We start from the raw sequence: 57,671 nt of genomic DNA, 5'->3' as shown, positions 1-57,671 counted from the left end.
ATAACGGCACAAGCCGCTGTTCCCATGATCCAGGGCAAGTTCATGACATACGAAGCCGAGGTTACACGCGTCTCCACCGGCCTGCCAGGACTGGATGAGGTGATCGATTGTCTGCGCATCGGCGACAACGTGGTATGGCGCGTGGATCATGTGGATGACTATCAACGCTTCATCGATGGCTTCGTGCAAGCCGCCCTGGCTCGTGACCGAAGCATCATCTATCTGCGGTTCGGTCATCACGCCCCGCTGGTCGAAGCCGGTCCCAATGTGCGGGTGGTCCACCTGGATGCCCTGAGTGGCTTCGAGGCCTTTACCGAACATGTATACCGCCTGATCACCGACCATGGGCGCGGGGCCTTCTATGTGTTCGACTGCCTCTCCGACCTGCTGGAGGACTGGGCCACGGATCTGATGGTGGGCAACCTGTTCCGGGTGATTTGCCCCTACCTGTTCGAGTTGGACACGGTCGCCTATTTCGGTCTGCTCAACGACCACCACTCCCACACCACCGTGGCGCGTATCCGCGAGACGACGCAGGTGCTTATCGATGTGCGCCGTACCGCCGGCGAATGCCATGTGCAGCCCGTCAAGGTCTGGCGCCGCCAGTCTCCCACCATGTTTCTGCCCCATCGCCATCACGGACACCGCTTCGAGCCGGTGATCGACAGCAGCGATGCCACCCGCGTGCAAGCAGCCTTGCAACCTGATCATAGCCAGGGTCCGCAGCGCCAACTGGACTACTGGGATGCCCTGTTCCTCGCCGCCGCCCGGCAACTTGAACAACCCGACAACGAGGACGGCCGACTCGCCCAAGTGGAACGCCTGTGCCGGGTGCTCCTGGGACGGGATGAACGCATTCTGGACCTGGCGCGTCGATTCTTCCGCCTGGAGGATCTGATGGCCATCCGTGCCCGGGTGATCGGCAGTGGCTACATTGGCGGCAAGGCGGTGGGCATGCTGCTGGCCCGACGCATCCTGTCGGACAGGGACCCGGCAACCTGGACGGCACACCTGGAGCCCCATGACTCATTCTTTCTGGGCACCGACGTGTACTACTCCTTCCTGGTGCACAACGGCCTGTGGCCGCTGCTCATGCGCCAGCACGAACCCGAGGGCTACTACAGCGAAGGCCGTGAGTTACACACACGCATGCTTGAAGGGGCACTCCCCGAGGAAACCCGCATGGAACTGGCCCGGATGCTGGATCATTTCGGCCAGTACCCGATCCTGGTGCGCTCCAGCAGTCTGCTGGAGGATGGCTTTGGCAACGCCTTCGCGGGCAAGTATGACAGCGTCTTCCTGGTGAATCAGGGCTCCCCCGAGGAGCGCCTGGTCCGCCTGGAGGAGGCCATTCGCCAGGTCTTTGCCAGCACCATGAGCGAAGACGCTCTGGTGTACCGCCAGCAGCGCGGACTGGACGGCATGGAGGAGCCCATGGCCCTGCTGCTGCAACGGGTCAACGGCCGTTATCACGGCCGACACTACCTGCCCGATGCTGCTGGCGTGGGTGTGTCGCGCAACATCTTTACCTGGGATCCCCGAATGGATCCCGCCGCTGGCATGGTACGTCTCGTGGTGGGGCTGGGCACCCGGGCCGTGGACCGGAACGACGACGACCATGCCTGCGTCGTCCCTCTGGATCAGCCTGGGATGCGCCCCTTCCGGGACGAGGAGGATGCCCTGCGCTTCTCCCAACATCAGGCGGATACCCTGGATGTGACCGGCAACACCCTGTCCAGCGTCCCCTTGCGCCAGCTGGCATCACTGGATGCGGATATGGAACGCATCCTGGGCTGGTGTGGAGAGCGGGATCGCGAAGCCCTCCAGCGGGCACGGGAACATGGGCTCACGCCCCCCTGGCGGATCAGTTTCGGCCCGCTCCTTGCCAAGACACCTTTCGTACCGCTGGTGCAGCAACTACTTCAGACCCTGGAGGCCACCTACGACTATCCGGTGGATGTGGAATTCACGGTACACATCGGCCTTGAAGGCCAACCGTCCTTCAATCTGGTGCAATGCCGTCCCCTGCAGACCCTGGGCCAAAACCGGCCTGTGACCGTACCCGAAGGGATTACGGACGATCATCTGCTGCTGGCCACCCGGGGTCACTTCATGGGCGGCAGCATGGATCAGCCCATTCATCGGGTGATCCGTGTGGATGGCGAGCGTTACAGTGCCCTGAACCCACACCAGAAATTCGCCGTGGCTCGCCTGGTGGGCCAAATCAATCGGGCCCTGGATAACCGGGATGACTGCCCTACCCTGCTGATCGGGCCGGGGCGTTGGGGCACCAGCACACCCGAGCTGGGCGTGCCCATCCGCTTCGCCGATATCAGCCGCATGGCAGTCATCATGGAGGTGGCGGAACTGGGCGGCGGCGTGGTGCCGGACCTGTCCTATGGCTCTCACTTCTTCCAGGATCTGGTGGAATCACGCATCGCCTACGTGGCCGTGCGGCCTCACGACCGGCACACCCACTATCATCCCCAGTGGCTGACCGGCACGCCCCGGGAAGTGATCGATGAAGATTCGCTGGATGGTCTGGATGCCGACGTACTGGGCGCCGTGGCGGTGCACAACATGACCGGGGTCGGCCTGAGGCTGGTGGCCGACGTGGTGAGTCAGCGGCTGGTGTGTTACCAGGAAGGCCAATGAGCCCCCCTCATCCCCGGCCCTTCTCCCCGGAGGGGAGAAGGGAGCTTAAGGCTCCACTCTTCGGTCGGTGCTAAGGAATATCAGAGCCCCTCTCCCCCTTTGGGGAGAGGGGTTGGGGTGAGGGGCCGGCGTGCCCCCGAGGCTCAGACCACGCCCATGGCCATCATGGCACGCCCCACCTTCAGGAAGCCGGTGATGTTGGCGCCGGTCACATAGTTACCCGGGGCACCAAACTCCTCGGCGGTCTCGTAGCAGTTGCGGTGGATATCCACCATGATCTCCCGCAGACGATCCTCGGTGTGCTCGAAGGTCCAGGAGTCGCGGCTGGCGTTCTGCTGCATCTCCAGGGCACTGGTGGCCACCCCGCCGGCATTGGCCGCCTTGCCCGGGCCGAAGGCGATGCCGGCGTCGGAGAAGATACGCACCGCTTCGGGGGTGCAGGGCATGTTGGCACCCTCGGCCACGAGGATGCAGCCGTTCTTCACCAGGGCCTTGGCATCGTGACCATTGAGCTCGTTCTGGGTCGCACAGGGCAATGCCACATGGCAGGGCACTTCCCAGATGTTGCCATCTTCCAGATACCTGGCACTCTTCTTCTCCTGGGCATAGACGCTGATCCGGCGACGCTCCACTTCCTTGATCTGCTTGATCAGATCCAGGTCGATGCCTTCCTCGTCCACGATCACGCCGTTGGAGTCGGAGCAGGCCACCACCTTGGCGCCCAGTTCCATGGCCTTCTCCATGGCATAGATAGCCACGTTGCCAGAGCCGGAGACCACGCAGGTCTTGCCGTCCAGGGAATCGGAACGCACCTTGAGCATCTCGTGCGTGAAGAACACGGTGCCAAAGCCGGTGGCTTCCTTGCGGGCGCGGCTGCCGCCCCAATCCAGGCCCTTGCCGGTGAACACGCCCGATTCATAGCGGTTGGTGATGCGCTTGTACTGCCCGAACAGGAAGCCGATCTCCCGCTGACCCACGCCGATGTCGCCAGCGGGCACATCCGTATATTCCCCCAGGTGGCGGTACAACTCCGTCATCAAGCTCTGACAAAAGCGCATGATCTCGCCGTCGGAACGCCCCTTGGGGTCGAAATCGCTGCCGCCTTTGCCGCCGCCGATGGGCATGCCGGTGAGGGCATTCTTGAAGATCTGCTCAAAGCCCAGGAATTTGATGATGCCCAGGTAAACGGAGGGATGAAAGCGCATCCCCCCCTTGTAGGGGCCCAACGCACTGTTGAACTCCACCCTGAAGGCGCGATTGATGTGGGTCTGCCCCTTGTCGTCCTGCCAGGGCACCCGGAAAATGATCTGCCGCTCAGGCTCGCAGACCAACTGGATGATCTTGCGATCGGCCAGTTCAGGGTATTTCACCAGCACTGGACCGAGGGTTTCCAACACTTCCCGCACGGCCTGGTGAAATTCCGTTTCCCCGGGGTTCCTGTGCAGCACTTCCTGATAGATGGGTTCCAGCTTTTCGTCCAGACCTGCGACCATGGGATGGCTTCTCCGCGTCATTCGATGTGTTTAAGCCGGGCATTGTAACCTTTCCTACAATGCCTTGGGCATTCCCGGTCCAACCTGAAAGCCCGCCGCCAACGGGCGCTCACGAATCCGGCGCGGCAAGAAATTCCACGCGGTTGCGACCCGTCGACTTGGCCTGATACAGGGCCGTATCGGCCCGCTGCAAGGCATCATCCGGCGACATGTCCGTGGTGCATAACGGGGTCAGGCCGATGCTCACCGTGATGGGGATACTCTGTGCCCCCACCTTCACCGGCACCTGCTCCACACGTGCGCGCAGACGCTCGGCCAGGTGCAGGGCCGCTTCAGTCTCGGTGTCGGGCAGCAGGACAGAGAACTCTTCACCCCCTACCCGCCCGGGAATATCCGTCTTGCGCAGGCAATCGCGCATCAGGTGGGCAAAATGCCGCAGCACCGCATCTCCGGCGGAGTGTCCATAATTGTCGTTCACGGCCTTGAAGTAATCCAGATCCAGTATCATCACCACGGCCTGATGGCTGCCACGCTCCAGGCGGGCGATCTCCTCGGTGACGCGTGAGAGAAAATGCCGACGATTGGCCAGGCCCGTGAGATAGTCCGTGGTGGCCATCTCCCTGAGTTCCTGCTCCATGCGCTTGCGTTCGCTGATGTCCGTGACAGTGCCCACCATGCGCAAGGGCTTGCCACGCAAGTCCCGGCGCACCACCAGCCCCCGGGACAGGACCCACCGCCATTGCTCCCGCTCACTGCGCACCCGATGCTCGCAGGCAAAGTTGGGCAGACGGCCATCCAGGTGCGACCACAGATGTTCGTTGAGGTGATCCAGGTCATCCGGATGCACCCGGGCCAGCCACTGCTCATAACGGGGCGCGGAATGCTTGTCGTCGATGCCCACGATGTTCATGCAACGATGGGACAGAATCACCTCATTGGACTCCAGATTCCAGTCCCAGACACCATCTCCAGACCCTTCCAGGGCGAAACGCCAGCGCTCGGCACTCTCCTTGAGGGCCGCGGCATCCCGGGTGCGCTCGATGGCAATGGCCGCCAGGTTCGCCTTCTCCTGGATCAAATGGATATCGCGTTCACTGGGGCTGTGGATGTGTTCATGATAGATGGCAAATGTCCCCAGCACCTGGCCGCGGGTTGACAGAATGGGCGCCGACCAACAGGAGGCCAGACCGGCCTCCCGAGCAATGGCCCTGCCTGGCGCCCAACGCGGGTCCGTCTGGATATCATCCGCGATGACCACCTTGCCGGTGGCCGCTGCATGACCGCAACTGCCGACGTTTTCCTGTATCGGCGTCCCATTGACGGCGCGATTGAAAAAGGTCGGCAGACTCGGGGCAGCCCCCACCAGGAGCGTACCGCCGGACTCATCCGCCAGCATGATGCTGCAGCGCATGTCCGGGCACTCCAGTTCCACCTCCTGGGCCAGCACTTCCAGGATGATCTGTAGCTGCGCCCCCTGGGCCAGCAGCGAAAGCACATGACTGCGGGAGGCCTCCCGTTGTTCTTGCTGTTTTCGCGGGGTAATGTCGGTGAGCACTCCCTCGAAAACCAGAGGCTCGCCAGCCTCGCTGTATTCCGCGCGGGTGAACTCCTCGATCCATATGACATCGCCGGTCACCGTGATCACCCGGTACTCCTGACGATATCGCGGACGTCGTTGACGCACATGCTCGACCACCTCGGCCTCCACCCGATCCCGGTCATCGGGGTGCACCAGGTCCAGGAAGGGCAGTTCACCGGAGACCAACTCTGCCGTCGGAAGACCCCACCGAGCCACATTGCTGGACAGATATTCCACCGGCCAACCCGGCTGCGGTGACCAACGACACAGGACCACCGGGCTGGACTCCACCAGCTTGTTGGCCAGTTCCAGGGCCTCCAAAGCGGTCAGCCGATCCAGCGCCACGGAGAGGTCTTCGACCATCTCGGCCAGGAATGACATCACGGACGGACTGAAGAAACCGGGCTCGTCGGAAAACAGATTCACCGTGCCGCTCACGGCGCCCCGGCCTCCAAGAGCGAAGCGAACCAGGGCCCGACGCCCGGCCCGTGCCGCTGATCGGGACCCTGGCAGCCCCTCATCCGGATGGAGTTCATTGAGCACCAGGCGCCCACCATCGTCCGCCTCCAGGCCCTGTTGCCATTCCCTGGAACTGTGCAAGGGATCGATGTCGCCCACGTCCTCGCCCGCACGGGCAAACACCCTCAGATTGCGGGTATCCGAAAGCTCCCATACCCCGATCCAACAGGCACTGAACCTGCCTTCCGTGACGCTGATGCGGCAGACCTCCTGCAACAGGGGCTTGAGGCCTCGCGTACGAACAATGGCCTGGTTGACCCGGCTGATCAGGTTTTGCAGGTGTTGCTGCCGACGGGCTTCCCGCGTCACCTTCTGGACCTCGGTGAGGTCACGCAGGGTCACCAGGCAGCCCTGCAGGACACCGCTGGCATCGCGCACGGCACGCACATGCATGCCCGCGTAGACCACATGTCCATCCTGATGCAGAAAACGCTTCTCCCCCACATAGGCCTCGGCACCGCCCGAGCACAGCTCGTGAAAGGCCTGCTGATCAAAATCGGGATCGGAGGGATCGGAGACAGCCTCCCACGGCTGGTCAAGCAAGGCCTCACGCTCATAACCCAGGATTTCACACAATCGGTCATTGACCGCCCGCCAGCGATAAGCCACCGGATCCAGGATGGCCATGCCCATCACGTGCAGGTCGTAGAAATGCCGCAGCAGACCGTTGGCCTGGGAATTCGGTGGGGGGGTACGCAGACGCTCTGCCAGGAAAAAAACGAACGTTTCCGGTTCAGCATCGCACGCGGGTTCACGCGCCACCAGCAGATCCACCCGGAAACCACGACCCGCGGTGTCCACGCAGGCCACATCCTGGGCAAGAGAGGCCCCCTTGTCCGCAGCCTCCAGGAGGAGATCTTCAAACAAATCGGGCTGGCCCGGAGCCACCCACTCCCCCAGATGCAGCTTCCCCCCGAACGGCTGACCGGTGCGCCCGCTGAGCTGCAGCAGACTGCCGGCCATCTCATTCACGCTGAGGATGATGCCCTTGCGATCCGACTTGACCATTGCAAGAGGCATCCCCGGGATGGAAGAGGCCACTTCTCCACCCGGAACATCCATCAACCATGGTGCTGTCCTATCCTGTGACATCACGACCTGCCCGGTGTCGGAAAGGAGACCGCCTCCCCTCCCATGATTGGACAATAGCATCCCCGCGGCGCCCCAGGGTAGCGATTGACCTCCTCTCCGGATAACCGGAATAATTGTCTGGCATCAATGGTTTGGATGCCGAGACAAACGCGTTACTCGTCGCCCCTCACCGCCCGCAGGCTGAGACCCTCTTCGGTTTCCAGTACCAGAGCACCATCCTCATCAAAACGGTGCTGGCTCACCGACTCCAGGTGCCGCAGGAAGAAGCGCTCCTGCTCCATCACCGGCTCGGGGCAGGCCATCCGGGTACTGGCCAGGGGGCCCACCTCCATGGCCTCCCCGGTCAGGCGATAGGGCCCCGTATAACGATTGCAGAAGGCGACTCCTGCCACCCGCTCCCCGGCCAGAAAATCAACCGTCGCGCGGGAATCGTCCAGCAAGGGCTCATCGTCCATGCTCACCACGCGCCATTCCTCCCCCACGAGCAGATCATGGGGATCGCCTCCACACCCTTTCACCCGGGCTTCCCCCCAGGTCAGGCTCACCTGGTCCGGATAGCTCATGCCAGTCATGGTGTCACGGCACAGTCCTGGCTCAATACGAATGTCAAGCGGCCCTTCGTCGGTGGATGCCGCATAAAGGGCGCTTGGGCCCTCCATGGTGACGTCTGGCGTGGGTAGAGTCAGTGTCCGTTGGCCATAGTCCATGGACAACTCCAGCCTCTCCGGCCCGATATCCACCCGCCAGCCAGGTTCATTGCCCTGGGCGCGATAGGTGGGTGGCCGGGTCACATGGCAGTCCAGCCGCGTCTCATCATCCAGTGTGAGCACAGCCTCATCTCCCCGGTTCCAGAAGGACACGGGACTGCCATTCACACTGCCCGCATACCGGGCACCAGAGGCGGCGCGCTCGGCCTGGAGTTGATGGATATGGTTATCCATGACCAGTTCGAGGGTTTCCCCCCGAAAGCGGGTGATCACGGGAATGCCCCCACAATCCCAGAGCGCGTCACCCAGTCGCGCCGGATCAAGGCCATCTTGCTCCAGCTGGACGTGATCTTCCTCGCCACAGCCCACCAGCGCCCACACCGAGGCAGCGGCAACACCAACCAGACACCACTTGTTCATGACATGCTCCATCCAGGGAAAGTACCGCTCATCATCATACGCGGCGCACCAATAAAGCCAATGGGAATGCGGTCACGCCATGGAGAATCCACAACGAAAAAGGCCCGGAAAACCATTACTGGTCATCCGGGCCTTGATCTTGAAGATGGCGTCCCCACGGGGATTCGAACCCCGGTCGCCGCCGTGAAAGGGCGGTGTCCTAGGCCTCTAGACGATGGGGACTAGAGAAAGCGGGCATTCTAGCAGAAAAAATTATTTTTGCCAGAACTTTTTAAGTGTTCTTGAAAGGCCAGGACAAGACCTTTCAAAACCACTCTCTCGGATCACATTCAGTCCCTGGGCGCCGTTAAAACAACGGTGACCAGTCCAGTAAAGACCAACAGGAAACTGATCGGAACCAACGAGAGAAAATACTTTGCCAAGTCATCGTAACCGGTGAACATGGCGGTAAAACCGGTGATCAGGCTGATCAAACAGATCAGCGCCCCGACCAGCATCGACATCTTGCCTAATCGATACATGCCGGATCTTCCTGATCACCGGGTAAAGCATTTGGTGGAGCCAGGCGGGATCGAACCGCCGACCTCTTGCATGCCATGCAAGCGCTCTCCCAGCTGAGCTATGGCCCCGAAGGAGGTGCGTATATTACGGGTCGTTTCAGGTGTTGTCAACAGTTTGTGACTCAATCCATTCAACGGCCTGCTTGATACGCCTGAGGGTGCGTTCCCGACCGAGCAGATACAGGGTCTGATCGATGGAGGGAGAAACCGAACCCCCGGTTGCCGCCACCCGAAGGGGCTGTGCAACTTTGCCCAATTTTAACTCCAAACGTTCCGCAACGCCACCCACCGCGAGGTGAATCGACTCGGGTTGCCATTCGGCCAGGGCATCCAGGGCGCCATGCAGGGCCTGGAGCACCGGCGCGGCCTCGGGCTTGAGATTCTTGCGGGCGGCCTTTTCCTCGTAGGCGTCGAAGTCCTGGTAGAAATACAGGCTGGTATCCGCCATCTCCACCAGGGTCTTGGCGCGGTCACGCTGCACATCCACCACTTCACGCAACGGAGGATGGCCCGACGGATCCACGTTGTGCTGACCCATGTGCCAGGACAGCTGGCGAGCCACGTAGTCGTGGTTCAAGGTCTTGATGTAGTGCTGATTGAGCCACAGCAGCTTCTCTGGATTGATGGCGGAGGCCGAGTGATTCACATCATCGATGTCGAAGAGTTCGATGAGTTCATCCAGGGTGAAGATCTCCTGATCACCATGGGACCAGCCCAGACGCACCAGATAGTTGATCAGGGCCTCGGGCAGGAACCCGTCGTCCCGGTACTGCATCACGCTCACCGCCCCATGGCGCTTGGAGAGTTTGGCGCCATCCGGCCCCAGTATCATGGGCAGGTGGGCGTAACGCGGCGGCTCCACGCCCAGGGCCTTGAGGATGTTGATCTGCCGGGGCGTGTTGTTCAGGTGATCATCCCCGCGGATCACGTGGGTGATCTGCATGTCCCAGTCGTCCACCACCACGGTGAGGTTGTAGGTGGGGGTGCCGTCGGAGCGGGCGATGATCAGGTCATCCAGCTCGCTGTTCTGGAAGGTGACCCGGCCACGCACCATGTCGTCCACGGTGGTGATGCCTTCCACCGGATTCTTGAAACGAATCACTGGCTCCACCCCTTCGCGAGGCTCCTTGCGCATCCGGCAGCGACCGTCGTAACGGGGCTTTTGCTTGCGCGCCATCTGTTCCTCGCGCATGGCATCCAGTTCTTCCCGGGTGCAGTAGCAACGATAGGCATGGCCTTCGTCCATCAGCCGTTGCACCACCTCCTTATAGCGATCAAACCGCTCGGTCTGATAGAAGGGGCCTTCGTCGTATTCCAGGCCCAGCCAGTTCATGCCTTCCAGGATGGCGTTCACCGATTCCGCATTGGATCGAGCCAGGTCGGTATCCTCAACACGCAGCACGAATTCTCCGCCGTGCTTGCGTGCATACAGCCAGGAGAACAACGCCGTACGGGCGCCACCGATATGGAGATAACCTGTCGGGCTCGGGGCGAAACGGGTGCGAACTTTCATGGAGTCCCTCGGTTGTGGGGTTGGCTATGAAGCCGCATAGAGTAGCAGAGGGCTCGGGTGGCTTCACCTTGACCACCTGCCCCGGATCAAGTTTCGATCCGGGGCAGGTTCACATCATCAGGACCACGGCCACCAAAACGCCGGCCTCCACCAACTCCGCCAGGGCACCGGCGGTATCCCCTGTGGTGCCGCCGATGCGGTGGCGCATCCAGATGCGGCCGAGGAGGAATACCCCCCCTGCACCGAGCAGGGCCCATAGCCCCACCCAACCCAGGCCAAGCATCAGGGGCATTACGGCAACGGCCACACCCACCCCGAGCGTGACCACCCAGGCGGCGGATCGGGGAAAATGTTCGGCCAGCAGACTGCCCATGCCACCGGGCCGCACATAGTCGGTGGTGAGAAACAGCAGTGGCAGGGCAGCCCGCCCCAGCAGGGGCGCCAGGATCAGGGCCATCCAGCCCCCCTGCCCCAGCAGCGCCAGCAATTCCAGCACAGCGGCAAACTTGACCAGCAACACCAGGATGAGGGCCGTCACACCGGCGGGTCCGCAACGGGGATCCTTCATGATCTCCAGGGTGCGTTCCCGATCCCCCAACCCACCGATCCAGGCATCGGCGGTGTCGGCCAGCCCGTCCATGTGCATCAACCCGGTGAGCACCACCCAGGCAACGATGATCAATGCCGCCGCCAGCACCCCCTCCCCCAGCAGCCAGGCCAGGCCCGCCAGGCACAGCCCCATGAGCAGTCCCACCAGGGGGTAGTGCAACAACGACTGCCCCACCTGCCGGTCGGTGGGATTGTTCCAGGACACAGGGAAACGGGTCAAAAAACGCAGGGCCACCAGGAATGGCTTCATCAAGACAGATCTCCGGCTGTTGCTTCCATCTCCACCGCGCCCAGTGCACTGACGGTACTCACCGTGCCCCCCGCCTGCAGATGAATGCGGAAGACGCAGGCATGGGGCACTTCCAGTTTGAGCAGGTCCGACAGGGGGCGTTGCTGCACATGGAGCAGGATGAGGCGGATCACCCCCCCATGGGTGACCAGCAGTTGCGGACCGGCATCCCTTCGCGTCAGGGCCGCCTCCCAGGCCAGCAATACCCGCTCACGGAAGGCCACCAGGGGCTCGGCCCCCGGCGGGATGTGGTTCAGCGGGTCCTGCCAGAACCGCCCCAGGGCCTCGGGCTCACTCTCCATGAGCTCCGCTGCGGTGCGCCCTTCCCAGGCACCAAAATGCATCTCCCGCAAACGGGGCTCTTCCTGGAGCGGGATCCCCGCTTCCCGGGACCAGTCCTGTGCGGGAGCCAGGCAGCGCCGCAGGGGGGAGCTGATCATCTGTTGCCAGGGGCCGTGACGATCATGGCCGGCCTGCATCCGTGCCCGGCCCAGATCCGTGAGGGCGTCATCCAGGCTGCCGCGAAAGGCGAAACCACCGGTGGTTTCGCCGTGACGCATGAGGTCGATATAAGAGGTGGAAGAGGACACGCTTACTCGGGCTCCGACACCTGGGCCTCATCGAAGGTGGCCATGCGACCATGCAGATCGCAGGCCAGGCGCAGCAGGGGCACCGCGGTAGCCGCGCCGCTGGCCTCGCCCAGGCGCATGCCCAGATCCAGCAGGGGATCGGCGGCCAGGGAGGACAACACGTGACGATGGCCCGGCTCCGCCGAGGCATGCCCGAAGATCATCCAGTGACGGGCACTGGGACAGATGCGCGCCGTGGCCAGGGCGGCGGCGGAACTGATGAAGCCATCCACCATGATAGGCATCCCCATCTGGGCACAGGCCAGGTAGGCACCACTCATGGCCGCCATCTCGAAGCCTCCCAGGCGACGCAGGCATTCCACCGGGTCTTCCAGGTGGTCCTTGTGGAAGGCCAGGGCCCGGCGCAACACCTCGGCCTTGTGGCTCACCCCGGCCACGTCCAGCCCGGTACCGGGGCCCGCCAGTTCGCGCGGGTCCAGCCCCATGAGGGCGCAGGCCAGGCCGGCGGCAGCGGTGGTATTGCCGATGCCCATCTCGCCGGCGATATAGAGTTCGGTACCCGCCAGGCGGGCGCGCTCGGCACTGTGGCGACCCGCGTTCATGGCCAGGGCCAGTTGATGCACATCCATGGCCGGCGCAGAGACAAAATTTGCGGTACCCGGGCCCACGCGCACATCCAGCACCCCCTCCAGGGGGCCGGTGTCCGTGACGGTGCCCAGGTTGATCACCTCAAGCTGGGCATCCAGGGATCGGGCCAGCACGCTGATGGCCGCCCCGCCCCGGGCAAAGTTGCGTACCATCTCCGCCGTGACCGACTGGGGAAACCGGGAGATGCCCTCGGCCGCCACGCCGTGGTCGCCGGCGAAGATGCTGATCTGGACCTTATCCACACGGGGCGTGGCACTGCCCTGCATGCCGGCCAGGCGGCAGGCCAGGGGTTCCAGCAGGCCCAGGGAGCCCAGGGGTTTGGTCAGGCGGGTCTGGCGTTCTTCCGCATCCAGGCGGGCCTGTTCGTCGATATCGGCGGCAGGCACCTGCAGCCAGGGGGTTTCATTATTCAAAGGCTTTCTCCTTTCAATACCAGGGGCAGGCCGGCGATGGTCAGTACCACGCGGTCGCTTCGCGCCGCCACGGCCTGATGAAGCCGGCCGGCTTCGTCACAAAAACGTCGGGTCAACTCTCCCATGGGCACGATGCCCATGCTGGTCTCGTTGCTCACCATGATCAGGTGTCCGGGCAGATCCGGCAGCGCCTCCAGAAAACGGGTCTGTTCCTGGCGGCAGGTGTCCTCATCCTCGTCCCAGAGCAGGTGGGTGAGCCACAAGGTCAGGCAATCCACCAGCAGGCAGTGGCCGGGCCGGGCGTGCGCCTGCAGCACGTCGCCCAGATTGCCCTCCGCCTCCACCAGACCCCAGTCATCGGGTCGGCGGTCCTGATGGTGCTGGATGCGCTGACGCATCTCCTCGTCATCCCGCATTCGGGCCGTGGCCACATAGGTCACCGGCAGCCCGGTCTCCATGGCCCGGCGTTCGGCCAGGGCGCTCTTGCCGGAGCGCACACCGCCCAGGATCAGTTCTTTCATTCCAGCCACTCCAGAATCCGGTCCATGTCCAGATGGGTCTCCACCGTATCGGCCAGTTGCTCGAAACCGGCCTCCCGGTCCTGGGACAGATCCCTGCCGGACACGGCATCCAGCCCCGCCCAGGCCAGCAGGGCACTGAGTGTCTCGCCGCGATCGAACAGCCCATGGACATAGGTGCCCATCACCTGCCCATCGTCCGATAGGGCCCCATCCGGCCCATGGTTCAGTTGTGTTGCCGGCCTTGCCAGCGCCTTGCCGCGACTCACGCCGGCGTGGATCTCGTAGCCTTCCAGGGGCGTGCCATCCTGCAAATGCCCCTGCACCTGGCGTAGCTGTTTGCCCTGGGCCAGCGTGGTCTCCATCTCAAGCAGTCCCAGCCCATGGCTGCTGCCCGGCGCGCCTTCCACCCCTTCCGGGTCATGGATGGCGTGCCCGAGCATCTGCAAGCCGCCGCAGATCCCCAAAAGGCGCCCGCCATAGCGCAGGTGTCTGAAGATCTCCTTCACCCAGCCCTGTTCGTGCAGCCAGGTCAGATCGGCCCGCACCGCCTTGGAGCCGGGCAGGATGACCAGGTCCGCCGGTGGCAGGGTGTCCCCCGGCCCGGCCCAGATGAGATTCACCCGGGGGTGCAGCCTCAAGGGGTCGAAGTCGGTGTGGTTGCTGATGCGGGGCAGCACGGGCACCACCACGTTCAGTACCGGCTCGCCCTGCGGGCCGCCTGTCGCTCTGCCGGTGAGCGCCTCGGACAGTCCATCCTCCGCCTCCAGGTACAGCCCCTTGAGATACGGCAGCACCCCCAGCACCGGCTTGCCGGTCTCCTGCTCCAGCCATTCCAGACCCGACTCCAGCAACCGGATATCGCCGCGAAAGCGATTGATCACAAAGCCGACCACCCGATCACGTTCCGAGGCCGACAACAGGGCCAGGGTACCCACCAGGTGGGCGAACACACCGCCACGGTCGATATCGGCCACCAGGATCACCGGGCAATCCACCGCCTCGGCAAAGCCCATGTTGGCGATATCCCCCTCGCGCAGGTTGATCTCGGCCGGGGAGCCTGCGCCCTCCACCAGCACCACGCCATGCCGGGCCAGCAGACGCCCGTGGGCGGCCACCACCCGGCCAAGCAACTCCGGCTTCATGCGGTGATAGGCGCCTGCGTCCGATAAGGTCAGGGGCTGCCCGTCCAGGATCACCTGCGCCCCCTGATCCGAGCAGGGCTTGAGCAGCACCGGGTTCATGTCGGTATGGGGTGCCACCCGGCAGGCCGCGGCCTGCACCGCCTGGGCGCGGCCGATCTCGCCGCCCTCGGGGGTGACGGCGCTGTTCAGGGCCATGTTCTGGGGCTTGAAGGGGGCCACGGACAAGCCGCGCCGCACCAGGGCACGGCCCAGGGCCGTCACCAGGGTGCTCTTGCCCGCATCGGAGGTGGTGCCCTGGATCATCAGGGTGCCTCGACTCATGCGCCGCTCGCTCCGAGCACTTCCTTCAATGCATCTTCGAGGCGTTGCCACTGCGATTCGTCCGCAGGCAGGCCAAAACGCAGGCTGAGCGGATCCGTGAACAGCCGGGTCAGGATGCCCTGGCGCCGCAAGGCCTGGTGAACCTCCCGGGCCTGGTCGGTGCGGCCCCATTGAAAAAGTGAAGTGCCGCCATCAGGCGGCAGGCCGTGAGTATCCAGGCAATCCCTGAGCCGTGCCCCGGCCTCATAAAGGCTAAAGCGGGTCTGTTCCTGCCAGTCGCGATCCTCCAGGGCCTGGGTGGCCACCCAGCGCGAGGGCCCGGTCACGGTCCATGGCCCCAGGGCGGCAGCCAGGCGCTGACGGATGTCCGCCTCGGCGAAGACAAACCCCACCCGGGCACCGGCCAGGCCGAAAAACTTGCCCAGGGAACGCAGCACGATCAGGCCCGGCTGGGGGCAGATGGGGGCCAGGCTGCGCTCCGGGGTGGCATCCATGAAGGCCTCATCGATGATCAGCCAGCCGCCCTTGTCCGCCAGGCGTTGATGCCAGGACTGTAGCCGAGCGGGGTCGAACAGGGCGCCGGTGGGGTTGTTGGGATACACCAGCAGCAGGGCATCCAGGGCCGGCAGATGTGCCTCGATGGTCTCCGGCGCCAGGGCCCGCACCGTGTGACCGGCCCGCTTCCAGGCATGGGCATGCTCGCCGTAGCTGGGGTGCAGCACCCCCACGCACCGGCCCGGCGGCAGCAAGGTGGGCAGGGCCTGAATGGCTGCCTGGGAGCCGGCCACGGGCAGGAGGGCGTCGCTACCATAATAATGTGTGGCCGCCGCCTCCAGGCCATCGTCCTCTTCCGGAAGACGCATCCACTGGGAAGTGGGCACGGCAGGTACGGGCCAGCCATTGGGGTTGATCCCGGTGGACAGGTCGAGCCAGTCCTCCAGGGGAATACCCTCTTCCCGGGCCGCTGCACGCAGACGCCCCCCATGTGGCAGCAAATGTACCAAGGGTGAGCCTGCCGGGTTGTCTGCGTTGGATTGGGTCAAGCCTTTGGTCCTCAAGATCAGTACAAAACACCCCTGAAGGAGCGGCCCCTGTGTGGGCGCGGCCCCTGTGGAAGCGGCCCTCGGCCGCGAAGAGCCCACCCCCGTGGGAGCGGCCCTCGGCCGCGAATGGCCAAGCCATCGGCCTCGAACCCACACCAGAGACCGGAGTGGACCTCGGGGCGCCCGGATTCCTTACAGCGGGACGCCGTGGATACATCCCTGTAGGCTCTGCAGCCGCGTCCTGCGGCTGAAGCCCGCTTACAGGAACCCGGGCACCCCGAGGTCCGGACGCATCGGAGTTTTTTTCGAACGGCCATTCGCGGCCGAGGGCCGCTCCCACGGGGGATTGGCTGGGCAATCATCTGGCCTCATCACATCATGACGATCAGGGCACCGATTCCCAACACCGCCAGCCAGATCCCCATGGCCCGGCGCATCAGGTCCAGCGCCCGATCGATATCCACGCCCCGGGCATCCGAGCCCTCGCCCAGGTCCGGGCGCGCCTCGCTGCGTCCATGGTAGATGGCCGCCCCACCCAGACGCACGCCCAGGGCCCCGGCACCAGCGGCCATCACCGGGCCGGCGTTGGGGCTCTTCCACACCGTTCCCTGACGGCGCCAACAGCGGAAGGCCCGGCGTGTGCCCTCCAGCCCACCCGCGGCCAGGGCATAGGCCAGGGCCGTCAGGCGCGCGGGAATCCAATTGAGCACGTCATCCAGCCGCGCCGCCGCCCAGCCAAAGTGCCGGTAACGGTCATTCCGATAACCCCACATGGCATCCAGGGTGTTCACCAGCCGATAGGCGACCACGCCGGGCGCTCCCGCCACCACGAACCAGAAGATGGGGGCGAATACGGCATCGTTTCCGTTCTCCAGCACCGACTCCACGGTGGCCTTGCTGATCTCCTGCTCATCAATATCCTGGGTGTCCCGGCTCACCAGAAAGGCCACCCGCTGCCGGGCCTGGGGCAGATCACCCTGCACCAGGGCCGCGCCGATGCCGCGCCCGTGCTCTGCGAGGCTGCGCCAGCCAATGGCCAGGTACAACAGCAGGAGTTCCACTGCCCACCCCCAGGCCGGCGCGGCCAACCAGGCGCTGAACAGTACCAGCGGGATCACCAGCCCCGCCACCAACCAGGCCCCGCGGCGCCGGTCATCGGCATAGCCGCGCCGCTCCGCTGCGTCGATCAGCGCCCCGAAGCCCACCAGGGGATGCCAGCGCCGGGGTTCGCCCAGCAGGCGGTCCAGCAGCAGGGCTGCCAGGATGAGGGTGAATGTCAGCATGCGGGTGTCATCTCAGCACTTCCAACGGCCATCTTGGGCATGGGGCCCTCTGTTCCCCCCTCATCCCCGACCCTTCTCCCCCCAGGGGAGAAGGGAGTTTGAGCCCCTCTCCCGCTGGCGGGAGAGGGGTTGGGGTGAGGGCCGCGGCGAGCACACTGCCCCAAGGCTCCCTCACCCACCAAACAATCTCCCCACTGCCTCAGGATTGGAAGGAAAATAAAGATGCACATACGTCGCCGTCAGCCCCCCCACCCGATACACCGGCTCCGACGTCGCACGCCCATTAGGGCACCTCGACCGCGTCAACGGGGTCAGCGGTGACTCCATGGCCGAGTGATGGAAGGTGTGCCCGCGCAGGACACCCTCGGGCAAGGTCACCTCCTGAGGCCCCAGCGACGCCAGCCTCCCCTGCATCCGCGCCGACCCGGTCAGCAGGCCAGCCATTTCAGCGCCTTGCCCCTCCTTGTCCTCCAGCCGGTCCAGCAAATAGAGCATGCCACCACATTCCGCCAGCAGCGGCCGCCCGGCCTGTACGTGGTCGGCCAGGTCCCGCTTCAATCCCACATTGGCCGCCAGGGCCTGCATGTGCAGCTCCGGATACCCCCCGGGCAGATACACCGCATCCGCCTCGGGCAACCCCTCCCCGGCCACCGGAGAGAAGAACCGCAGATTGGCCCCCATCCGCTCCAACAACTCCAGATTGGCGGGATAGATGAAGGCAAAGGCCTGATCCCGGGCGATGGCAATGCGCCGACCCTCCAGGGATCGCGGCGGCGGCTCGGCATGACCCGGCTCAAAGGCCACCGGCGGCGGCAGCCCCTCCGGCTTCCAAACCAGCTGCGCCGCAGCGGCCTCCAGCCGCGCATCGAGATCCGCGATCTCCTCGGCCTGCACCAGGCCCAGATGCCGACTGGGCAACGCGGCGTCGGCGGACTTGGGCAGATAACCAAAGGCGGTGAGGTGTTCGGGCAGGCATTCCATGAGCATGCCGTAATGTCGCTCTCCACTGACGCGATTGGCCAGCACACCGGCAAAGGGCACGTCGGAGCGAAAGGTGGACAGACCATGGGCCAGGGCACCGAAGGTCTGGGCCATGGCGGCGCCGTTGATGGCCGGCATCACCGGGATGCCGAACCGGGCAGCGATGTCGGCGCTGGAGGGTCGCCCGTCGAACAGACCCATCACGCCTTCCACCAGGATCAGATCCGACTCGCCCGCCGCTTCATACAGGCGTTGCCGGGCGTCTTCCTCACCGGTCATCCACATGTCCAGGGTGTGCACCGGGTGGCCACTGGCCTGCTGGTGGATCATGGGGTCGAGGAAATCCGGCCCCGCCTTGAACACCCGCACCCGCCGGCCCTGGTTGCGATGATAGCGGGCCAGCGCCGCCGTCACGGTGGTCTTGCCCTGGCCGGACGCCGGTGCGGTGATGAGCAGGGCTGGGCAGTGGTGGGTGGTCATGGTCGGCCTCGCAGATTCACATCGTCGCCCTCACCCCAACCCCTCTCCCGCAGGCGGGAGAGGGGCTAAGAACGCGTAGCTTCCCTAGGAGAAGAAAGCCTATCAGCTCCCTTCTCCCCTCGGGGGAGAAGGGCCGGGGATGAGGGGCGGCGGAGGTCACTGTTGCTGGTAGTTTAACGTGACGAAGAAGGCACGGCCGGGTTGATTGTAGTCGACGTAGTAGGAAGAACCTTGAGCGAAGTCATAGACACGACTTCGCGTGGTCACATAATCCTTATCAAGAGCATTGTCCAGCTTCGCACTCAAAGTCCACTCGGTGGAAATCTTATAGGATGCCCGAAGATCAACTAGCGCAAAGCCGCCAAGACGATCCTCGTTAGCCTTATCATTGAACCTGTGACCTTCCGCTGTTATCGTTGCCCCCACAGAAAACCTATTCCAATATCTATCTAAATCCAGACGCCCAGTATTCTCTGGACGACGTTCCAGTTCTTTTCCTGTATCGAGATCTTCATGGTCAAGGTGAGTTAATGTGGCACGGAACGACCAATAATTCACTTCAAGGCCAGCTTCCAGCTCGACACCGCGGATTCTCGCGTTGTCAATATTTTCAACAGGAAACACAGGAATGAGATCTTCAATATTCGTCTGGAAGAGCGCCGCATCCCCATAATAGTTGCCTGACGAATACCGAACACCTGCCTCGAAGGTCTCAGAACGCTCAGGCTTCACGTCCTGATTCCCGTAGCCGGGATAGTAGAGTTCATTAAATGTTGGCGCATTGAAAGCGGTACCAACACTGGCACGTCCACGCCAATCGTCGGCAAGTTGAACTCCCAAAGCCACCTGTCCCGTCGTTTCAGTCCCGAATGCCTCGTTATCGTCATGGCGTAAGCTAAGTGCGATGTCGTACTGCCCAACATCGGTTTGCCACTGACCGAACAACCCCACATTATCGCGACTGGTTCGGGAGAAATCCTCAGAGACTGTGACACGCTCATCGAGGTAATCCGCCCCTAAGGTCAATAGATTGTTCTGGCCAACAAAAAAATCATTCTGTAATGATATAAGATTCCTAGCAGTATTGAACTTCGAGGAGAGGCCACCAAATCGATTTAATTCATCGCGACTATGGGAAAGACTTAAGGAACTAAACCACGCGTCATTCACTTGACCACGAAGTCCTAACTGAGCAGCGCTATGTTCAAACTTGTACCAATCTTTCTCGTTAGCATCAAATTCCGTTTCACCTTCAGAATGGAATATCGTAGCAAACAACTCTGTCACATCAGTTATGTCGTGTGACAAGCGAGCGGTAACGGACGTATTGTCGTAACCATCCCGATCATCGTCGCCTACGCCGTCCTGGACGTTTATTCCATCAGTCGAAGAATGGCTAGCGGAGAAGTTGTACCGGGTACTCTCCTTCGACCCAGACACACCAGCGCCCATTTCCCAAGTATTAAACGACCCTGCTCCGATATGCGCCCGGATTCGCGCTGGCCCATCCCCTTTCTTGGTGAACACCTGGATTACCCCCCCAATGGCGTCCGAGCCATAAAGACTGGTCCTTGGCCCACGTACAATCTCGATGCGCTCGATCTCCGAAGGTGGCAAGAACTGCCAGGATGCACCACCGGTGGTGGCCGACCCCATCCGCACCCCATCAACCAGCAACAAGGTGTGATCCGAGTTGGTCCCCCGCATGAAAAGACTGGTGGCTTTGCCGAAAGGGCCGTTCTGACTCACACCAATACCCGCCCGCCCCCTCAACAAATCCACAAACTCCTTCGGCTGCAGCCGCTCGATCTCCTCGCGGTCGATCACGGTGACGGAGGCCAGGGTCTGGTCGGTGGTCTGGGCTGTGCGGGTGGGGGTGACCAGGATGGGGTCCAGTTGGGCCAACTGTTCCTGGGCGCTGACGAGGGTGGGGATGGCCAGCAGAACGGCTGCCGGCAGGAAGGATCGGGTTTGCATGTAGGTGCTCTCCGGTGCGCCGCCCGCGCACCTGTGGTTGGGCCAGGATGCGGCACGAGGAGAGCAGCGGATCGATCAGGCCCGTGGGTGCGTGGAGCACCGCAAGGCGAGATCCGCCGGAATGAGACCCGAAAAGACGAGCCGCGCAAAGCCCTCCGCAATGCCGCGTGAACGCATCAGGCCGGTCTCCGGGCTTGCGGACGGGTCATGATCTGACCGGGTCAAGGCACCTTCCCACGCTTGCGCGCAGTGGCTTACCGCCTTGCCTGGGCTCCTGCGGTGACGTGCAGAAACCCTCGTCTCGCCTACCGTTGCGGGGGCAGCGCCGGACTGGTCTGCTGAATCTGGCAGACGTACCGGCTTCCCGTTTCACCAGACGGATGTCAATCATCTGGCACCTGAAGCGAGGCGGTATCATACGCAAACGATTGTGGATATTCCAATGTGGGCCGCAGGGGTTACTGGGCATCCATGCTCCTGAGGCGCGCCTATTCGCGGCCGAGGGCCGCTCCCACAAGGCTCCATTCAAGCCTGGGAGCCCCCCCCCCCGAACGCAAGCCCCAACGCGTCCGGTCTGCCTCTGGGGTGGGTTTCTGGAGGCGGGTGTTCGCCGCATGGATGCGGCGGTCAAGCCTACAGGGACGTATTCACGGCGTCCCGCCGCAAGAAATGCACCCCGGAGGCAGACCCTGGGCACGGCGCAAAGCCCAGGCACCCTGGAGGCAGACCCTAGGCATACTGCAAAGCCCAGGCACCCTGGAGGCAGACCCTAGGCATACTGCAAAGCCCAGGCACCCCGGAGGCGGACCCTGGGCATACTGCAAAGCCCTGGCACATGGGAGGAAGGCCCTTGGGCACGGGACAAAGCCCAGGCACACAGGAGGCATCAGGACCATTCGCGGCCGAGGGCCGCTCCTACAAGGCAGCGGACGCTGGCAGGGTTGGATACCGGTGGGTCCGGAGGGTCCTGCAGGTGGCCAGCAACCGCATCGCTGTTATGATGCCTTCCTTTCAAGCGCCCGACCCCAACACCATGAGACGCCCCCACCACACAAGCCATACCCCGCCATTTCCCCGCAAATGGGCACAGATAGCCGCCATTTGCGCCCTTCTTATAAGCGCTCCAGCAACCACAAACGCTGATGCGGGGCCCGTGACGGTCACCGATGACAAAGGCCGGGAGGTGCACCTGGAGGCACCGGCCAGGCGCATCATCAGCCTGGCCCCGCATATCACGGAAAACCTGTTTGCCGTGGGCGCCGGGGATCAGATCGTCGGCACGGTGAACTACAGTGATTACCCACAAGCCGCCGAAGACATCCCCCGGGTGGGGAGCTACAAACAACTGGACCTGGAATCCATCCTGGCCCTGGAACCGGACCTGGTGGTGGCCTGGGAGAGCGGCAATGTGCGGGCGCAACTGGAACGCCTGGAAGCCCTGGGCTACCCCCTCTACTTCAGCAACCCACAAACCTTCGAACAACTCGCCTCGGGCCTGGCACGCCTGGGACGCCTCAGCGGTCACGTGACGGGCGGCGAGGAAGCAGAAACCCAGGTCCGCCACACCCTGGCAGAACTCGAAGACCGCTATGGCCAACAACCGCCCGTCACCGTCTTCTATCAGGTGTGGGATCGCCCGCTGATGACCCTCAATGAGGAACACCTCATCTCACAAGCCATCCACCTCTGCGGCGGCGAGAACATCTTTGGCCATCTGGATACCCTGGTCCCGCGCCTGAATCGCGAGGTCATCCTGGCCGCCGACCCCGAGGCCATCATCGGCGGCGGCATGGGCGAGGACAACCCACAATGGGTGGAAGACTGGCGTCGCTGGTCCGACATGACCGCCGTGCAGCGAGACAACCTCTTCTTCATCCCCCCCTCCCTGATCCAGCGCCCCACGCCGCGCATCCTGGAAGGTACCCGAATGATCTGTGATTTCCTGGAAACCGCCCGTGAACGTCGCCCGGAGGGCGATGAGTGACACGCCTTGCGCTCATCCTGGCCATCCTGCTGGGAGGCTCGCTGGTCGCCGTGATCATGGCCGTGGCGGTGGGCAGCGTGCCGCTCACCCCCGCCCAGACCCTGGCGGTGCTTACCGGCGGCGGCGAGCCCCTGCACCAGACGCTGATCCTGGAATTGCGCCTGCCGCGCACCCTGGCGGCCTTTGCCACCGGCGGACTGCTGGCGGTGGCCGGAGCCCTGATGCAGGTCCTGCTGCGCAACCCCCTGGCCGACCCCTATGTGCTGGGTCTCTCAGGCGGGGCGGCGGTGGGGGCCCTGCTCGCCATGCTCGCCGGCCTGGGTACGCTGATGGTCTCGGGGTCGGCCTTTATCGGTGCCATGATCTCCACCCTGATCGTCTTTGGCCTGGCCCATGGCACCGGCAGCTGGACACCCACACGCCTGCTGCTCACCGGCGTGGTGGTGGCCGCCGGCTGGGGCGCCTTCATCAGCTTCATGCTGGCGGTCAGCCCTACGGAGGAGCTGCCCGGCATGCTGTACTGGTTGATGGGGGATCTCTCCCATGCCCGTAGCATCTGGCCCGCCTGGACGGTGCTGGTGATCGTGGTACTGGCCGCCATGCCCCTGGGGCGCAGTCTCAATGTACTGGCCCGCGGGCCCATGCAGGCGGCGGCCCTGGGGGTGGCGGTGCGGCCACTGGAGTGGACCATCTACATTGTTGCCGCCCTGGTGACGGCGACTGCGGTGACGGTGGCGGGCAGCATCGGCTTTGTGGGCCTGGTGGTGCCTCACATGCTCCGCCTGGTGCTGGGCAATGACCAGCGCATCATCCTGCCGGCCTCGGCCCTGACGGGGGGCATCCTGCTCACCCTGGCGGACACCCTGGCACGCACCATGATCGCCCCGCAGCAGTTGCCGGTGGGGGTGATCACGGCGATGCTGGGCGTGCCGGTGTTTCTGTATCTGTTGCACAGGAGCAGGTGATGATGGAGCCCCTCCCCCCCCTACTGGAACTGGTCGACCTCGTCGTGGACATCCCCGGCCGCGCCGACGGTGCGCCCCTCAACCTGGGGGTGCGCGCCGGCGAATGCTGGGGTGTGCTGGGCCCCAACGGGGTGGGCAAGAGCACCCTGCTGCATACCCTGGCCGGACTGCGCCCGGCGCGGCGCGGGAGCCTGCGTCTGAAGGGAAGGTTCATCCATCAACTGCCTCGGCGCCAGATCGCCCGGCATCTGGGGATGGTCTTTCAGGATCGCCAGGACGGCTTCCCGGCCTCGGTGCTGGAGACCGCCCTTATCGGCCGACACCCTTATTTGCGCGCCTGGGAACTGGAATCCGCCGAGGACTACGCCGCCGCCCAGGACGCCCTCGCCCGGGTAGACCTCACCGGCATGGAAGAACGCCCCATCGCCACGCTCTCCGGCGGCGAGCGCCAGCGGCTGGCCATCGCCACGGCACTCACCCAGGACCCTCAGGTGTTTCTGCTGGATGAGCCCACCAACCACCTGGACCTGCACCATCAGGTGGAAGTGCTGGACATCGTCCGCGGGATGATCACCCAGGGGCGTGGGGCCATCCTCACCATGCATGATGTGAACCTGGCCGCCCGCTATTGTGACCACCTGCTGCTCATGTACCCTACCGGTGAGGCCTGCTGGGGAACCACCCGGGACATGCTGATGCCAAAGGCGCTGGAAAAGTTGTACGGCCAACCCCTGGCCACTGGCGAAGTGGACGGCATGCCGGTCTTCCTGCCGCTGGGGCGCTAGATTTTGATCTTTTCCTTGGCCTTGTCATCAACTCCATTAGTAGAATGAATCCAAACCCATCGCGGCCCCGCCGAATCCAGTCGCACGCCAACAAGGATTTCCGCACCTCCAATGAATCTCTCCCGACCGGTTCGCCGCTTCCTGCCCCTGATCCTCATCGCCCTGGGCATCCTGGGCTTCATCCTGCTCATGATCACCCGCCCGGAACAGCCGCCTCGCGAGGTGGGCGAGCGGTCATGGCGGGTAGACGTACAGCAGGTGGAACTGCAAACCCTCTCGCCTCAACTCACCCTGTATGGTCACGTCACCTCCCCCCGGGCCGCCAGCCTCAGGGCCGCGGTGGAAGCCGATGTGGATCAGGTGCCTGCCGAGGAAGGACGACGGGTCAAGGCAGGCGATACCCTGGTGGAACTGGATACGCGCGAACTGGACCTGCTGGTGGACCAGCGACAGGCCGATCTGGATGAACTGCGGGCCCAATTGCGCGCTCAGGAGCGCAGCCATGTCCGGGATCAGGAAGCCCTGGAACGAGAACAGACCCTCCTGCAACTGGCCCAACGCGCTCTGGAACGGGCCCAGAACCTGGAACGACGCAACGTGGGCTCCCCCACCGCCGTGGACGATGCCCGGCGGGCCCTGGAGCAACAGGCCCTGGCCTTGGCCAACCGCCGACTGGCCGTGGACGACTTCGAGACCCAGCGGGAGCAGATCCAGGCCCGCGTGCACCGCGCCGAGGCACTGCTGGAACAGGCACAACTGGATCTGGAGCGCAGCCACATCACGGCGCCCTTCGACGCCCGCATCTCGCAAGTGCAGGTGGCACCAGGAGACCGGGTGCGCGTAGGGGATGCCCTTGTCGCCCTGTATGACCTGGAGGCACTGGAAGTGCGCGCCCCCATACCTGCCACCTACATGCCCCGCGTACGGGCGGCCCTCGATGAGCAGAGCACACCAGAGGCCACCGGACATGTGGATGGTCTGGAAGTCCCCCTCACCCTCACACGACTGGCCGGCGAAAGCCCCACAGGAGGGGCCGGCGTGGAAGGCATCTTCCGGGTCGACTCCCGGGCCAGAGAGATCCCCCTGGGCCGCTTCATGACCGTGCGCGTTTCCCTGCCCAAACAAACGGACGTGATCGCACTGCCTTTCGAAGCCCTGTACGGCCTGGACCGCATCTACCGACTGGAAGAGGGGCGCATGCGCCGTATCGGCGTGGAACGCCTCGGCGAGTGGACCGCCCCCTCGGGTGATGAACAGGTGCTGGTCACCAGCCCCGAGCTGTCCAGCGGAGATCGGATCATCGTCACCCGCCTGCCCAATGCCATGGACGGGCTCCGTGTCAGCCCCGAAGGCGAATGATCCATGACCCGTTCCCGAGGTGTGATCGGTTTCTTCCTGAGCCATCCCGTGGCCGCCAATCTGCTGGTGGTCCTGATGCTGCTATCCGGATCCTGGGCGCTGCTCAAGCTCAACACCCAGTTCTTCCCCACCTTTGCCCTGGACTTCGTCACCGTTCAGGTCACCTGGACCGGTGCCAGCGCCGAGGATGTGCAACAAGGCATCACCATCCCGCTGGAACAGGAACTGCGCACCGTGGACGGTCTGCGCAACCTCACCTCCACCTCCTCCCTGGGGGTGGCCAGCATTTCCCTGGAATTCGAATCGGGCACCGACATGACCCTGGCCACCGACCAGGTCAAGGATCGGGTGGCCCAGCAGCGCAACCTGCCCGAGGCTGCCGAAACCCCGGTGGTCACCCGGGTGATCCGCTATGAGCCCATCGCCCGACTGCTGATCACCGGCCCGGACGACCTGCGAGAACTGCGCCCGCTGGTGCGGGATCTGGAACGCCAGTTACTGGATGCGGGCATCGCCCGCATCGAATTCACCGGTCTGCCCGAAGAGCAGATGGCCATCCAGGTACCCACGGCGCAAATGCTGGACCTGGGCATGTCCCTGAATCAGATCGGCGAGCGCGTGGACGATCTCTCCCAGGACCTGCCTGCGGGCATGGTGGGTCGCGACGACACGGCCCGGCAACTGCGCAGCCTGGACCAGGGTCGCGAGGCCATGGATTTCGCGCAGTTGCCATTGCGTTCCGAGGCAGAGGGCGGACTGATCCTGCTGGGTGACGTAGCCGAGATCGAGCGCCGCCCCCGGGACAACCAGACCTTCGTCCGCTACCAGGGCCAACCCGCCGTGGAACTGGCTCTGCAACGCACGGAGAACGACGATGCCCTGGAGGCCTCCGGATTGCTGCTGGACTGGCTTGACTCAGTGGAACACACCCTGCCGCCGGACGTGGACATCCATATCTATGATCAGTTTTACGAGCCCCTGGTGGAACGCATCGGGCTGCTGCTCAAGAATGGTGCCGGTGGTCTGCTGCTGGTACTGGGCATCCTGTTCCTGTTCCTCAATGGTCGCCTGGCACTGCGGGTGGCCCTGAGCATCCCCGTCTCCTTTACTGCCGCCTTCCTGGCCCTGTGGGCCCTGGGCGGCAGCATCAACATGATCTCCCTGTTCGGTTTCATCATGTCCCTGGGGATCATCGTCGACAACGCCATCGTGGTCAGCGAACATGCCTACACCCAGTACCAGCGAGGCATGAAGTCCGCCGAGGCCGCCGAACATGGGGCGCGGCGCATGCTGGCCCCGGTGATCTCCGCCTCACTGACCACCGTGGCCGCCTTCCTGCCACTGATGCTCATCGGCGGCATCATCGGCAATATCCTGTTCGATATCCCGTTGGTGGTGATCTGCGTGATCCTGGCCACGCTGCTGATCAGCTTCCTGGTGCTCCCCTTTCACCTGAAGAACAGCCTGGAGAAGGTCCAGCCACCGCGCCCTGGATCCCTCCGGGCGGGCTTTGACCGCCGTTTCGAGGACTTTCGGCAAGGCCCGTTCCGGCGTGTTGTCACCGGCTCGGTGAACAACGCAGGCCTCACCCTGGCCGGCGGTGTGGCGGTGCTCATCCTGGCCGTGGGCTTATTGGCGGGCGGACGGCTGGGGTTCACCTTCTTCCCGTCCCCGGAGGGCACGGTGATCAACGCCTCAGCCCACTTCGTGGCAGGCACTCCACCACAACGGGTGGATGATTTCCTCAATCATATGGAAGAAGAACTCTACGCCGCAGAAGAGGCCCTGGGCGATGATCTGGTGCGCAACGTGGTCGTTCGCGCCGGCCAGGGGGTCGGGGGCGGCGGTGGTGAACAGGCGCCCTCCGGTGACCAGTTCGGCTCCATCATCGTGGAACTTGTCTCACCGGATCAACGCCAGGTTCGCAACACCCAGTTCATCCAGGAATGGCAATCCCGCGTCCGTGAGCCGGCAGGCATGGAACTGTTCAGCATCACTGAGCGTCAATCCGGGCCGCCGGGGCGGGACGTGGATGTGCGCCTGACCGGGGAAGACCCCGAACAGGTCAAGGCGGCCGGGCTGGATCTGGCAGAAACCCTCAATGACTTCCCGGGCGTGTTTGCAGTGGAGGACAACATGCCCTTCGGGCGCGAACAGCTCATCTATCGGCTCACGCCGGAGGGCCTGTCCCTGGGGCTGACCACTGAATCCCTCGGCCAACAGCTCAGGGCAGCGTTCGATGGCCATCTGGCCCAGATCTACCAGGAGGGCCTGGAAGAGATCGAGGTGCGGGTGCTACTCCCCGACGATGAGCGGCATCACACGGTCACCCTGGATCGTTTCGCGGTCATTCTGCCCGACGGGGGCATGGCGCCGCTGGACACCGTGGCAGACCTTCGCCCCCGCCAGGGCTTCGAGACTCTGCGCCGGGCCGAGACCCGGCTGGCGATTGCCGTCTCCGCCGAGGTGGACCGTTCGGTGAACAATGCCGGGCGCATCCGTGAACAACTGGCCGATGAGGTGCTGCCGGAACTCACCCAGCGTTACGCCGTGGAGTGGTCCTTTGAAGGGCGCGCCGCCGACCAGGCAGAAACCCTGGGGGACATGCGCACCGGCCTGATCTTCGCCCTGGCCCTGATCTACCTCACCCTGGCCTGGGTGTTCGGCTCCTATGGCTGGCCCCTGGTGGTCATGGCCATCATCCCCTTTGGCCTGCTGGGGGCCCTGGTGGGTCACTGGGTGCTGGGCATGGAGTTGACCATCCTCTCCCTGTTCGGTCTGTTCGGCCTCACCGGCATTGTGGTGAACAACTCCATCATCCTGGTAAGTTTCTACCAGTCACTGCGGGGCGAAGGCCTGGCACAGGATGAGGCCATCATCGAGGCCTCCTGCCAGCGCCTGCGCGCCGTGGTACTCACTTCGTTCACCACCATCGCCGGTCTGATGCCGCTATTGTTCGAGCGCTCGGTGCAGGCCCAGTTCCTGATCCCCATGGCAGTATCCATCGTCTTCGGCCTGGCCTTTGCAACGGTACTGGTACTGGTGCTGATTCCGGCGCTGCTGGCGATTCATGAGCGGTTGGCAGGATGGTGGGGACAGGCGCAGACAGCTTGATGTCGGAGAATAAGCCCCTCTCCCCGCCGGGGAGAGGGGTTGGGGTGAGGGGTCTCAGTGAGAGGTCTCAGTGAGAGGTCTCAGTATCGCCCCTCCAGCACCAACGCACTCCCTTCATTGCGCATTTCCACCCGCCCCAGGAAACTCATCCCCAACAGGGCCATGGGCGGCTCCCTCCCCTGGAGCACCAGCGCCGGCACATTGCGCTGCTCAATCCCCCCCACCCGCACACGATCCAGTGTGACCCGGTAGGCAAACTCCGTCCCCGATGCCGTCTGCACCGGCGTGAGCGTGCCGCGCGCATAATCCACGCCCAAGCGCCGGGCCTCGGAGGCATTGAGCACCACCGCTGAGGCCCCCGTATCCACCAGGAAGGTCAGTGCATGACCATTCACCGCCCCGGCAGTGGTCAAAGCTCCTCGCGAATTGGGATAAATCCGCGCCGACGCCGATGACCGCGCCTGGAAAGTGCCACCCGCACGCCCCCCACCAATCCCGATCTGTGTGGTTCGCCCGTTCACCTCCACGGTCACGGTCCCGCTGCGACTATCCGCCGCCCGCAGCGTCACCCCCTCGGGGCTCACCTCCCCCACCCGCAGCACCCGCCGTTCGCCGTCGAACTCCATCACCGCCTGCTGACCGAACACGCCCAGCACCTGGATGTCCAGGGCAGCCGCGCCCGGCGATGCCAACAGGAGCAGCAGGCCCGTCAACAGGGTGACCCGAGCGGAACAGGAAAAGTAAGCTCTCATGAGGAAAGTATAGCCTGCCACGCCCCCGCGCACTCCTGCCCACCGCCCGCTGGCCCCAGTGGGATTGGCTGGCGAGATCGGCATCGACGTCCCCCCTGCCCCCCGTGGGAGCGGCCCTTGGCCGCGAATGGCTGAACCCTCAGCCGCCGCCCCAGCCAGAGATCGTAGTGGACCTCGGGGGGAGCGGGTTCCTTCCAGCGGGACGCCGTGAATACATCCATGTAGGCTCTGCAGCCGCTTCCTGCGGCTGAAGCCCGCTTACAGGAACCCGCTCCCCCCGAGGTCCGGACACATCGGAGTCTTTTTCGAAAGGCCATTCGCGGCCGAGGGCCGCTCCCACAGGGGCCACCACCTTATACGCGGGAGTCGACTCAGATCAGCCACCACGCCAGGGCCTGCAACACGATCAGCGCATAAATACCCGCCAGCACATCATCGAGCATGATGCCGATGCCGCCTTCCAGGTGTTTATCCAGCCAGCCGATGGGCCAGGGCTTGAGGATGTCGAACAGGCGGAACAGGGCAAACCCCACGATGATCCAGATCCACCCCGCCGGGGCGGCGATCAGGGTGATGAGAAAACCGGCAATCTCGTCCCAGACAATGCCCGGATGATCATGTACGCCCAGGCGCCGGGAACTCTCGCCGCAGAGCCAGATGCCCACCGCCACCACCAGCGCGGTGATCAGCAGGTAGCTCCACAGGGGGAGCCCTTGCAGGAGCAGGAAGAGGGGGATGGCGGCCACCGTGCCAGCCGTGCCGGGGGCCTTGGGGGAGAGGCCGCTGCCGAAGCCGAAGGCAAGGAAGTGCACTGGATCACGGAGGATCTGGCGGGCCAGGGGTGTTTGTGTGGATTTTTTGGGCATGGTGTGGCCAGGGTTAAGCTACAGAGACTCCCTTCTCCCCCTCGGGGGAGAAGGGCCGGGGATGAGGGGGGGGTGGGATAGGCACTGTGCCAGCGCTCGCCCCTCACCCCAACCCCTCTCCCCGGAGGGGAGAGGGGCTTTATGAAATGGGGACAGACCCCTTTTTGTTCAGTTGCCGAAATGGGAGTAACCACCCTGTTCGAGGGTGAGGGATGCGCCATCGGGGCCCAACACCCGCAGGCCGGGTTCGGCTTCGATGCGGCCAATGACGGTGGCCGGGCTGCCCTGCCCTGCCAGTTGTTCACGGATGGGGTCCACATCCGCCTCCCCCAGGGTGAACAGCAGTTCGTAGTCGTCACCGCCGGCCAGGGGGTATTGCCAATTCGTGCTATCCCCCATGGCATGACGGAAGGCCTCGGAGAGCGGCAGTGCGCCGGCCTGAAGGGTGGCGCCCAGGCCCGATGCCTTGAGGATATGCCCCAGATCCTGGACGAGGCCATCGGAGATGTCGATACCGGCGCGGGCGCGGCTGCGCAGGATGTGTCCGGCGGCGATGCGGGGGGTGGGCCGGGTGAGTCGGGCCCTGAGGGTGGGGTCGGGTTGGTCATCGTCCCACTGCTCCAGGGCCAGGGCGGCGTCGCCCAGGGTGCCGGTGACCAGGATGTGGTCGCCGGGCTGGGCGCCATTACGGCGCAGGGCCTGGCCGGGTGGCACGTAGCCCATGACCTGGACGGTGATGGTCAGTGGGCCGCGGGTGGTGTCGCCGCCGATCAGATCAACGCCATGCTCCTGGGCCAGGGTGTGGAAGCCATCGGCGAAGGCTGTAAGCCAGGTGTCGTCGTGTTCGGGTAGGGTGAGTGCCAGGGTGGCCCAGCGCGGCGTGGCCGCCATGGCGGCCAGGTCGCTGAGGTTGACCGCCAGGGCCTTGTGGCCGATGTCGCGGGGGTGCGTGTCCTTGGGGAAGTGCACGTCGGCCACGAGGGTATCCACACAGACGGCAAGAGTCTGGTTGGCCGGGAGCTGGATGAGGGCGGCATCGTCCCCGACGCCCAGGAGGGTGTCAGCGGATGTGCTGGGGCGGGTGAAGTGGCGGTGGATGAGGTTGAATTCTTTCACGGTGAAGGCGCTTGAAGCCCCTCACCCACTGGCGGGAGCTTTTTGTGAACTTGAGCCCCTCACCTGCTGGCGGGAGCTTTTTGTGCACTTGAGCCCCTCTCCCGCTGGCGGGAGAGGGGTTGGGGTGAGGGTACGGAGGGCATTCACTCCTCCAGCAGCCCTGCCTCCCGATAATACCGCTTGGCCCCCTCATGCAACGGCGCCGACAGCCCCTGCTTCACCATGCTCTCCTTCTCCAGCACCCCAAAGGCCGGGTGCATGCCCTTGAAGGTCTCGAAATTGTCGAACACGGCCTTGACCAGGGCGTAGACCGCCTCCTCCGATGTCGTCGTGGAAGATACCAGGGTGGCGCCCACCCCAAAGGTGTCCACATCCTCATCCTGGCCGGGATACATGCCCGCCGGGATTGTAGCGCTGAAGTAGTATGGCGTCTGCTGGATCAGATCATCCACCACCTGGCCGCTTACCGGCACCAAGCGGGCATCGCAGGTGGCAATGGGTTCCTGGATGGCTGAGGACGGGTGGCCCACGGTGAACAGCACCACGTCGATGCGGTTGTCGCACAAGGCCTGGCCCTGCTCGCGTGAGGGCAGTTCCGAGGTGAGGGAGAAGTCGTCCATGGTCCAGCCGTAGGCGTCCATCAGGCGCTCCACCGTGCCGCGCTGGCCCGACCCCGGGTTGCCCACATTCACCCGCTTGCCCTTGATGTCTTCAAAGTGCTGAATATCACTGTCGTGGCGCACCACCACCGTGAATGGCTCGGGGTGAAGCGACATCACGGCCCGGAGGCGATCGTCTGGCCCGGCGTTGGCGAAACGGTCGGACCCCTGGTAGGCATGATGCTGCCAATCGGACTGCACCACACCCAGATCCATCTCCCCTGCGCGGATGGAATTCAGGTTGAACACCGAGCCGCCAGTACTCTCCGCATTGCAGCGGATGCCATGCTCTGATCGACCCTGATTCACCAGCTGACAGATGCGCTGACCCGTGGGGTAATACACCCCCGTCACCCCCGCTGTACCGATGGTGAGGAAGCGCTGATCCGCCATCACCGAAGTGCTGACCCAGGTGGCGGAGAGGCCTGCCAGGAGCAGGGTAAAGCCTTTCTTCATCAACCGTTTGTGCATGGTTCATCCTCCAGTGGGTGAGGGCCAGGTTGTGACTGTTTTCAGGGTTTTACGTGCTTCTGGCGCCTAAATCCGTTAACATTCAAGCCTTTTTCCGAAGTCTAATCAATCCGCTTTTGCGGGGAGTTCGCAATGTTTTCCATCCACATGAGTATCGCCGGGTACGACGATGAGCTGTGGCAGGCCATCCAGTCCGAATCACGCCGTCAGGAAGAGCACATCGAACTGATCGCCTCCGAAAACTACGCCAGCCCGCGCATTCTGGAAGCACAGGGTTCCGTGCTCACCAACAAGTATGCCGAGGGCTACCCAGGCAAACGTTACTACGGCGGCTGCGAGTACGTCGATGTGGCCGAGACGCTGGCCATCGATCGCGCCAAGCAACTCTTCGGCGCCGACTACGCCAACGTGCAGCCCCACTCCGGCTCTCAGGCCAATGCCGCCGTCTACATGGCGCTGCTGAACCCGGGTGACACCGTACTGGGCATGAGCCTGGCCCATGGCGGCCACCTGACCCACGGCGCCAAGGTGAACTTCTCGGGCAAGATCTACAACGCCATCACCTACGGCATCGATGATCAGGGTTACATCGATTACGACGAGGTGGAGCGCCTGGCCCTGGAGCATAAGCCCAAGATGGTCGTGGCCGGCTTCTCCGCCTACTCCCGCGTGGTGGACTGGCAGCGCTTCCGCGATATCGCCGACAAGGTGGGTGCCTACCTGCTGGTGGACATGGCGCACGTGGCTGGCCTGGTGGCCGGGGGTGTTTACCCCAGCCCGGTACAGATCGCCGATGTGACCACCTCCACCACCCACAAGACCCTGCGCGGCCCGCGCGGCGGCATCATCCTGGCCAAGAGCAACCCGGAGATCGAGAAGAAGCTCAACTCCCTGGTCTTCCCCGGCACTCAGGGTGGCCCGCTGATGCATGCCATCGCCGGCAAGGCCGTGGCCTTCAAGGAGGCCCTGGAGCCGGACTTCAAGGCCTACCAGCAACAGGTGGTCGAGAACGCCCGCGCCATGGCCGACGAGATGATCAAGCGCGGCTACAAGGTGGTCTCCGGCGGCACCGACAACCATCTGTTCCTGGTGGACCTGATCGACAAGGGCATCACGGGCAAGGAGGCGGACGCCGCCCTGGGCCATGCCAACATTACCGTGAACAAGAACGCCGTGCCCAACGATCCCCAGTCCCCGTTCGTGACCAGTGGTCTGCGCATCGGCACCCCCGCCATCACCACCCGTGGGTTTGGCGAGAAGGAATCCCGTGAGCTGGCCGGCTGGATCTGCGACGTGCTGGACGACCTGAACAACGAGGCGGTCATCGAGCAGGTCAAGGCCAAGGTGCTGGATGTGTGCAAGCGCCTGCCGGTGTATGCCAGCTAAGGCTCATGCATCACAAGCCCCTCTCCCCCGTGGGAGAGGGGTTGGGGTGAGGGGCAAGGGCTGGCATAGTGCCTGCCTCAACCCCCTCATCCCCAGCCCTTCTCCCCCAAGGGGAGAAGGGAGTATCGGTAGGTGAGTTGGTTCTTTCATGTGAAAGATACGTAACGAGCCCCTCTCCCCCCGGGGGAGAGGGGAGTGTCGGTAGGTGAGTTGGTTCTTTCACGTGAAAGATACGTAACGAGCCCCTCTCCCCCCCGGGGGAGAGGGGAGTGTCGGTAGGTGAGTTGGTTCTTTCACGTGAAAGATACGTAACGAGCCCCTCTCCCCCCCGGGGGAGAGGGGTTGGGGTGAGGGGCGAGGAGGTTGCAACCTGATGAAGTGTCCCTACTGCGGTGCCCCGGATACTCGGGTGGTGGATTCACGGCTGGCCGGCGAGGGCGAGCAGGTGCGCCGCCGCCGGGAATGCGCGGCCTGCGGTGACCGCTTCACCACCTTTGAAGGGGCGGAGTTGAACCTGCCCCGGGTGGTCAAGCGCGATGGGGGGCGCGAGCCCTTCAACGAGGGTAAGCTGCGCGCCGGTGTGATGCATGCACTGGAAAAACGCCCCGTGCCCACGGATCGGGTCGAGGCCGCCCTGGCCCGCATCAAGCACAAGGCCATGAGCCAAGGGGAGCGGGAACTCCCGGCCCGGCGCATTGGCGAATGGGTGATGGAGGAGCTGCAGGGTCTGGATCAGGTGGCCTATATCCGTTTTGCCTCGGTGTACCTGAGTTTTGCCGATGTACAGGCCTTTCGCGAGGTCGTCGAACGCCTGGAAAAGGACCCCCAGGGCAACCAGGATTGAATCCTCCCTCCCCTCTCCCCAAGCCCTCCCATGAACGACTTCACCCCTGACGATCACCGCTTCATGGCCCGAGCCCTGCAGTTGGCGGCCATGGGCCTGTACACCACCGACCCCAACCCGCGGGTGGGCTGCGTGGTGGTGCGCGGCAGACAAGTGGTCGGTGAGGGCTACCATGCCCGTGCGGGGGAGGCCCATGCCGAGGTCCGGGCGCTGCGTGCGGCCGGCGAGCAGGCGCGGGACAGCACGGTCTACGTCACCCTGGAACCCTGCAATCACCATGGGCGCACCCCACCCTGCGTGGATGCCCTGCTGACGGCCGGTGTGAGCCGGGTGGTGGTGGCCATGGAAGACCCCAACCCCCTGGTGTCCGGCCAGGGGCTGGAGCGCCTGCGCCGCTCGGGGGTGAGCATCGCCCATGGCCTGATGGCCGAGGCCGCCCATGACCTTAACCCGGGTTTCATCAGTCGCATGCAGCGCCGGCGCCCCTGGGTGCGCGTGAAACTGGCTGCCAGCCTGGATGGGCGCACCGCCATGGCCTCCGGCGAGAGCCGGTGGATCACCGGCGAGGCTGCACGCCAGGATGTGCAACGCCTGAGGGCACGGGCCTCCGCCCTGCTCACCGGCATGGGTACGGTGCTGGCCGATGACCCCCGGCTCAACCGGCGCATCAGCGCCGCCGACCTTGGGGTGGCGGGGAGCGTGAACCAGCCGCTGCGGGTGGTGCTGGATCGTCAGGGCCAGCTGTTTCCCCGGGCACGCTTGTTCCAGGATGAGGCCCCGGTGCAGGTGTTCACCGCCGAGCACCACGTGGAGGCACTCCAGGCGCGTCTGGCCGCTACCGGGGCCCGGGTACAGGGCGTGCGCGAGGCCCATGGCCATCTGGATCTGACCACCGTGCTCACGGCGCTGGCAGCGCTGGAGGTCAACGAGGTGCATGTGGAGGCGGGCCCGCGGCTGTCGGGGGCCCTGATGCAGGCGGGGTATGTGGACGAGTTGGTTGTCTATCTGGCGCCCCATCTCATGGGCGGCGATGCACGGGGCCTGTTGGACCTGCCCATCCAGCACATGGCCGACCGCATTCCCCTGGAAATCCGGGAGATCCGCCCGGTGGGCCGGGACTGGCGGGTGACGGCGCGCCCTTCAGCGACGTGATCCCTGGATGGATAATCCTGTATCTTAACGCGAAAGAGCTCAGGTTCAGCTATAGAAGCTCCCTTCTCCCCTCGGGGGAGAAGGGTCGGGGATGAGGGGGATGAGGCAGGCACTGTGCCACCCCTCTCCCCTCACCCCAACCCCTCTCCCCGCGGGGGAGAGGGGCTCGATGAGAATCAGGCCCTGAAGATCACCCGGAGACCCCTTCCATGTTTACAGGTATCATCCAGTCCGTGGGCACCCTGGGTGCCACAGAAGACCGGGGCGGTGACAGCCGCCTGACTCTGCGCACTGGCAAGCTGGACCTGAGCGATGTGCAACTGGGCGATAGCATCGCCGTGAACGGGGTGTGCCTGACGGCGGTGGCCCTGCCCGGCGACGGTTTTGTGGCCGATGTGTCCCGGGAGACCCTGTCCAAGACCTCCCTGGGGGCGCTGGGCATTGGCGACCCGGTCAACCTGGAAAAGGCCCTCACGCCCACCACGCGCCTGGGCGGGCATTTGGTGAGCGGTCACGTGGACGGTCTGGGCGAGGTGACGGCCGTGGAGCAGGAGGCGCGCTCCTGGCGTTATCATGTGCGCGTGCCGGATGATCTGGCCCGCTACATCGCCCCCAAGGGTTCCGTCTGCATCGACGGGGTGAGCCTGACGGTGAATACCGTGGACGGTGCCGTGTTCACCGTGAACATCGTGCCCCACACCCAGCAGGAGACCATCATCCATGGCTATCGTGTGGGTACCCGTGTGAACATTGAAGTGGATATCATTGCCCGCTACCTGGAACGCCTGTTGCTGGGAGATAAGGCCGCTCACTCCCAACAAGGCATCAGCGAGGCGTTCCTGGCCGAGCATGGCTTTCTGAAATAAGACGCCTATCACATCGGCGTATTTTCAATCGGAACCGTGATGGACTGGATCAACGACATCTTAATGCAGGCCGGCACCTGGCTGCGTGGTTATATCGGGCAGATTGCCCTGGCACTGGTGGCCACGCTACTGGTGGTGTATGGCCAGGACATCCTGCGCGCGGTCAAGGCCGCGGTGCGCCCCTATCCACTGGTGTTGCGTCTGATCGTGTTTGTATTGATGTGCGCGTTCGGCTTTGGTGCCATCGCGGTTTTCCTGGCCCCCTGGGTGGCTCAGGGGCTGATGATGGTGGATACCCTCTGGCTTGCGCCCACCGTGGCCGGGGCCTTCCTGATTCTGGGTTTTGTGGCCGAACGCCGCCAGCAAATGTAACCATCCCACCCCCCTCGGGCCGCATGGCCCGATCACCCCTGGATTCGAACACCGGCTGAACATGGCATTCAATAGCACCGAAGACATCATCGAAGACCTGCGCCAGGGGCGAATGGTGATCATCGTCGACGACGAGGATCGCGAAAACGAGGGCGATCTGCTCATGGTGGCCTCCCGGGTGCGCCCGGAGGACATCAACTTCATGGCCCGCTTTGGCCGTGGCCTGATCTGCCTGACCCTCACCCGGGAACGCTGCCGCCAGTTGCGCCTGCCGCTGATGGTGGGGGACACCAATGACAAGCATGGCACCAACTTCACGGTCTCCATCGAGGCCGCCGAGGGGGTGACCACGGGCATCTCCGCCTATGACCGAGCCCATACCGTGCGCACCGCCGTGGCGCCGGATGCCACCCCCCAGGACCTGGTCCAGCCGGGCCACATCTTCCCGCTCATGGCGCAGCCGGGCGGCGTGCTGGTGCGCGCCGGCCACACTGAGGCCGGTTGCGACCTGGCGCGTCTGGCCGGCCTGGAGCCGGCGGCGGTAATCGTCGAGATCCTTAACGAAGACGGCTCCATGGCCCGCCGCCCGGATCTGGAGCGCTTTGCCGAGGAACATGGCCTGAAGATGGGGACCATTGAACACCTCATCCGCTACCGCATCGAGAATGAGCGCAGCGTGGAGCGGGTGGCGGAATGCCCCTTCCCCACCGAATTCGGTGATTTTCGCCTGGTGGCCTACGAGGATGCCCTGGACAAGGGGTTGCACTATGCCATGGTCAAAGGCGACGTGGGGGGCGATCACGACACCCTGGTGCGGGTACACCTGGGCGGCAGCCTGTGCGATACCCTGGCCTACCGGGGCGAGGGCTGCGGCTGGCCGCTGCGCGGCGCCCTGGAACGCATTGCCCAGGAAGGCAGTGGCGTGGCGGTGATCATCCACAAACCCGTGAACAATCGCGAGAGGGTCCGCCGTCTGCGGGAGATGGCCCTGGGCGATGGCCCGGCTCAATCATCCGGACAGGACGACCACGAACCCGCCGAACTGCGCACCCATGGCATCGGCGCCCAGATCCTCAAGGACTTGGGCGTGAGCCGGATGCGCCTGCTTTCGGCCCCCAAACGCTTCCACGGGCTCGGCGGTTTCGGGCTCGAGGTGGTGGAATACGTCAACGAACGCTAACGGAATACCCCAGTCATGACTGCAAACCTGCAAACCATCGAAGGCACCTTTACCGCCACCTCCGAGGCACGGATCGGCCTGGTGCTGTCCCGCTTCAACTCCTTCATTGTCGAGCGCCTGCTGGAAGGCGCTCAGGACACCCTGAGTCGCCATGGCGTGCCGGATGAGAACCTCACCGTGGTGCGTGTACCCGGCGCCTACGAACTGCCCCTGGCGGTGAAGGTGATGGCCCAGTCCGGCCACTACGATGCCGTGATCGCCCTGGGCTGCGTGATCCGCGGCTCCACGCCGCATTTCGACTATGTGGCCGGCGAGGCCGCCAAGGGCCTGGCCCAGATCCAGCTGGAGCATGGCCTGCCCATCAGCTTCGGCGTGCTCACCACCGACACCATTGAACAGGCCATCGAGCGGGCCGGGACCAAGGCAGGCAACAAGGGCGCCGATGCGGCCATGAGCGCCCTGGAGATGATCAGCCTGATCCGGTCCCTGCGCGCATGAATTCCGATGCCCTGCAACACCGGCGCCTCACCCACGCCCGCCGCCACGCTCGCCGCCTGGCGATGCAGGCGCTGTACCAATGGCAGCTCACCGATTACCACCCCAAGGACATCCTGGCCGAGTATGAGGAGGACCCGGAAACCGAGCGGGCAGACTGGGAGCATTTCCGTCACCTGCTTTTGGGGGTCACGGAGAATGTGGAGTCGGTGGACGAGCTGATTGCCCCTTTTCTGGACCGCCCGGTGGCCCAGGTGGATCCAGTGGAGCGCTCCATCCTGCGCCTGGCCACGTTCGAGTTGCATCATTGCCCGGATGTGCCCACCCGCGTGGCCATCAATGAGGCAGTGGCGCTGGCGAAGAAATATGGTGCAGACCAGGGCCACAAGTTCGTCAATGGAGTGATCGACAAGGTGGCCGGTGGGGCGCTGCGTCGGTGAGGGAGTAGGGCCTCATGGGCTGTTGTGCCTTGCAGGGAGTGTAATCTCCCCTCTCCCCCGAGGGGAGAAGGGCTGGGGATAAGGAGCGGCGGGGGGCAGGATGATGCGTGGTGCCCTCCGCTCCCACCCTCACCCCAACCCCTCTCCCGCCAGCGGGAGAGGGGCCAAAGCTCCCTTCTCCCCTCGGGGGAGAAGGGCTGGGGATGAGGGGCGGCGGGGGGCAGGATGATGCATGGTGCCCCCCGCTCCCACCCTCACCCCAACCCCTCTCCCGCCAGCGGGAGAGGGGCCAAAGCTCCCTTCTCCCCTCGGGGGGAGAAGGGCTGGGGATGAGGGGCGGCGGGGGGCAGGATGATGCATGGTGCCCCCCGCTCCCACCCTCACCCCAACCCCTCTCCCGCCAGCGGGAGAGGGGCCAAAGCTCCCTTCTCCCCTCGGGGGAGAAGGGCTGGGGATGAGGGGCGATGGTGGGCAGGATGCGCAATCAATGGGGTTTTCGTTTGCTGGATCTAATACTGATGACAAGGAATGTCACTCAATGGACAAAAGCCGCCTTTACAGGCACGCCAAAGAACTCCGTCAACAAAGCACCGACGCAGAAAATCTTCTCTGGTACCACCTGAGGGGACGTCGAATGTGGGGCCTTAAATTCAGGCGCCAGAAGGTGATCGGCCCCTATATTGTGGACTTCGTCTGCATCGAGGCAGGATTGATCATTGAGGCTGACGGCGGACAGCATGCGGATCGTTGTTTGCGGGACTCCGAGCGTTCGGCGTTTCTCGAGCAACGGGGGTTTGAGGTGCTGCGCTTTTGGAATCATGAGATCCTGTTAGAGACGGAGTGTGTGCTCAGACAGATTTGGGAGGTTTTGGACCGGCGGGGATGAGGGGCAGCGGGGGGCAGGATGATGCGTGGTGCCCTCCGCTCCCACCCTCACCCCAACCCCTCTCCCGCCAGCGGGAGAGGGACTAACCTCTCTCCTCTTCCACTGGGCTGATCAGAAAGGCGTTGACGGAATGCAGACGGATCATCAGGGCATGCTGGCTGGGCAGGTGGAGACCGGGGCGCGGGAGCCGGGGGTGGCGGCGCGGCGGTTGATTTATGGGGTGGCGCTGGCCTGGTCGCTGTTCCAGATCTGGATTGCCTCTCCCCTGCCCTACTGGGTTGACCTGTTCATCGTCTCCGAGACCAAGGCCCGGTCCATCCATCTGGCCTTTGCCGTGCTGCTGGCCTTCCTGGCCTTTCCCGCCGTCAACCCCATGGCACGCACGCGGCCGCTGGCGGGGTATTTCTTCATTCTGGTGGGGTTGGGGCTCTGGGCGCTGGCCGGGTATCAGGTCTGGCAGGAGATGCCCCGGGCGGGGGTGTTTGCCACCGTGGGTGCGGCGGTGCTGCTGGCGGCGTGGCCATTGCTGCGGCCGGCCACGCTGGATCGGGTGCCAGCCGTGGACTGGCTGCTGGCCCTGCTGGCAGCTCTGTGTGCCGGGTATCTGTTCCTGTTCCATGAGGCACTGGCCCAACGGCCAGGGGCACCGACAATGACCGACCTGATCATTGCCGGCATCGGCATGGCCCTGTTGCTGGAGGCCACGCGGCGGGTGCTGGGGCCAGCATTGATGGTGATCGCCGTGATCTTTCTGGTGTACACCTTTGCCGGGCCCTGGATGCCGGATCTGATCGCCCATCGGGGGGCCTCTTTTGCACGGGCCATGTCGCAGCAGTGGCTGTCCAATGAGGGGGTGTTCGGGATCGCCCTGGGGGTATCCACCAGCTTTGTCTTCCTGTTCGTGCTGTTCGGTGCCCTCCTGGAGAAGGCGGGCGCCGGCGGGTATTTCATCCGGGTGGCCTTCTCGCTCCTGGGGCACCTGCGCGGCGGGCCTGCCAAGGCAGCAGTAGTGGCCTCGGGGATGACCGGCATGGTGTCCGGTTCGTCCATCGCCAACGTGGTCACCACCGGCACCTTCACCATCCCGCTGATGAAACGGGTGGGGTTTCCGGCCTACAAGGCCGGGGCGGTGGAGGTGAGCAGTTCCGTGAACGGTCAGTTGATGCCACCAGTGATGGGCGCCGCCGCCTTTCTCATGGTGGAATATGTGGGCATCTCCTATGTGGAGGTGATCCGGCATGCCTTCCTGCCGGCGGTGATCGCCTATATCGCCCTGTTCTACATTGTCCATCTCGAGGCCCTCAAGGCCGGCATGGAAGGCCTGCCCCGGCGGGTGGCCACCACGGTCACCGGGCGCCTCATCGCCTGGGGGCTGACCCTCTCCGGGCTGTTCGTACTGGCCGGGGCCACGTATTACGGCCTGGGCTGGATCAAGGCCGTGAGCGGCGACGCCTCCCCCTACATCATCGGCATGCTGGTCCTGGCCGCCTACCTTAGTCTGCTGTGGACGGCCTGCCGCGCCCCGGCCGTCCAGATGGTGGACGATGACCACCTGGAATTGCCCGATCCCCGATCCACCATCCAGGGCGGCCTGCACTTCCTGCTGCCGGTGGTGGTCCTGGTCTGGTGCCTGGTGGTGGAGCGCCTCTCGCCGGGACTCTCGGCCTTCTGGGCCGTGGCCTTCATGGTCTTCATCATGCTCACCCAGCGGCCCTTGATCGTGCTGTTTCGGGGCCAAGGGGCGTTTGCCAACGATGTGCCGCCGGATGACCCGGCCGCCCGACAGGTCACCCGCGCCCTGCTACGGGGCGGCCATGAACTGGCCAACGGCCTGGTTCAGGGGGCCCGCAACATGGTGGGGATCGGCGTGGCCACGGCTGCGGCCGGGATCATCGTGGGCACCGTGGCCATGACCGGCATCGGCTTGGCCATGACCGATATGGTGGGATTTCTCTCCGGCGGCAACCTGCTGCTGATGCTCATGCTCACCGGCCTGATCTGTCTGGTGCTGGGACTGGGCCTGCCCACCACTGCCAACTACATCATCGTGGCCACGCTCATGGCACCAGTGATCGTGGAACTGGGCTCACAGCATGGCCTGCTGATCCCGCTAATCGCCGCACATCTGTTCGTGTTCTATTTCGGCATCATGGCCGATGTGACGCCGCCGGTGGGCCTGGCCTCCTTTGCGGCAGCCGCCGTCTCCCGGGCCGACCCGATCCGCACCGGTATGCAGGCCTTCATCTACAGCCTGCGCACGGTGACCCTGCCATTCCTGTTCGTCTTCAACACCCAGCTACTGCTCATTGGCGTGAACAGTCTCTGGCAGTTGCTGCTCACAGTCTTCGGGGCGCTGGTGGGCATCCTGGTCTTTGCCGCCGCCACCCAGGGCTGGCTATTCACCCGCAACCGGATTCACGAGTCCATCCTGTTGCTGGGCATTGCCCTGGTACTGTTCGCCCCCAACCTGCTCATGGACCGCATCGAGCCCCGATATGATCGCCTCCCCCCTGGAGAGATCCAGGAAGTGGCCGAGGCGGCGCCCCGGGGCGGGCAATTGCGCTTTGCCGTGGAGGGTATGGACATGGAGGGCCGGGAGGTGGAACGGGTGGTGATGCTGCCCATGGGGGATCCCGGCCCTGGCGAGGAACGACTGACCCATGCCGGCCTGGGGTTGATGACCCTGGGGGATCAGGTGAGCATCAGCTTCGTTTCCTTCGGCAGCCCGGCCGATCGCATGGGACTGGAATCCGGGTGGAACGTGACCGAGGTGATGGTACCGGCAGACCGACCCGCGCCGGAGTGGTTCTACCTCCCCGCCCTGTTACTCCTGGGAGGGATCGTGGCGCTGCAGCGCCGGCGTGCCCGGCGCTGATTCAGCGGGCGGGGTGTGGGCGCCGGGGCTGTTGGCCGGCACACGGGTAAGGACGCGCCGTGCCGGATCCGGCTGGGACACTGCGGGATGATGCTTGCGCACCAGCCGCCAGAGATTCAGCAGATAGCGCACATCGCTGTCAGCCTGATGGGCAAAACCGGGGGTGTCCCGCCGGGCCTGTGCCATCAGGCCCGGCAGCAGATCCGGCAAACGGTATTCGGGGGCCGGCAGGCGGGGCTCCAGCAGTTGGTACACGTCCCCAAGACGAAAACGGGGCATGAAACTGCCGGCCACGAACAGTCGTCGCAACCAGAAGCGATCCAGGTGAACCCCGTCGGTGAAGACCACCTTGCCCGCCAGGGCGCGGTTCATGCGTTGACAGAGCCAGGTGATGTCACAGCCGCGCTCCTCAATGAGGTGCTGACTGATGCCATGCATCTCCTCGGCCTGGTCGCACCAGTCGGTCCACTCGGGAGCGGGCCGGATCAGCCAGCACTCCAGGTGCCCCGCCCCATCGGACCAGGCCACCTGGACGGGATAACTGTCCTGAGTGAGAGACGAGGCCTCAAAGTCAAGAAAACAGGGCAGTGTGCTGTGCGTGAAGTTGAGCGACATGAAAATGCTTGGCAAAGCCCCCCGGCTCGGTCGATGATCATACCCCGCACCCCCGTTCACGGCCACCCCTGGTCAGAGCGGGGCAAAGCCATACAGAATCAGGGGCCTGACGGCATGGGAAGTGCGTTCAAGCGGCTGGAAAGGAACACCGGGGGGCGGGATTTCGTGGTGGGAGACCTGCACGGAATGTTCTCTACCCTGGAAGGGGCGATGGATCAACTGGGGTTCGATCGCGACCGGGACCGGATGATCTCGGTGGGGGATCTGATCGACCGAGGCCCCGAATCCCACCGGGCACTGGAATTTCTTGAACAGCCCTGGTTCTTCGCCGTGCAAGGCAACCACGAACGCCTGCTTCTGGAGTCCGAGATCGACCGGGACCTGGCCAGCAGCTGGGTGACACTCAATGGCGGCGAATGGTGGATGGACGTGGACCCCATCACCCAGGACCGATTCCGTCGACGGCTACGCGCCCTCCCCTTCGCCCTGGAGGCAGACACGGAACCCGGCCAGGTGGGCGTTGTTCACGCCGATATCCCGCCGCAACTGAGCTGGGTGGACTTTCTGGAACAACTGGAACGAGATCAGCGAGTCCGTGAATATGCCACCTGGTCCCGCAAACGCATCGGCCGGGTGCTCAAGGACGAGGCCATTCCCCCCATCGAGGGTCTGGCACTGCTGGTGGTGGGGCACACCCCCATTGAAGAAGCCATGCGTCGAGAGAACATCTATTATCTGGATACCGGCGCCGCCTACGGGAAGCAGATGCCCCACGCCAAGCTCAGCATCCTGCAAATCCACCCGCAATGGGTGTTGAACAGTTTTCCCACCGCACCCAAGCCCACCGCCCAGGGGAGCCCATGACTGATCAGGATCTGACGCAAACCCTCAGTGAGATCATTGCCGACGCAGCCCAACAGGGGCGCCCCCTGGAGATCCAGGGCGGCATGACCAAATCCTTCTACGGACGATCCGCCTCTGGAGATCCTCTGGATCTGACGCCGCATCGTGGCATCATCGATTACGAGCCCACCGAACTGGTCATCACCGCCCGTGCCGGCACGCCCCTGAGCGAGATCCAGCAACTCCTGCAGGCCAATGGCCAGATGCTGCCCTTCGAACCACCCGCCTTCGGCCCGGAGGCCACCCTGGGGGGTACGGTGGCCAGCGGGTTGTCCGGGCCGCGTCGGCCCTATGCCGGGGCTGTGCGGGATGCCGTGCTGGGCGTGCGCATGATCAACGGCCTGGGCGAGGTCCTGCATTTTGGCGGGCAGGTGATGAAGAATGTGGCCGGTTACGATGTCTCCCGGGTGATGGCGGGTAGCCTGGGCACCCTGGGCGTGCTGCTGGAGATCTCCGTCAAGGTGCTGCCCCGGCCCGCCCATAGCGTCACCGTGACCCAGCCGGCCAGCGCCGCCCGGGCCCTGGACTCCCTGCTCACCTGGGGCGGGCGTCCATTGCCCCTCTCCGCTGCCTGCCATGTGGACGACACCCTCCATGTTCGCCTCTGTGGCGCTCGCCAAGGGGTGGAAGAGGCCGCACGCGTGATCGGCGGTGACGTCATGGAGGGGGCGGAGGCCTTCTGGGAGGGAATCCGCGAGCACACCCACCCGTTCTTCCAAGGCTCTGGCGCGCCCCTGTGGCGTCTGAGCCTGCCCCCGGGGGTGCCGGCAGATCTGGTACCGGAGGACTGTCTGCTGGACTGGGGCGGCGCCCTGCGCTGGTTCCGCTCCGAGGGCCCGGCCGACGCCATCCGCCAGGCCACCCAGGGCCAGGGCGGCCACGCCACCGTATTCCGCGGTCATGGCGGTGGCGTCGAGCCTTTCCACCCCCTGGCGCCACCATTGCTGCAGCTACATCGACAACTCAAGGGGGCCTTTGATCCGCGCGGCATCCTCAACCCCGGCCGCCTGTACCCGGAGGTGTGACATGCAGACTCGACTGGTGGATTTCATCAAGGCAACGCCAACCGGCGAGGAAGTGGACGGTATCCTGCGCAACTGCGTGCACTGCGGCTTTTGCAATGCCACCTGTCCCACCTACCAGTTACTGGGAGATGAGCGGGACGGGCCCCGGGGACGCATCTATCTGGTCAAGCAGGTGCTGGAAGGACAGGCACCCAGTCGTCGCACGCAAACCCATCTGGATCGTTGTCTGACCTGTCTGAACTGCATGACCACCTGCCCCTCCGGGGTGGATTATCGGCATCTGGTGGAGGTGGGCCGTGCCGAGGTGGAGCGGCAGGTCAATCGACCCTGGCATGAACGTCTGCAACGGGCCACGCTGCGGTATGTGCTACCCCGGCGTCGCCTGTTCAATGGATTACTGCGCACCGGTCAGGGCCTCAGGCCCATGCTGCCGCCCCCCTTTCGTCATTGGGTGCCGCCCCGAACCGTTCAGGGCCCCTGGCCCGAGGCTCGGCACAACAGACGCATGATCACCCTGGAGGGCTGCGTGCAGCCCGGCCTGCAGCCGGATATTGACGCGGCCCTGGCCCGGGTGCTGGATCGCCTGGGGGTGAGCGTTGTCCGGGGTGGGGGCGGTTGTTGCGGCGCCGTGGAGATGCACCTGAATGCCGAGCAGGCCGCCCGAGAGCGGGCGCGGCACAATATCGATGCCTGGTGGCCCCAGGTCGAAGCCGGCCTGGAGGCCATCCTGATCACGGCCAGCGGCTGTGGCCTGCAGGTGAGGGATTACGGTCATCTGCTGGCAGACGATCCGGCGTATCGTGATAAGGCACAGCGGGTGGCGGAACTGGCGCGCGATCCTTGTGAGGTGATCACACCGGAAGATGTGCAGCGGCTGGGCCTGGATGCCGGGAGGCAGCGCGTGGCCTTTCATCCGCCCTGCAGCTTGCAGCATGGGATGAAGCTGACGGGGCGTGTGGAGGCGCTGTTGCGGGCTGCCCGGTTCGATCTGGTGCCGGTGCGGGATGCCCACCTGTGCTGCGGGTCAGCCGGGACCTATTCCATTCTTCAGCGGGATTTATCGCAGCAACTGAGGGAGCGCAAGCTCACCCACCTGGAGCGTGAGACGCCAGAGGTGATTGCCACGGCGAATATCGGGTGTCACATGCATTTGCAGTCGGGGACGGCCACGCCGGTGCGGCACTGGATTCAGTTGATGGACGATTGAAGCTCTCAGTTCACACCCTTATACTTCCCCAAATTTTTCATCAACTTAAAGTAATCCACCCATTCGGCAGACCCTCACCATGATGACTTACCCTTCTTTCCATCCCCCCATCCGCACCCTGATGGGACCCGGTCCTTCCGACATCAACCCCCGGGTTCTGGCCGCCATGAGCCGGCCGATCATTGGCCACCTGGACCCCGCCTTTGTGGGCATGATGGACCAGATGAAGGTGTTGTTGCAGTACGCCTTCCAAACGGAAAACGAACTCACCCTGCCCGTCTCGGCCCCGGGCTCGGCGGGCATGGAAACCTGCTTTGCCAACCTGGTGGAGCCGGGTGATGAGGTGGTGGTGTGCATCAATGGCGTATTCGGCATGCGCATGAAGGAAAACGTGATCCGCTGCGGCGGCACCCCCATCGTCGTGGAAGAAGAATGGGGTCAACCGGTGGATCCGCAGAAGCTGGAAAACACCCTGGCCTCCCACCCGGACGCCCGCCTGGTGGCCTTTGTCCACGCCGAGACCTCCACCGGCGTGTGCTCCGATGTCAAGACACTCACCCAGGTGGCCCACGCCCGCAACTGCCTGGTGATTGTGGATACCGTGACCGGACTGGGCGGCAGCGAGGTGCGGGTGGACGACTGGGGCGTGGACGCCATTTACTCCGGCACCCAGAAATGCCTCTCCTGCACCCCTGGGCTGTCACCGGTGAGCTTCAGCCCCCGGGCGGTGGAGCGTATCCGCAACCGCAAGCACCCGGTGCAAAGCTGGTTCCTGGACCTGAACCTGATCATGGGTTACTGGGGCTCGGGCAACGCCAAGCGGGCCTATCACCACACGGCCCCCATCAATGCCTTGTATGCCCTGCACGAGACCCTGGTGCTGTTACGCGAGGAAGGCCTGGAAGAGGCCTGGGAGCGCCATCGTCATCATCACGAGGCCCTGAAGGCAGGCCTGGAGGCCATGGGCCTGAGCCTGCTGGTGGACGAACCTCACCGCCTGCCCCAACTCAACGCCGTGAGGGTGCCCAACGGCGTGGATGAGGCTGCGGTGCGCACCCAGCTGCTGGAGCGCTATGGCCTGGAGATCGGGGCGGGTCTGGGGCCGCTGGCCGGGAAGATCTGGCGCATTGGCCTGATGGGCTTTGGTTGCAACCAGAAGAACGTGCTGCTGTGCCTGCACGCCCTGGAGGCGGTACTCACGGAGATGAACGCGCCCATCGAGCGGGGCCATGCCATGCGCGCGGCGCAGCGGGTGTATGGGGAGTCGGGTCACCTGGCTGAAGGTCAATAATGATGAAATGAAAGATGAGAACGGATGGCACCATGCCCGCCGCTCCCCTCATCCCCAGCCCTTCTCCCCAAAGGGGAGAAGGGTTCAAGCAGTTCCTCTTCCGCTGGCGATCAGTCACACGCCCCGAGACGCTGCCCCTTCACCTCGGTGTGCATGGGGATCTGCCCCATGGAGGTCTCCAGATACGAGGTAATCCGGCCAGTGAGCCTATCGCTCATGAACTCGAAGGTGGCCCGCATCTCCACCACCTGCCCATCCTCCTCACAGGTCATGCTGTAGGCCAGATTGGCATGAGTCGATTCCATGTCCGTGATCTCGCAGCCCTGATCAGCGATCAGGAAGCGGGCACCCTCGGCAATGTCCTTTTCCGTTATACAGCCCTGTTCCGTGTGAGCATCCTCCTCCGGGGCCTCATGCCCCATGGTGCTGCTGATGGAGGTAAACTCCCATTCCCCTGGTTGCAGGTTGGGCGCGTCACCCAGGGCACTCAAGGGCATCATCAAGGTGACAGCGGCCACCACCATCGGTCGGAAGATTTGCATGGTCCCATCCTGATCGTGAGTTCGGCAGGCATGGTAAATGATATAAAGGTGGAAGACACGTTCCGTCGGGGCCGACGTTGTCCATACAGGGGTGATCCGCCCCGCCCACGTTTCGGGAGTCATCCGTGATGACTCCGTCAGGAGAACGCCGGTGACCCACGGCCCGCCACGTCGGGACCCCCCCCATCGGGGCATCGAACTCAAGGCCTGGATGCTTTACCTGGGTTTGTGCCTGGCGCTGGCCCTGGCAATCACCTGGGAACTGGTCACATCCAGGGAACAGGACATGGAGGCCGCCCGACAACGCACGCATGCCACCAGCGTGCTGGTGAGCGAATGGCTGTATTCCGCCTTCGAGACCAGTGGGGCCGTGCTCAGCAGCATGGCCGGCGAGATCCATCCCGAAGAACTGCCGCGTGCCGAAGAAGACCTGGCCGCCCATGGCCGGATCCACCAGTGGCTTGACCGGCATCTGCAGCTTCTGCCCAACGCCCGGGCCATCGCCCTGTTTGATCGCGAGGGCGTCATGACCCACACCTCCAACAGCCCCCATCAGGTGGGATACGATATCAGCGATCAAGACCACTTTCAGGCCCTGCGCGACACCCCCGACCTGGAGCGCCAGGTCTCCCGGGCCTTCTGGTCAAGCGAGGCCGGAGGGTTTCTCGTTGCCCACGCCCAGGCCCTTCGGGACGCTGAAGGCCGGTTTGCCGGGGTGCTGGGAGTGCGCCTGGATCTGAGCTTCTTCGACCACTGGCTGGAACGTACCGAACCCACCCCCGGCAGCAGCCTGACCATATTGGATGGTGAGGAGCGGTTGCTGGCGCGGCGTCCTCAGGACACCGTTCCGGGTTTCGAGGCCCGATTGGGTCAGCCAGTGGAGGTGAGCCAACTGGCCCCCCTGCTGCTCGGCGAGGAGGATACGCTGCATTTTACCATTGTCTCACCGGTGGACGGGATGCAGCGCATTTTCACGGCCCAACGGGTGCGCGACCTGCCTTTCCTGGTGGTGACCGGTGAGGCATACCAGACTCTGCTGGCCGCATGGTGGCAGAAACTGTGGACACTCACCCTCACCTGGCTGGTCATCGCCGGCCTGGGGTTACTGGTATTGCGAGGCTATCTGCGCACGCTGCGCTACGATCGGGAACTCCTGCGCAGCCATCGCTCCCTGGAAGAAGCCAACCAGACGCTGAGCCAGGAGATCCACGAGCGCCAGGAAGCAGAACGGGCCATCAAATCCAGCGAGGAACGCTTCCGCGCCCTGTTCGACAATTCCCTCAGCGGCGTGGCCGTGCATGACATCATCCTGAATGATCAGGGCGAGCCCTGTGACTACGTCTTCACCATGGCCAACCCGGCCTTTGAAAGTCACACCGGGATGAAGGTGGCCGACGTACTGGGTCGACGCGCCACCCACATCTATCCGGTACCGGAATTACCCGGGCTGATCCGCCGCTTCGGGGAGGTGGCGCTCACGGGAAGGGCCATTGCATTTGAACAGCACCTGGAATCCATGGGTGAGTATTACAGTGTCGGTGCATTTCAGATTGGCCCGGGCAGTTTCGCTGCGGTGATCGACAACATCACGGCCCGCAGGCAGGCGGAAGACGAGATCAAGACGCTGGCCTTTTACGACTCACTGACTCAACTGCCCAACCGGCGCCTGCTCATTGAACGCCTGGAAGCCACCGTCCAAGCCTGCCGTCGCGATCACCACCATGGGGCCCTGCTGTTCATCGACCTGGACAACTTCAAGATCCTCAACGACACCCTGGGCCATGATCAGGGCGACCGCTTGCTCATGCAGGCGGCCAGGCGCATCAGCGGCTGTGTGCACGAGGCGGATACCGTGGCCCGTTTGGGCGGCGACGAATTCGTGGTCATGCTGCGCAAGCTCAGCCAAGGGGTTCAGGAGGCCACGCAGCAGGTAGAGATCGTCGCCGACAAGATCCTGGCCGCCCTGAATCACCCCTATTACCTCGGCGGTCGGGAGCATCACAGCACCGCCAGCGTCGGCATCACCCTGTTCCATCGCGACCCGGTGAGTGTGGATGAGCTCATGAAGCGGGCCGATCTGGCCATGTATCAGGCCAAGGCGGCAGGCCGTAACACACACCGCCTATTCGATCCGGGCATGCAGGCCTCGGTGACAGCCCGGGCCGCCCTGGAGAGCGATCTGCGCCGGGCGCTAGCGGAGGATCAGTTTCTGCTCCATTACCAAGCCCTGGTCGATGACAATGGTCAGTTAACGGGGGCCGAGGCCCTGCTGCGCTGGCAGCACCCGGAGCGAGGGCTGGTGCCTCCGGGAGAGTTCATCACCCTGGCCGAGGACACGGGCCTGATCCTGCCTCTGGGTCAGTGGGCGCTGGAAACCGCTTGCAGCCAACTGGCGCGATGGGCCCAGGACCCCACCCTGAAACACCTGAAGATCGCCGCCAACGTGAGTGCCCGTCAGTTCCGGCACTCGGACTTTGTTGCTGGCGTGCTGCGGGCTCTGGCCAACAGCGGCGCCGATCCTCATCGGCTCAAGCTGGAGATTACCGAGAGCCTGCTGTTGGAAGACGTGGAGGAAGTCATCGAGAAGATGCGGCAATTGAGGGCTCGGGGTGTCTCGTTCGCCCTGGATGACTTTGGCACGGGATACTCCTCCCTGAGCTATCTCAAGCGTCTGCCCCTGGACGATGTGAAGATCGACCAGTCGTTTGTCCGTGATGTACTCGTTGACCCCAACGATGCCGCCATTGCCCGAACCATTGTGGCCCTGGCGGACACGCTGGGTTTGAGGGTGATTGCCGAGGGCGTGGAAACCCGGGAACACTGGGAATGGCTGAGCCGGCACGGTTGCCACACCCACCAGGGCTATTACTTCGGGCGCCCAGGGCCCGTGGCTTCAATCCAGGAGGCGCTTGCGAAGTGGACATTCCCCTCCCACCGGGGGGCCCGTCCGGTGCCCGTTAATCCCGGGCCAGATATCGGTAATCACCCTGGAAGTAGATGAGGGGCTCGCCCTCACGAGGCTGAGTCAGTCGCAACACCCGACCCACGAAGATACGATGATCCCCACCCTCATGGATGGCCTCCGTCCGGCATTCAAACTGCGCCAGCATCCCCGGCAGCAGCGGCGCGCCGGTCTGCCCGGCCTCGTAGTCCAAACCGTCCCAGCGCCCGGCCTCCTTGCCGGCAAACCGGTTGGAGAGCCCCTCGTGATCCTCGGCGAGCACGTTCACGGCAAAGGCCTCGGCCCGTTCGAAGGCCCCCAGGCACCCGGCATCACGGCGCAGGCTGAACAACACCAGCGGTGGATCCAGCGACAGGGAACTGAAGGAGTTGGCTGTAAAGCCATTGGGCAGGTCGTCCTGCGGATCCTGACAGGTGATCACCGTAATGCCAGTGGCAAAACGTCCCAGGGCGTCCCGAAACCGACGTGGATCAATCACCGGCGAGGAATGTGTCATATCAGACTGCGTCTTGTTCATACTCAATGCATCGGCCTGTTGCCCAGGGGTGGGCGAGGATTTCGGATATGAAGTATCATGCAGATTGCCAAGACGTGAACCCGATCACACAACAGTTGCCTTGACGCCATTTCCGCAGGGCATAACGGTAGCACACTCACCCCCGGTGAACCCGTAACCGGCGCCTATGTCACGCAATGACCCCCCCAAGAAGATTGACGAGGCAATTCGCGCCCGGGCCGAGGAGGCTCTGCGCGCCGGCGACTTTGATCTCTCTCAGGATCTTTTTGACAAGGGTCATATCGATCTGGCTGAGGTCACCGAGCACTTGCGCATCTACCAGGCCGAGCTGGAGGTGCAGAATGCCGAGTTGCGCGAGGCGCAACTGGTGGCTGAGCATTCCATGGGGCGCTATTCCGCCTTCTTTTCGGGCATCCCCGTGGCGGCCCTGGTGGTGGACCGAACCGGGCTGATTCTGGAATCCAACCAGCAGGCGGCGCACCTGTTCGGGCTGCATCACAGCCATTTGCGGCACCACTTCCTGCGCCGTCTGGTACACCACGACAACGAAAGGGATCTGAACCAGGCGCTCATCCAGGCCGGGGAACAGGGCAAGGCATTCTGCGAGAACCTCACCTTCGTACGCACCGAAGGCGATACCTTTCACGGGGAATTGCACGTGGCCCGCCTCCCGAGTCGCGAGGGGGAGGGACATGAGTTTGTCTGCGCTGTGGTCGATCTCACGGAGCGGCTGCGCCATGAGGCCGAGCTGCAACACACCCATCAGCAATTGCGCGACAGCGAGGCCCGTTACCGCATTCTGGCCGATTACTCTCCGGTATGGGATTACTGGTTTGGCCCCGAGGGGCAATATCGCTACATCTCGCCTGCTTGCCTGACCATCAGCGGCCATCCACCCGGGGCCTTCATGGATGATCCGGACCTGTTTGCCCGGCTGCTTGAACCGGAGGACCGGCCACGCTGGGAGCAGCATGAAGCAGCCGTCCGGGAACAGGATGACCCGATGCCCCATCACAGCATGGAGTTTTGCCTGCGCCACGCGGACGGCGAAATCCGCTGGATCGAGCACGAATGCCAGCCCGTCATTGCCAAGGACGGCAGCTACCAGGGGCGCCGGGGCGTCAATCGAGACATCACCGACCGCAAGCGGGCGGAACTGGAGGTGGCCCAGGTCAGCCTCCTGTACGCCACCCTGAGCGCGGTCAACCAGGCCATCGTCCGCATCGAGGACGAACAGCCACTGTTGGACAACCTGGCGCGCATCGCCGTGGAGTATGGCGGCTTCACTGCCTGTGCCATCAGCCTGCGCCAGGGTGAGACACAGCCCGAGGCCCGGGCCTGCAAAGGCCTGACACCCGAGCAGATACGCACCATGCCCCTCCACGAGGCCTGGGAACTGGTCAACCAGCAGCCTTATGTCTATGCCAACCGGGAAGATCCGGACGCACCGCCCCACTGGCAGCAGTGGGCCCGGGCCAACCGGATCCAGACGTTCGGCCATTACCCGCTGATTCGTAACCATCGCCTGGTGGGCGTGGCCAGCTTTTTTTCCGACACCCAGTCAGGCTTCACCCCACAGATTGACCGGCTGGTGCAGGACATCACCGAAGACTTTTCCTACGCCCTGCAACATCTGGAACTGGAAAAGAAACGTCGCGCCACCGAGGCGGCACTGAGCGAAAGCGAGGCCCGCTACCGCAGCCTGTTCGAGAACAGTCATTCCATCATGCTATTGGTGGATCCGGAGGATGGGCGCATCGTGGATGCCAACCCCGGGGCCTGCCAGTTCTATGGCTGGACCCGCGAGCAGATGCGCAATCGCCGCATCGGCGACATCAATACCCTGTCCGATGAAGAAACCCACGCGGAAATCGCCCGAGTCCGGCGCGGTGGACATAAGCACTTCCGCTTCGTGCACCGCCTGGCCCATGGCGAACTGCGTCAGGTGGAGGTGTACAGCGGCAGGATCCAGGTGGAAGGACGGGAACTGGTGCATTCGGTGGTCCATGACATCACCGAGCGCAACCGGGCCGAGGAGCGCCTGCGTTTGGCTGACCGGGTCTTCCAGGCGGCTGACGAAGGCATCATGGTGACCGACATGGACGGTCGTATCGTCGCCGTCAACCCGGCCTTTACCCGCATTTCCGGCTATACGGAAAAGGAGGCCCTGGGCCAGACACCCGCCCTGCTGCACTCGGGGCGCCAGGATGATGGCTTCTACCAGCGTTTGTGGCACAACCTGCTGGAACTGGGTCATTGGCGCGGAGAAATCTGGAATCGGCGCAAGAACGGCGAGATCTACCCGGAATGGCTCACCATCAGCGCCGTGCGCAACGACGACGGTGAGGTGATCCATTACGTGGGGGTGTTCAGCGACATCGGCCAGATCAAGGAAGCCCAGCAGCAACTGGAGTTCATGGCCCATTATGACCCCCTCACCGGCCTTGCCAACCGCGCCCTGCTGCGGGACCGTCTCAAGCATGCCCTGCGCCGGGCCCAGCGCAACAACGTCACCCTGACCCTGTTGTTCGTGGACCTGGACCGCTTCAAGACCATCAACGACACCCTGGGCCACAACCTGGGGGATCTGCTCCTGCAGACCGTGGCGCAGCGCATGAAGGACAACGTGCGTGCCTCGGACACCCTGAGCCGTCTGGGGGGGGATGAATTCGTGCTGCTTCTGGAGGACGAGGCCAACGCTCGGGAAATTTCCAGCTTGTGCCAGAAACTGCTGAGCGTGCTGGAGAGCCCCATGTTTCTGGAAGGCCACGAACTGGTGGTCACCGCCAGTATCGGCGTGGCCACCTATCCCGACGATGGACTGGACGCCGATTCACTGCTCAAGAATGCTGACCTGGCCATGTATGAGGCCAAGACTCAGGGCCGCAATGCCTACGAATTTTTTGCACCCAGCCTCTCCGAAGGGGTCATGGATCGGCTGAAGATGGAATCCGCCCTGCGTGGTGCCGCCGCCCGCAACGAACTGCGGGTGCATTATCAGCCCCAGGTACGTCTGCGGGACGGTTCCCTACTGGGCGTGGAAGCCTTGGTCCGCTGGGAGCATCCCACCCTGGGGCTGGTGTCCCCCGGACACTTCATCCCCCTGGCCGAGGAAATGGGCGTCATTGGCGAAATCAGTGCCTGGGTGCTGCACGAAGCCTGCCGGCAGATGCGTGCCTGGCGGGACGAGGCCCGGGAAGTCGGTTGCGTGGCGGTGAACCTCTCCGTGCAACAACTGGAGCGGGATATGCTGGTGGGCATGGTGCGCGACTGCCTGGAGGAATTTGACCTGCCGGCGCAATGCCTGGAACTGGAGGTCACCGAATCGCTGATCATGCGGGCCCCGGAGAAGGCCCAGTTGGTGTTACAGAAACTCAAGGTGATGGGGGTGAAGATCTCGGTGGATGATTTCGGTACCGGTTATTCGTCGCTGTCCTATCTCAAACGTCTGCCCCTGGACCGTCTCAAGATCGATCGCTCCTTCGTCCAGGACATCGGCCTGGACGCCAATGGCGAGGCCATCATCCGCGCCATTATCGGCCTGGGGCGCAGCCTGGGCCTGGAGACCCTGGCCGAGGGGGTGGAACAGCAGGATCAGGTGCGATTCCTGCTCAAGGAAGGCTGCGACCTGGCCCAGGGTTTTCTCTTCAGCCGCCCGGTCCCCCCCAATCAGCTCGTCTTCCACTGGGACTGCCCGCCGATCACTTCGGACGCACCATCCAGTCGGTGATTTCCAGGCGGCTGACGATGGCCCCACCCTCCGGGTGGTGTACCTTGCCCACCTGCATCAGGAACCAGCGGACCGGATCTGATTCCGGATAACGGTACTCGAAGCCAAATCCCTCACTGTCCCCCTTGAGTACCCGGCGCAGCCCCCGTTCCGCCTGGGTGGCATATTCCTCCTGCCCATCCGACTGGGTGCTGCGGGCATAGCAGGATTCGAGGAAATTGTCCCCGGGGCCAGCCGCCACCATCGGATCCTTTGCCTGCACCTTGGAGGCCTCCCGCCAGGCCTTGTTGACGAGCTGGATCAGGCCACTGCTGTCCAGCACGGCCACCTGATGGGTCTGGGAATCCAGCACGGCCTGCAGGCGCACCACATCGCGCACCGACGTAATGTCCACCAGCGTGATCACCGCCCCCCGCGAGGCCGCCCCCTGCAGGGTGTAGGGCAGGATGCGCACCAGGTAGTAATTACCGGATTCCGAACACACCTCATGCTCGTTCATGCGTCCTTCACGCAGACTCTCGCGCAGGTCATCCATGAGGCCGGGATACATCAGGTTGTGGGTGAAGTCGTCGATGCGCCGGCCCACGTCGCCATCACGAATCTTGAAGATCTGCTGCGCCTCGGGGGTGAAGCGGGTGATGTGCATGGATTCATCCAGGAACAGGGTGGCGATGGACGCCGCCTTGGCCATGCTGTCCAGATCCGCATTGAGACGATTGAGGATCTGTATCTTCTCCTGGTTCTCCGCATTGACGGTATACAGCTCCTCGTTCACCGATTGCAGCTCCTCGTTGGAGCTTTGCAACTCCTCGTTGGCTGCCATCATCTCCTCGTTGGTGGCCTGCAATTCCTCGTTGGAGGCCTCCAGTTCCTCAATGGTGGCCTGCAGACTCTCCCGGGTGGCGCCCAGCTCCTGCTCCAGGGAGTTGATGCGATCCATGGCCTCCACGTTCATGTCCAGGGACTGGGTTTCGTTGTCGCCACCCTCGCGAACCACGGCCTCCTGGGACTCGAAGGAAAGCAGAAGGAAGGTACTGCTACGCTCATCGCCATCCAGGCGGCGTACATTCAGGCGCAGCCGCTCGCTGCTGCCATCAGGCATCTTGAAAGTGCTGGCCTCGGAACGGAGCACCTCACCGCTCTTGGACGCGCGACGCAACAGGGCCTGAGCCACCGGCACAATACCCGAAGGCAACAGCTTGGAGATCTCCAGCGTGATGCTGCCGGAGGGAAAGTGAAGAAACCGCTGTGCCTCTCCAAAGACATGAATGAGTTCCAGTGACTCCGACAGCAGGATGCTGGGCGGCGCGTGCTCCTGCAACAACACCTGCTGGGCGGACTCAATGGCCGAGGCATCCCGGGATCGGAATGCCTTGCCAGTGCGCGCCGACGGGGTATGCAGGCGTTTTTTCACCGGCGGAACGCTGGCGTTGTGGGATTCCATGGGCAACGGGGCGCTGCGCAGCATCTGAAACAG

General features: G+C 64.0%; 44 protein-coding genes, 2 tRNA genes and 1 riboswitch (1 of these 47 running past the window's edge). Of the genes, 22 read left to right on the top strand and 24 right to left on the bottom strand.

Annotation, left to right across the window (positions count from 1 at the left end; genetic code table 11):
- The first annotated feature begins 42 nt into the window (after window positions 1-42).
- The gene (locus BMY52_RS01050; RefSeq protein WP_090250495.1) at window positions 43-2,655 is read left to right on the top strand and encodes a PEP/pyruvate-binding domain-containing protein; all 2,613 of its coding nucleotides are present in this window, start codon (window positions 43-45) and stop codon (window positions 2,653-2,655) included.
- A 143-nt stretch (window positions 2,656-2,798) separates the two neighbouring features.
- Here the strand turns inward: BMY52_RS01050 and gdhA are convergent, their stop codons facing one another.
- From gdhA to BMY52_RS00970, 16 genes are all read right to left on the bottom strand, one after another.
- Window positions 2,799-4,148 carry an NADP-specific glutamate dehydrogenase gene (gdhA, locus tag BMY52_RS01045; RefSeq protein WP_090249752.1) on the bottom strand — a complete coding sequence of 450 codons (1,350 nt, stop codon included), beginning with the start codon at window positions 4,146-4,148 and terminating at the stop codon, window positions 2,799-2,801.
- A 109-nt stretch (window positions 4,149-4,257) separates the two neighbouring features.
- On the bottom strand, window positions 4,258-7,254 hold the full coding sequence (locus BMY52_RS01040; RefSeq protein WP_177169790.1) for a diguanylate cyclase: 2,997 nt from the start codon (window positions 7,252-7,254) through the stop codon (window positions 4,258-4,260).
- A gap of 236 nt (window positions 7,255-7,490) precedes the next feature.
- Window positions 7,491-8,465 carry an META domain-containing protein gene (locus tag BMY52_RS01035; protein ID WP_177169789.1) on the bottom strand — a complete coding sequence of 325 codons (975 nt, stop codon included), beginning with the start codon at window positions 8,463-8,465 and terminating at the stop codon, window positions 7,491-7,493.
- Window positions 8,466-8,611: 146 nt separating this feature from the next.
- Window positions 8,612-8,687, bottom strand: a tRNA-Glu gene (locus BMY52_RS01030).
- A gap of 107 nt (window positions 8,688-8,794) precedes the next feature.
- Window positions 8,795-8,986 carry a hypothetical protein gene (locus BMY52_RS01025; RefSeq protein WP_090249745.1) on the bottom strand — a complete coding sequence of 64 codons (192 nt, stop codon included), beginning with the start codon at window positions 8,984-8,986 and terminating at the stop codon, window positions 8,795-8,797.
- Window positions 8,987-9,018: 32 nt separating this feature from the next.
- Window positions 9,019-9,094, bottom strand: a tRNA-Ala gene (locus tag BMY52_RS01020).
- A gap of 28 nt (window positions 9,095-9,122) precedes the next feature.
- On the bottom strand, window positions 9,123-10,538 hold the full coding sequence (gene gltX / locus BMY52_RS01015) for a glutamate--tRNA ligase (protein ID WP_090249743.1): 1,416 nt from the start codon (window positions 10,536-10,538) through the stop codon (window positions 9,123-9,125).
- Between the two features lie 109 nt (window positions 10,539-10,647).
- Window positions 10,648-11,397, bottom strand: a complete 750-nt coding sequence (locus BMY52_RS01010) for an adenosylcobinamide-GDP ribazoletransferase (protein ID WP_090249740.1) — start codon at window positions 11,395-11,397, stop codon at window positions 10,648-10,650.
- A complete protein-coding gene (locus BMY52_RS01005; protein ID WP_245740478.1) occupies window positions 11,397-12,026 on the bottom strand; it encodes a histidine phosphatase family protein in 630 nt (209 codons plus the stop codon). The genes BMY52_RS01010 and BMY52_RS01005 overlap by 1 nt, the downstream gene beginning before the upstream one ends.
- A gap of 2 nt (window positions 12,027-12,028) precedes the next feature.
- Window positions 12,029-13,087, bottom strand: coding sequence for a nicotinate-nucleotide--dimethylbenzimidazole phosphoribosyltransferase (gene cobT, locus BMY52_RS01000; RefSeq protein WP_090249738.1), 1,059 nt, complete (start codon window positions 13,085-13,087; stop codon window positions 12,029-12,031).
- Window positions 13,084-13,608: a bifunctional adenosylcobinamide kinase/adenosylcobinamide-phosphate guanylyltransferase gene (cobU, locus tag BMY52_RS00995; RefSeq protein WP_090249735.1), complete on the bottom strand. Its 525-nt coding sequence runs from the start codon at window positions 13,606-13,608 to the stop codon at window positions 13,084-13,086. Before cobU ends, cobT begins: the two co-directional genes overlap by 4 nt.
- Window positions 13,605-15,071, bottom strand: coding sequence for a cobyric acid synthase (locus BMY52_RS00990; RefSeq protein WP_090249732.1), 1,467 nt, complete (start codon window positions 15,069-15,071; stop codon window positions 13,605-13,607). Before BMY52_RS00990 ends, cobU begins: the two co-directional genes overlap by 4 nt.
- Window positions 15,068-16,114: a threonine-phosphate decarboxylase CobD gene (cobD, locus tag BMY52_RS00985; RefSeq protein WP_245740476.1), complete on the bottom strand. Its 1,047-nt coding sequence runs from the start codon at window positions 16,112-16,114 to the stop codon at window positions 15,068-15,070. Before cobD ends, BMY52_RS00990 begins: the two co-directional genes overlap by 4 nt.
- 371 nt (window positions 16,115-16,485) lie before the next feature.
- A complete protein-coding gene (gene cbiB / locus BMY52_RS00980; RefSeq protein WP_090249731.1) occupies window positions 16,486-17,397 on the bottom strand; it encodes an adenosylcobinamide-phosphate synthase CbiB in 912 nt (303 codons plus the stop codon).
- A gap of 171 nt (window positions 17,398-17,568) precedes the next feature.
- The gene (locus BMY52_RS00975) at window positions 17,569-18,858 is read right to left on the bottom strand and encodes a cobyrinic acid a,c-diamide synthase CobB (protein ID WP_090249728.1); all 1,290 of its coding nucleotides are present in this window, start codon (window positions 18,856-18,858) and stop codon (window positions 17,569-17,571) included.
- Between the two features lie 156 nt (window positions 18,859-19,014).
- Window positions 19,015-20,835: a TonB-dependent receptor domain-containing protein gene (locus tag BMY52_RS00970; RefSeq protein WP_090249726.1), complete on the bottom strand. Its 1,821-nt coding sequence runs from the start codon at window positions 20,833-20,835 to the stop codon at window positions 19,015-19,017.
- A gap of 162 nt (window positions 20,836-20,997) precedes the next feature.
- Window positions 20,998-21,252, bottom strand: a riboswitch (cobalamin riboswitch).
- 616 nt (window positions 21,253-21,868) lie between these two features.
- Here BMY52_RS00970 and BMY52_RS00965 point away from each other — a divergent pair.
- From BMY52_RS00965 to BMY52_RS00945, 5 genes are all read left to right on the top strand, one after another.
- A complete protein-coding gene (locus BMY52_RS00965; protein ID WP_090250487.1) occupies window positions 21,869-22,819 on the top strand; it encodes a cobalamin-binding protein in 951 nt (316 codons plus the stop codon).
- The gene (locus BMY52_RS00960; protein ID WP_281244055.1) at window positions 22,816-23,784 is read left to right on the top strand and encodes a FecCD family ABC transporter permease; all 969 of its coding nucleotides are present in this window, start codon (window positions 22,816-22,818) and stop codon (window positions 23,782-23,784) included. The genes BMY52_RS00965 and BMY52_RS00960 overlap by 4 nt, the downstream gene beginning before the upstream one ends.
- On the top strand, window positions 23,784-24,569 hold the full coding sequence (locus BMY52_RS00955; protein WP_090249723.1) for an ABC transporter ATP-binding protein: 786 nt from the start codon (window positions 23,784-23,786) through the stop codon (window positions 24,567-24,569). The genes BMY52_RS00960 and BMY52_RS00955 overlap by 1 nt, the downstream gene beginning before the upstream one ends.
- 111 nt (window positions 24,570-24,680) lie before the next feature.
- Window positions 24,681-25,928 (top strand): efflux RND transporter periplasmic adaptor subunit, encoded by a 1,248-nt coding sequence (locus tag BMY52_RS00950; protein ID WP_090249721.1) that lies wholly within the window; start codon window positions 24,681-24,683, stop codon window positions 25,926-25,928.
- A 3-nt stretch (window positions 25,929-25,931) separates the two neighbouring features.
- Window positions 25,932-29,042 (top strand): efflux RND transporter permease subunit, encoded by a 3,111-nt coding sequence (locus tag BMY52_RS00945; protein ID WP_090249719.1) that lies wholly within the window; start codon window positions 25,932-25,934, stop codon window positions 29,040-29,042.
- A gap of 80 nt (window positions 29,043-29,122) precedes the next feature.
- Here BMY52_RS00945 and BMY52_RS00940 read toward each other — a convergent pair whose 3' ends face one another.
- From BMY52_RS00940 to BMY52_RS00925, 4 genes are all read right to left on the bottom strand, one after another.
- Window positions 29,123-29,794 carry a retropepsin-like aspartic protease family protein gene (locus tag BMY52_RS00940; protein ID WP_090249717.1) on the bottom strand — a complete coding sequence of 224 codons (672 nt, stop codon included), beginning with the start codon at window positions 29,792-29,794 and terminating at the stop codon, window positions 29,123-29,125.
- A 371-nt stretch (window positions 29,795-30,165) separates the two neighbouring features.
- Window positions 30,166-30,660, bottom strand: a complete 495-nt coding sequence (locus BMY52_RS00935; protein WP_090249714.1) for a phosphatidylglycerophosphatase A family protein — start codon at window positions 30,658-30,660, stop codon at window positions 30,166-30,168.
- 168 nt (window positions 30,661-30,828) lie between these two features.
- The gene (gene thiL / locus BMY52_RS00930) at window positions 30,829-31,776 is read right to left on the bottom strand and encodes a thiamine-phosphate kinase (protein ID WP_090249711.1); all 948 of its coding nucleotides are present in this window, start codon (window positions 31,774-31,776) and stop codon (window positions 30,829-30,831) included.
- 143 nt (window positions 31,777-31,919) lie between these two features.
- A complete protein-coding gene (locus BMY52_RS00925) occupies window positions 31,920-32,891 on the bottom strand; it encodes a TAXI family TRAP transporter solute-binding subunit (RefSeq protein ID WP_245740510.1) in 972 nt (323 codons plus the stop codon).
- A gap of 147 nt (window positions 32,892-33,038) precedes the next feature.
- Between BMY52_RS00925 and glyA the strand changes: the two genes are divergently transcribed.
- From glyA to BMY52_RS00875, 10 genes are all read left to right on the top strand, one after another.
- Window positions 33,039-34,292, top strand: a complete 1,254-nt coding sequence (gene glyA / locus BMY52_RS00920) for a serine hydroxymethyltransferase (protein ID WP_090249706.1) — start codon at window positions 33,039-33,041, stop codon at window positions 34,290-34,292.
- A 373-nt stretch (window positions 34,293-34,665) separates the two neighbouring features.
- Window positions 34,666-35,136, top strand: coding sequence for a transcriptional regulator NrdR (gene nrdR / locus BMY52_RS00915; RefSeq protein ID WP_090249704.1), 471 nt, complete (start codon window positions 34,666-34,668; stop codon window positions 35,134-35,136).
- Between the two features lie 30 nt (window positions 35,137-35,166).
- A complete protein-coding gene (gene ribD / locus BMY52_RS00910) occupies window positions 35,167-36,288 on the top strand; it encodes a bifunctional diaminohydroxyphosphoribosylaminopyrimidine deaminase/5-amino-6-(5-phosphoribosylamino)uracil reductase RibD (protein WP_245740472.1) in 1,122 nt (373 codons plus the stop codon).
- Window positions 36,289-36,497: 209 nt separating this feature from the next.
- A complete protein-coding gene (locus BMY52_RS00905) occupies window positions 36,498-37,154 on the top strand; it encodes a riboflavin synthase (RefSeq protein ID WP_090249701.1) in 657 nt (218 codons plus the stop codon).
- 39 nt (window positions 37,155-37,193) lie between these two features.
- The gene (locus BMY52_RS00900; RefSeq protein WP_238628006.1) at window positions 37,194-37,526 is read left to right on the top strand and encodes a DUF3392 domain-containing protein; all 333 of its coding nucleotides are present in this window, start codon (window positions 37,194-37,196) and stop codon (window positions 37,524-37,526) included.
- 61 nt (window positions 37,527-37,587) lie between these two features.
- Entirely contained in the window at window positions 37,588-38,706 is a 1,119-nt protein-coding gene (ribBA, locus tag BMY52_RS00895) for a bifunctional 3,4-dihydroxy-2-butanone-4-phosphate synthase/GTP cyclohydrolase II (protein ID WP_090249696.1), read from the top strand.
- A 15-nt stretch (window positions 38,707-38,721) separates the two neighbouring features.
- Window positions 38,722-39,204 (top strand): 6,7-dimethyl-8-ribityllumazine synthase, encoded by a 483-nt coding sequence (ribH, locus tag BMY52_RS00890; RefSeq protein ID WP_090249694.1) that lies wholly within the window; start codon window positions 38,722-38,724, stop codon window positions 39,202-39,204.
- On the top strand, window positions 39,201-39,641 hold the full coding sequence (gene nusB, locus BMY52_RS00885; RefSeq protein WP_090249691.1) for a transcription antitermination factor NusB: 441 nt from the start codon (window positions 39,201-39,203) through the stop codon (window positions 39,639-39,641). The genes ribH and nusB overlap by 4 nt, the downstream gene beginning before the upstream one ends.
- 538 nt (window positions 39,642-40,179) lie before the next feature.
- The gene (locus BMY52_RS00880) at window positions 40,180-40,527 is read left to right on the top strand and encodes an endonuclease domain-containing protein (protein ID WP_090249689.1); all 348 of its coding nucleotides are present in this window, start codon (window positions 40,180-40,182) and stop codon (window positions 40,525-40,527) included.
- 130 nt (window positions 40,528-40,657) lie between these two features.
- The gene (locus tag BMY52_RS00875; RefSeq protein ID WP_090249686.1) at window positions 40,658-43,402 is read left to right on the top strand and encodes a TRAP transporter permease; all 2,745 of its coding nucleotides are present in this window, start codon (window positions 40,658-40,660) and stop codon (window positions 43,400-43,402) included.
- Here the strand turns inward: BMY52_RS00875 and BMY52_RS00870 are convergent.
- Window positions 43,352-44,017: a 3'-5' exonuclease family protein gene (locus BMY52_RS00870; RefSeq protein WP_177169788.1), complete on the bottom strand. Its 666-nt coding sequence runs from the start codon at window positions 44,015-44,017 to the stop codon at window positions 43,352-43,354. The two genes, BMY52_RS00875 and BMY52_RS00870, sit on opposite strands and share 51 nt — an antisense overlap.
- Window positions 44,018-44,131: 114 nt before the next feature.
- On the opposite strand from BMY52_RS00870, the gene BMY52_RS00865 reads away from it, so the two are divergent.
- The 4 genes from BMY52_RS00865 to BMY52_RS00850 all read left to right on the top strand — a co-directional run bounded on the left by BMY52_RS00865 (window position 44,132) and on the right by BMY52_RS00850 (window position 48,443).
- Entirely contained in the window at window positions 44,132-44,881 is a 750-nt protein-coding gene (locus BMY52_RS00865) for a metallophosphoesterase (protein ID WP_090250479.1), read from the top strand.
- Complete coding sequence (gene glcE / locus BMY52_RS00860; RefSeq protein ID WP_090249683.1) at window positions 44,878-45,945, top strand: glycolate oxidase subunit GlcE; 1,068 nt, start codon at window positions 44,878-44,880, stop codon at window positions 45,943-45,945. The genes BMY52_RS00865 and glcE overlap by 4 nt, the downstream gene beginning before the upstream one ends.
- A gap of 1 nt (window position 45,946) precedes the next feature.
- Window positions 45,947-47,152, top strand: a complete 1,206-nt coding sequence (glcF, locus tag BMY52_RS00855) for a glycolate oxidase subunit GlcF (protein ID WP_090249681.1) — start codon at window positions 45,947-45,949, stop codon at window positions 47,150-47,152.
- Between the two features lie 82 nt (window positions 47,153-47,234).
- Complete coding sequence (locus BMY52_RS00850) at window positions 47,235-48,443, top strand: pyridoxal-phosphate-dependent aminotransferase family protein (RefSeq protein WP_090250477.1); 1,209 nt, start codon at window positions 47,235-47,237, stop codon at window positions 48,441-48,443.
- Window positions 48,444-48,553: 110 nt separating this feature from the next.
- Here the strand turns inward: BMY52_RS00850 and BMY52_RS00845 are convergent, their stop codons facing one another.
- Window positions 48,554-48,985 (bottom strand): DUF3617 domain-containing protein, encoded by a 432-nt coding sequence (locus BMY52_RS00845; RefSeq protein ID WP_177169787.1) that lies wholly within the window; start codon window positions 48,983-48,985, stop codon window positions 48,554-48,556.
- Between the two features lie 151 nt (window positions 48,986-49,136).
- Here BMY52_RS00845 and BMY52_RS15560 point away from each other — a divergent pair, with 151 nt between their 5' ends.
- On the top strand, window positions 49,137-51,986 hold the full coding sequence (locus BMY52_RS15560; RefSeq protein ID WP_245740464.1) for a bifunctional diguanylate cyclase/phosphodiesterase: 2,850 nt from the start codon (window positions 49,137-49,139) through the stop codon (window positions 51,984-51,986).
- Here BMY52_RS15560 and BMY52_RS00835 read toward each other — a convergent pair.
- On the bottom strand, window positions 51,943-52,443 hold the full coding sequence (locus BMY52_RS00835) for a flavin reductase family protein (protein ID WP_090250471.1): 501 nt from the start codon (window positions 52,441-52,443) through the stop codon (window positions 51,943-51,945). The two genes, BMY52_RS15560 and BMY52_RS00835, sit on opposite strands and share 44 nt — an antisense overlap.
- A gap of 187 nt (window positions 52,444-52,630) precedes the next feature.
- Between BMY52_RS00835 and BMY52_RS00830 the strand changes: the two genes are divergently transcribed.
- Complete coding sequence (locus BMY52_RS00830; protein ID WP_090249676.1) at window positions 52,631-56,194, top strand: EAL domain-containing protein; 3,564 nt, start codon at window positions 52,631-52,633, stop codon at window positions 56,192-56,194.
- On the opposite strand, the gene BMY52_RS00825 is transcribed toward BMY52_RS00830, so the two are convergent.
- Window positions 56,166-57,671: the 3' end of a chemotaxis protein CheB gene (locus BMY52_RS00825; RefSeq protein ID WP_090249673.1), read on the bottom strand. The gene runs 1,509 nt beyond the window's last position; only the last 1,506 of its 3,015 coding nucleotides appear in the window; the start codon falls outside the window, past its right edge; its stop codon occupies window positions 56,166-56,168. The genes BMY52_RS00830 and BMY52_RS00825 overlap by 29 nt on opposite strands.

This window comes from Ectothiorhodospira marina (genome assembly GCF_900109495.1).
Lineage (GTDB): Bacteria > Pseudomonadota > Gammaproteobacteria > Ectothiorhodospirales > Ectothiorhodospiraceae > Ectothiorhodospira > Ectothiorhodospira marina.
This window is presented reverse-complemented; position numbering and strand designations above follow the sequence as displayed.

Coding starts and splice junctions, on each gene's coding strand:
- BMY52_RS01050 (WP_090250495.1), top strand. CDS start 43: ATGACATACGAAGCCGAGGTTACACGCGTCTCCACCGGCCTGCCAGGA.
- gdhA (WP_090249752.1), bottom strand. CDS start 4,148: ATGGTCGCAGGTCTGGACGAAAAGCTGGAACCCATCTATCAGGAAGTG.
- BMY52_RS01040 (WP_177169790.1), bottom strand. CDS start 7,254: ATGGTCAAGTCGGATCGCAAGGGCATCATCCTCAGCGTGAATGAGATG.
- BMY52_RS01035 (WP_177169789.1), bottom strand. CDS start 8,465: ATGAACAAGTGGTGTCTGGTTGGTGTTGCCGCTGCCTCGGTGTGGGCG.
- BMY52_RS01025 (WP_090249745.1), bottom strand. CDS start 8,986: ATGTATCGATTAGGCAAGATGTCGATGCTGGTCGGGGCGCTGATCTGT.
- gltX (WP_090249743.1), bottom strand. CDS start 10,538: ATGAAAGTTCGCACCCGTTTCGCCCCGAGCCCGACAGGTTATCTCCAT.
- BMY52_RS01010 (WP_090249740.1), bottom strand. CDS start 11,397: ATGAAGCCATTCCTGGTGGCCCTGCGTTTTTTGACCCGTTTCCCTGTG.
- cobU (WP_090249735.1), bottom strand. CDS start 13,608: ATGAAAGAACTGATCCTGGGCGGTGTGCGCTCCGGCAAGAGCGCCCTG.
- BMY52_RS00990 (WP_090249732.1), bottom strand. CDS start 15,071: ATGAGTCGAGGCACCCTGATGATCCAGGGCACCACCTCCGATGCGGGC.
- cbiB (WP_090249731.1), bottom strand. CDS start 17,397: ATGCTGACATTCACCCTCATCCTGGCAGCCCTGCTGCTGGACCGCCTG.
- BMY52_RS00975 (WP_090249728.1), bottom strand. CDS start 18,858: ATGACCACCCACCACTGCCCAGCCCTGCTCATCACCGCACCGGCGTCC.
- BMY52_RS00970 (WP_090249726.1), bottom strand. CDS start 20,835: ATGCAAACCCGATCCTTCCTGCCGGCAGCCGTTCTGCTGGCCATCCCC.
- BMY52_RS00965 (WP_090250487.1), top strand. CDS start 21,869: ATGAGACGCCCCCACCACACAAGCCATACCCCGCCATTTCCCCGCAAA.
- BMY52_RS00955 (WP_090249723.1), top strand. CDS start 23,784: ATGATGGAGCCCCTCCCCCCCCTACTGGAACTGGTCGACCTCGTCGTG.
- BMY52_RS00950 (WP_090249721.1), top strand. CDS start 24,681: ATGAATCTCTCCCGACCGGTTCGCCGCTTCCTGCCCCTGATCCTCATC.
- BMY52_RS00945 (WP_090249719.1), top strand. CDS start 25,932: ATGACCCGTTCCCGAGGTGTGATCGGTTTCTTCCTGAGCCATCCCGTG.
- BMY52_RS00940 (WP_090249717.1), bottom strand. CDS start 29,794: ATGAGAGCTTACTTTTCCTGTTCCGCTCGGGTCACCCTGTTGACGGGC.
- BMY52_RS00935 (WP_090249714.1), bottom strand. CDS start 30,660: ATGCCCAAAAAATCCACACAAACACCCCTGGCCCGCCAGATCCTCCGT.
- BMY52_RS00925 (WP_245740510.1), bottom strand. CDS start 32,891: ATGAAGAAAGGCTTTACCCTGCTCCTGGCAGGCCTCTCCGCCACCTGG.
- glyA (WP_090249706.1), top strand. CDS start 33,039: ATGTTTTCCATCCACATGAGTATCGCCGGGTACGACGATGAGCTGTGG.
- nrdR (WP_090249704.1), top strand. CDS start 34,666: ATGAAGTGTCCCTACTGCGGTGCCCCGGATACTCGGGTGGTGGATTCA.
- ribD (WP_245740472.1), top strand. CDS start 35,167: ATGAACGACTTCACCCCTGACGATCACCGCTTCATGGCCCGAGCCCTG.
- BMY52_RS00905 (WP_090249701.1), top strand. CDS start 36,498: ATGTTTACAGGTATCATCCAGTCCGTGGGCACCCTGGGTGCCACAGAA.
- BMY52_RS00900 (WP_238628006.1), top strand. CDS start 37,194: ATGGACTGGATCAACGACATCTTAATGCAGGCCGGCACCTGGCTGCGT.
- ribBA (WP_090249696.1), top strand. CDS start 37,588: ATGGCATTCAATAGCACCGAAGACATCATCGAAGACCTGCGCCAGGGG.
- ribH (WP_090249694.1), top strand. CDS start 38,722: ATGACTGCAAACCTGCAAACCATCGAAGGCACCTTTACCGCCACCTCC.
- nusB (WP_090249691.1), top strand. CDS start 39,201: ATGAATTCCGATGCCCTGCAACACCGGCGCCTCACCCACGCCCGCCGC.
- BMY52_RS00880 (WP_090249689.1), top strand. CDS start 40,180: ATGGACAAAAGCCGCCTTTACAGGCACGCCAAAGAACTCCGTCAACAA.
- BMY52_RS00875 (WP_090249686.1), top strand. CDS start 40,658: ATGCAGACGGATCATCAGGGCATGCTGGCTGGGCAGGTGGAGACCGGG.
- BMY52_RS00870 (WP_177169788.1), bottom strand. CDS start 44,017: ATGTCGCTCAACTTCACGCACAGCACACTGCCCTGTTTTCTTGACTTT.
- BMY52_RS00865 (WP_090250479.1), top strand. CDS start 44,132: ATGGGAAGTGCGTTCAAGCGGCTGGAAAGGAACACCGGGGGGCGGGAT.
- glcE (WP_090249683.1), top strand. CDS start 44,878: ATGACTGATCAGGATCTGACGCAAACCCTCAGTGAGATCATTGCCGAC.
- glcF (WP_090249681.1), top strand. CDS start 45,947: ATGCAGACTCGACTGGTGGATTTCATCAAGGCAACGCCAACCGGCGAG.
- BMY52_RS00850 (WP_090250477.1), top strand. CDS start 47,235: ATGACTTACCCTTCTTTCCATCCCCCCATCCGCACCCTGATGGGACCC.
- BMY52_RS00845 (WP_177169787.1), bottom strand. CDS start 48,985: ATGCAAATCTTCCGACCGATGGTGGTGGCCGCTGTCACCTTGATGATG.
- BMY52_RS00835 (WP_090250471.1), bottom strand. CDS start 52,443: ATGACACATTCCTCGCCGGTGATTGATCCACGTCGGTTTCGGGACGCC.
- BMY52_RS00830 (WP_090249676.1), top strand. CDS start 52,631: ATGTCACGCAATGACCCCCCCAAGAAGATTGACGAGGCAATTCGCGCC.